46 protein-coding genes (1 of these 46 running past the window's edge) are annotated in these 57,671 nt (G+C 40.4%); 27 read left to right on the top strand and 19 right to left on the bottom strand.

Annotation, left to right across the window (positions count from 1 at the left end; translation table 11 throughout):
• Positions 1 to 1,436, bottom strand: the 5' portion of a protein-coding gene (locus tag KO534_RS00575) for a PAS domain-containing hybrid sensor histidine kinase/response regulator (RefSeq protein ID WP_215926110.1). The gene continues 1,936 nt to the left of window position 1, outside the view; 1,436 of the gene's 3,372 nt are visible here — the first part of the coding sequence; it begins with the start codon at positions 1,434 to 1,436; the stop codon falls past the left edge of the window.
• Positions 1,437 to 1,633: 197 nt separating this feature from the next.
• On the opposite strand from KO534_RS00575, the gene grpE reads away from it, so the two are divergent.
• From grpE to dnaJ, 3 genes are all read left to right on the top strand, one after another.
• Complete coding sequence (grpE, locus tag KO534_RS00570; protein ID WP_215926108.1) at positions 1,634 to 2,239, top strand: nucleotide exchange factor GrpE; 606 nt, start codon at positions 1,634 to 1,636, stop codon at positions 2,237 to 2,239.
• Positions 2,240 to 2,383: 144 nt separating this feature from the next.
• Entirely contained in the window at positions 2,384 to 4,318 is a 1,935-nt protein-coding gene (dnaK, locus tag KO534_RS00565; protein ID WP_215926106.1) for a molecular chaperone DnaK, read from the top strand.
• 148 nt (positions 4,319 to 4,466) lie between these two features.
• On the top strand, positions 4,467 to 5,603 hold the full coding sequence (dnaJ, locus tag KO534_RS00560) for a molecular chaperone DnaJ (RefSeq protein ID WP_215926104.1): 1,137 nt from the start codon (positions 4,467 to 4,469) through the stop codon (positions 5,601 to 5,603).
• A 49-nt stretch (positions 5,604 to 5,652) separates the two neighbouring features.
• Here the strand turns inward: dnaJ and KO534_RS00555 are convergent, their stop codons facing one another.
• Both KO534_RS00555 and KO534_RS00550 read right to left on the bottom strand, forming a co-directional pair.
• A complete protein-coding gene (locus KO534_RS00555) occupies positions 5,653 to 7,269 on the bottom strand; it encodes a PH domain-containing protein (protein WP_215926101.1) in 1,617 nt (538 codons plus the stop codon).
• Positions 7,262 to 7,804: a PH domain-containing protein gene (locus KO534_RS00550; protein ID WP_215926099.1), complete on the bottom strand. Its 543-nt coding sequence runs from the start codon at positions 7,802 to 7,804 to the stop codon at positions 7,262 to 7,264. The genes KO534_RS00555 and KO534_RS00550 overlap by 8 nt, the downstream gene beginning before the upstream one ends.
• Before the next feature lie 190 nt (positions 7,805 to 7,994).
• Between KO534_RS00550 and dapB the strand changes: the two genes are divergently transcribed.
• From dapB to KO534_RS00520, 6 genes are all read left to right on the top strand, one after another.
• Complete coding sequence (gene dapB / locus KO534_RS00545; RefSeq protein ID WP_215926097.1) at positions 7,995 to 8,804, top strand: 4-hydroxy-tetrahydrodipicolinate reductase; 810 nt, start codon at positions 7,995 to 7,997, stop codon at positions 8,802 to 8,804.
• Positions 8,805 to 9,096: 292 nt separating this feature from the next.
• Entirely contained in the window at positions 9,097 to 10,242 is a 1,146-nt protein-coding gene (gene carA, locus KO534_RS00540; protein ID WP_215926095.1) for a glutamine-hydrolyzing carbamoyl-phosphate synthase small subunit, read from the top strand.
• Positions 10,243 to 10,288: 46 nt separating this feature from the next.
• Positions 10,289 to 13,507 (top strand): carbamoyl-phosphate synthase large subunit, encoded by a 3,219-nt coding sequence (carB, locus tag KO534_RS00535; RefSeq protein ID WP_215926093.1) that lies wholly within the window; start codon positions 10,289 to 10,291, stop codon positions 13,505 to 13,507.
• A gap of 107 nt (positions 13,508 to 13,614) precedes the next feature.
• Positions 13,615 to 14,091, top strand: a complete 477-nt coding sequence (greA, locus tag KO534_RS00530; protein WP_215926092.1) for a transcription elongation factor GreA — start codon at positions 13,615 to 13,617, stop codon at positions 14,089 to 14,091.
• Between the two features lie 112 nt (positions 14,092 to 14,203).
• Entirely contained in the window at positions 14,204 to 14,593 is a 390-nt protein-coding gene (locus KO534_RS00525; RefSeq protein ID WP_215926091.1) for a RidA family protein, read from the top strand.
• A 335-nt stretch (positions 14,594 to 14,928) separates the two neighbouring features.
• A complete protein-coding gene (locus tag KO534_RS00520) occupies positions 14,929 to 17,787 on the top strand; it encodes a bifunctional diguanylate cyclase/phosphodiesterase (RefSeq protein ID WP_215926090.1) in 2,859 nt (952 codons plus the stop codon).
• 9 nt (positions 17,788 to 17,796) lie between these two features.
• Here KO534_RS00520 and KO534_RS00515 read toward each other — a convergent pair whose 3' ends face one another.
• Positions 17,797 to 18,762, bottom strand: coding sequence for a PstS family phosphate ABC transporter substrate-binding protein (locus tag KO534_RS00515; RefSeq protein ID WP_215926088.1), 966 nt, complete (start codon positions 18,760 to 18,762; stop codon positions 17,797 to 17,799).
• A 181-nt stretch (positions 18,763 to 18,943) separates the two neighbouring features.
• Here KO534_RS00515 and KO534_RS00510 point away from each other — a divergent pair, with 181 nt between their 5' ends.
• The 4 genes from KO534_RS00510 (at position 18,944) to KO534_RS00495 (ending at position 22,694) form a co-directional block, all read left to right on the top strand.
• Positions 18,944 to 19,402 (top strand): GNAT family N-acetyltransferase, encoded by a 459-nt coding sequence (locus tag KO534_RS00510; RefSeq protein WP_215926086.1) that lies wholly within the window; start codon positions 18,944 to 18,946, stop codon positions 19,400 to 19,402.
• A 113-nt stretch (positions 19,403 to 19,515) separates the two neighbouring features.
• The gene (locus KO534_RS00505; RefSeq protein WP_215926084.1) at positions 19,516 to 20,445 is read left to right on the top strand and encodes an alpha/beta hydrolase family esterase; all 930 of its coding nucleotides are present in this window, start codon (positions 19,516 to 19,518) and stop codon (positions 20,443 to 20,445) included.
• Between the two features lie 352 nt (positions 20,446 to 20,797).
• A complete protein-coding gene (gene nrtS / locus KO534_RS23660) occupies positions 20,798 to 20,995 on the top strand; it encodes a nitrate/nitrite transporter NrtS (RefSeq protein ID WP_215926082.1) in 198 nt (65 codons plus the stop codon).
• Positions 20,996 to 21,050: 55 nt separating this feature from the next.
• Entirely contained in the window at positions 21,051 to 22,694 is a 1,644-nt protein-coding gene (locus tag KO534_RS00495) for a methyl-accepting chemotaxis protein (protein WP_215926080.1), read from the top strand.
• A gap of 40 nt (positions 22,695 to 22,734) precedes the next feature.
• Here KO534_RS00495 and KO534_RS00490 read toward each other — a convergent pair whose 3' ends face one another.
• Positions 22,735 to 24,177 carry a PLP-dependent aminotransferase family protein gene (locus KO534_RS00490; protein ID WP_215926078.1) on the bottom strand — a complete coding sequence of 481 codons (1,443 nt, stop codon included), beginning with the start codon at positions 24,175 to 24,177 and terminating at the stop codon, positions 22,735 to 22,737.
• Between the two features lie 113 nt (positions 24,178 to 24,290).
• On the opposite strand from KO534_RS00490, the gene KO534_RS00485 reads away from it, so the two are divergent.
• Positions 24,291 to 25,232: a DMT family transporter gene (locus KO534_RS00485; protein ID WP_215926077.1), complete on the top strand. Its 942-nt coding sequence runs from the start codon at positions 24,291 to 24,293 to the stop codon at positions 25,230 to 25,232.
• Positions 25,233 to 25,268: 36 nt separating this feature from the next.
• Here the strand turns inward: KO534_RS00485 and KO534_RS00480 are convergent, their stop codons facing one another.
• The 6 genes from KO534_RS00480 to miaB all read right to left on the bottom strand — a co-directional run bounded on the left by KO534_RS00480 (position 25,269) and on the right by miaB (position 31,307).
• A complete protein-coding gene (locus KO534_RS00480; RefSeq protein ID WP_215926075.1) occupies positions 25,269 to 25,772 on the bottom strand; it encodes a GNAT family N-acetyltransferase in 504 nt (167 codons plus the stop codon).
• A complete protein-coding gene (gene lnt, locus KO534_RS00475) occupies positions 25,769 to 27,331 on the bottom strand; it encodes an apolipoprotein N-acyltransferase (RefSeq protein ID WP_252731855.1) in 1,563 nt (520 codons plus the stop codon). Before lnt ends, KO534_RS00480 begins: the two co-directional genes overlap by 4 nt.
• Before the next feature lie 19 nt (positions 27,332 to 27,350).
• Positions 27,351 to 28,211 (bottom strand): CNNM family magnesium/cobalt transport protein CorC, encoded by an 861-nt coding sequence (gene corC, locus KO534_RS00470; RefSeq protein WP_215926073.1) that lies wholly within the window; start codon positions 28,209 to 28,211, stop codon positions 27,351 to 27,353.
• Positions 28,212 to 28,291: 80 nt separating this feature from the next.
• Entirely contained in the window at positions 28,292 to 28,780 is a 489-nt protein-coding gene (gene ybeY / locus KO534_RS00465) for an rRNA maturation RNase YbeY (RefSeq protein WP_215926071.1), read from the bottom strand.
• 7 nt (positions 28,781 to 28,787) lie between these two features.
• Positions 28,788 to 29,837: a PhoH family protein gene (locus KO534_RS00460; protein WP_215926069.1), complete on the bottom strand. Its 1,050-nt coding sequence runs from the start codon at positions 29,835 to 29,837 to the stop codon at positions 28,788 to 28,790.
• A gap of 36 nt (positions 29,838 to 29,873) precedes the next feature.
• Complete coding sequence (gene miaB, locus KO534_RS00455; RefSeq protein WP_215926067.1) at positions 29,874 to 31,307, bottom strand: tRNA (N6-isopentenyl adenosine(37)-C2)-methylthiotransferase MiaB; 1,434 nt, start codon at positions 31,305 to 31,307, stop codon at positions 29,874 to 29,876.
• A 285-nt stretch (positions 31,308 to 31,592) separates the two neighbouring features.
• Between miaB and kdsA the strand changes: the two genes are divergently transcribed.
• Positions 31,593 to 32,444 (top strand): 3-deoxy-8-phosphooctulonate synthase, encoded by an 852-nt coding sequence (kdsA, locus tag KO534_RS00450; protein WP_215926065.1) that lies wholly within the window; start codon positions 31,593 to 31,595, stop codon positions 32,442 to 32,444.
• Positions 32,445 to 32,587: 143 nt separating this feature from the next.
• On the opposite strand, the gene KO534_RS00445 is transcribed toward kdsA, so the two are convergent.
• Complete coding sequence (locus KO534_RS00445; RefSeq protein WP_215926063.1) at positions 32,588 to 32,890, bottom strand: hypothetical protein; 303 nt, start codon at positions 32,888 to 32,890, stop codon at positions 32,588 to 32,590.
• A 221-nt stretch (positions 32,891 to 33,111) separates the two neighbouring features.
• Between KO534_RS00445 and KO534_RS00440 the strand changes: the two genes are divergently transcribed.
• The 4 genes from KO534_RS00440 to rlmM all read left to right on the top strand — a co-directional run bounded on the left by KO534_RS00440 (position 33,112) and on the right by rlmM (position 36,158).
• The gene (locus KO534_RS00440; RefSeq protein ID WP_215926061.1) at positions 33,112 to 34,020 is read left to right on the top strand and encodes a transcriptional regulator GcvA; all 909 of its coding nucleotides are present in this window, start codon (positions 33,112 to 33,114) and stop codon (positions 34,018 to 34,020) included.
• On the top strand, positions 34,001 to 34,624 hold the full coding sequence (locus KO534_RS00435) for an alpha/beta family hydrolase (RefSeq protein WP_215926059.1): 624 nt from the start codon (positions 34,001 to 34,003) through the stop codon (positions 34,622 to 34,624). Before KO534_RS00440 ends, KO534_RS00435 begins: the two co-directional genes overlap by 20 nt.
• Positions 34,625 to 34,715: 91 nt before the next feature.
• Positions 34,716 to 35,087, top strand: a complete 372-nt coding sequence (locus tag KO534_RS00430; RefSeq protein WP_436836562.1) for a DUF423 domain-containing protein — start codon at positions 34,716 to 34,718, stop codon at positions 35,085 to 35,087.
• Positions 35,088 to 35,090: 3 nt separating this feature from the next.
• A complete protein-coding gene (rlmM, locus tag KO534_RS00425; protein WP_215926057.1) occupies positions 35,091 to 36,158 on the top strand; it encodes a 23S rRNA (cytidine(2498)-2'-O)-methyltransferase RlmM in 1,068 nt (355 codons plus the stop codon).
• 252 nt (positions 36,159 to 36,410) lie between these two features.
• Here the strand turns inward: rlmM and KO534_RS00420 are convergent, their stop codons facing one another.
• From KO534_RS00420 to nadK, 3 genes are all read right to left on the bottom strand, one after another.
• A complete protein-coding gene (locus KO534_RS00420; RefSeq protein WP_215926055.1) occupies positions 36,411 to 36,767 on the bottom strand; it encodes an outer membrane protein assembly factor BamE in 357 nt (118 codons plus the stop codon).
• 115 nt (positions 36,768 to 36,882) lie between these two features.
• Entirely contained in the window at positions 36,883 to 38,556 is a 1,674-nt protein-coding gene (gene recN, locus KO534_RS00415) for a DNA repair protein RecN (protein WP_215926053.1), read from the bottom strand.
• Between the two features lie 120 nt (positions 38,557 to 38,676).
• Positions 38,677 to 39,552 carry an NAD(+) kinase gene (gene nadK, locus KO534_RS00410; protein WP_215926051.1) on the bottom strand — a complete coding sequence of 292 codons (876 nt, stop codon included), beginning with the start codon at positions 39,550 to 39,552 and terminating at the stop codon, positions 38,677 to 38,679.
• Positions 39,553 to 39,703: 151 nt separating this feature from the next.
• Here nadK and nagZ point away from each other — a divergent pair, with 151 nt between their 5' ends.
• From nagZ to KO534_RS00385, 5 genes are all read left to right on the top strand, one after another.
• Complete coding sequence (nagZ, locus tag KO534_RS00405) at positions 39,704 to 40,717, top strand: beta-N-acetylhexosaminidase (RefSeq protein ID WP_252731853.1); 1,014 nt, start codon at positions 39,704 to 39,706, stop codon at positions 40,715 to 40,717.
• Positions 40,707 to 42,134: an SLC13 family permease gene (locus KO534_RS00400; RefSeq protein WP_215926047.1), complete on the top strand. Its 1,428-nt coding sequence runs from the start codon at positions 40,707 to 40,709 to the stop codon at positions 42,132 to 42,134. The genes nagZ and KO534_RS00400 overlap by 11 nt, the downstream gene beginning before the upstream one ends.
• A gap of 561 nt (positions 42,135 to 42,695) precedes the next feature.
• Positions 42,696 to 43,352, top strand: a complete 657-nt coding sequence (locus KO534_RS00395) for a sulfotransferase family 2 domain-containing protein (protein ID WP_215926045.1) — start codon at positions 42,696 to 42,698, stop codon at positions 43,350 to 43,352.
• Positions 43,353 to 43,664: 312 nt separating this feature from the next.
• Positions 43,665 to 44,489: a sulfite exporter TauE/SafE family protein gene (locus KO534_RS00390; protein WP_215926043.1), complete on the top strand. Its 825-nt coding sequence runs from the start codon at positions 43,665 to 43,667 to the stop codon at positions 44,487 to 44,489.
• Between the two features lie 25 nt (positions 44,490 to 44,514).
• Positions 44,515 to 45,675: a pyridoxal phosphate-dependent aminotransferase gene (locus KO534_RS00385; protein ID WP_215926041.1), complete on the top strand. Its 1,161-nt coding sequence runs from the start codon at positions 44,515 to 44,517 to the stop codon at positions 45,673 to 45,675.
• 28 nt (positions 45,676 to 45,703) lie between these two features.
• Here the strand turns inward: KO534_RS00385 and KO534_RS00380 are convergent, their stop codons facing one another.
• Complete coding sequence (locus tag KO534_RS00380) at positions 45,704 to 46,651, bottom strand: LysR family transcriptional regulator (RefSeq protein WP_215926039.1); 948 nt, start codon at positions 46,649 to 46,651, stop codon at positions 45,704 to 45,706.
• 547 nt (positions 46,652 to 47,198) lie between these two features.
• Here KO534_RS00380 and KO534_RS00375 point away from each other — a divergent pair.
• Positions 47,199 to 49,772, top strand: a complete 2,574-nt coding sequence (locus tag KO534_RS00375) for a TonB-dependent receptor plug domain-containing protein (protein ID WP_436836561.1) — start codon at positions 47,199 to 47,201, stop codon at positions 49,770 to 49,772.
• Positions 49,773 to 49,854: 82 nt separating this feature from the next.
• Here KO534_RS00375 and KO534_RS00370 read toward each other — a convergent pair whose 3' ends face one another.
• The 3 genes from KO534_RS00370 to KO534_RS00360 are packed head-to-tail and all read right to left on the bottom strand — an operon-like array spanning position 49,855 to position 55,619.
• Positions 49,855 to 51,507, bottom strand: a complete 1,653-nt coding sequence (locus KO534_RS00370) for a CsiV family protein (RefSeq protein ID WP_215926035.1) — start codon at positions 51,505 to 51,507, stop codon at positions 49,855 to 49,857.
• Entirely contained in the window at positions 51,507 to 55,001 is a 3,495-nt protein-coding gene (mfd, locus tag KO534_RS00365) for a transcription-repair coupling factor (RefSeq protein ID WP_215926033.1), read from the bottom strand. The genes KO534_RS00370 and mfd overlap by 1 nt, the downstream gene beginning before the upstream one ends.
• A 24-nt stretch (positions 55,002 to 55,025) precedes the next feature.
• A complete protein-coding gene (locus tag KO534_RS00360; protein WP_215926031.1) occupies positions 55,026 to 55,619 on the bottom strand; it encodes a PilZ domain-containing protein in 594 nt (197 codons plus the stop codon).
• Positions 55,620 to 55,748: 129 nt separating this feature from the next.
• On the opposite strand from KO534_RS00360, the gene KO534_RS00355 reads away from it, so the two are divergent.
• A complete protein-coding gene (locus KO534_RS00355; protein ID WP_215926029.1) occupies positions 55,749 to 56,960 on the top strand; it encodes a lipoprotein-releasing ABC transporter permease subunit in 1,212 nt (403 codons plus the stop codon).
• 77 nt (positions 56,961 to 57,037) lie between these two features.
• Positions 57,038 to 57,601 (top strand): phosphoribosyltransferase, encoded by a 564-nt coding sequence (locus tag KO534_RS00350; RefSeq protein WP_215926027.1) that lies wholly within the window; start codon positions 57,038 to 57,040, stop codon positions 57,599 to 57,601.
• Positions 57,602 to 57,671 lie beyond the last annotated feature (70 nt).

Raw genomic sequence — 57,671 nt, 5'->3', positions numbered from 1 at the left:
CTGAGCACAAATCCAGACGCGAGCTGCAAGTCATCGGGTGGTGGATCAAAGTAGTAACTGGCGGTAATACTTGGCCAAAGTAACCAATATGCCCAACACAAGGCGCCAGATATCAAAGCTATCATGGCAGCTGTTTTATTGCGTTTCGACCAATATAAACCACCAACAATAATAGGCAGGGTTTGTGATAGTAATGCGATCGCTATTATGCCACTTTTTACTAAAGGTGCGGTTTGACTAATATCCAAGTGATATAAATAGGCAATACTCATTACAATCACTACAGTGGCTCGGCGCGTAAACAAAACGGCTTTGGGGGTAAGATTATGTTTTTGTAGCCGCTGTAGTTGTATCTTTAAGCGCAGTGGTGTGACTAAGTTATTGGAAATCATAATTCCCATCGCAAGTGTTGCCACTATTACCATGCTGGTGGCCGCAGATAAACCACCTATAAACGAGATAAGAGCGACACTGATACTGCCACCTTGTAACGGCAATGCAAGGGCATAAATATCGGTATTAACCTCAGTGGATGCATCAAATATTACATGCCCAGCGATTCCAATGGGTAGAATAAACACTGTTATCAAACATAAATATAGAGGAAACACCCAACGGGCTGTTCTTAGTTCTTCACTACCGTTATTTTCCACAAAGTTGATATGAAACTGGCGTGGCAAACAGAACATTGAACACACCCCTAATAACATGTGACTGAGATATACCCATATAGCCGAGTCAGATTCGATGATTTGTTGACTTTTAGGATGTAATTGAGCTTGACCGAACAAATCTAAAACGCCGTTAAACATCACATAACAAACGTATACACCAACTATTAATAGGGCCAGAAGTTTAACCACAGAAGCGAAAGCAACAGTCAGCATTAATCCTGGATGTTTATCGCTGGCACTGAGGGATTGAGTCCCAAACAAAATGGCAAAAAGTGCCATGAAAATAGCAACATAGGCACCTACATTACCACTCCAATTAACGTCGATGCCCACTAAAATCGCCACACTTTGGCTGACTGAATCAAGTTGTAATGCGATATAGGGAATCACTCCGACTAAACATAATAACGTGACTAGTGCGGCGAGTAGATAGGATTTTTCGAAGCGCAGACTAATAAAATCTGCTAGGGAGCTCACCTGGTGTTGGTGGCACAGTAAACTGATTTTGCGTAGTACCGGATGCGCAAATAGGAACACGAGTATCACACCTAAATATGTTGGCATAAAAGCCCAACCATATTGCGTCGCTTGGGTGGTAGTACCAAAAAAAGCCCAGGACGTGCAGTGTACACCTAAAGCTAAACTGTAGATAAAGGGGTGTTGCTGCTGACCTTTGTAGCGTTTATCCGCCCAAAACGCTAAGGCAAACAGAACTAATAAGTAGCAAAGTACTAGTGCAGAAACACTCCAAACATTTATCATAGGCTAATAAAAATAATCCAATAATTCAGTACTTTACCCTTACTGGGATAAATATGAAAGATGACATATTGAGCGTTAGTCACTAGTTTTTAAAGATAAATCGCAAAAACATCAATTATCTACCCTTGAAGCTTATAAATGTAACCCCATTACTAGTGGCAGTTGAAAATTTGCTTAAAGAGTATACGGAGCTAAGCATGTCAAATGAACACACAAACCAGCATGAAGAAGAGTTAGAAGCTGGTGCAGAAGTCGAGCAACAAAACGCTGAACAAGAAGTCGTTGAGTTAACTGAAGATCAGCAACGTATTGCTGAGTTGGAAGCCGCAGTTATTGCTGCAGAAACTAAATTTGCTGATCAACAAGATTCAGTTTTACGTTCGATTGCTGAAGCTGATAACGCTCGTAAGCGAGCTCAAGGCGAAATTGATAAAGCGCGCAAGTTTGCATTAGAAAAGTTTGCCGGTGAATTGTTGCCTGTAGCTGACAACTTAGAGCGTGCGATACAAGTGGCTAATCCAGAAGATGAAGCCATAAAACCAATTGTTGACGGTGTTGAGCTAACGCTTAAGTCGTTTATCAGCACAATTGAGAAGTTTGGAATGACAGTGATTGACCCTCAAGGTCAACCTTTCAACCCTGAACAGCATCAAGCTATGTCGATGCAAGAAAATGCGGAGTTGCCACCTAATACAGTTATGGCAGTGATGCAAAAAGGGTATGAGATTAATGGCCGTTTGTTGCGTCCTGCCATGGTCATGGTGACTAGAGCGCCAGAGGGCGGTGTAGATACTCAAGCTTAATTTCCGTTCTTATTTTATAAGTATGGTGTGAGCAAAAATAATTAAGGTTTTGTGCGGGTTTATTTTCAATAAGATGTTGAAAATATAAATAATAACCCCACAAAGTGTACAAGCTTTTAAGAACAATTTTTTGGAGACAAACTAATGGGTAGAATCATTGGAATCGATTTAGGTACTACTAACTCTTGTATAGCAGTATTAGATGGCGACAAAGCCAAAGTATTAGAAAATGCAGAAGGGGATCGTACTACTCCTTCAATCATCGCTTACACTAATGACGGTGAAATTTTGGTTGGACAACCGGCTAAGCGTCAAGCGGTGACTAATCCACAAAACACTTTATTCGCAATTAAGCGTTTAATTGGTCGTCGTTGGGAAGATAAAGAAGTACAACGCGATATCGACATCATGCCTTTCAAGATTGTTAAAGCTGACAATGGTGATGCATGGGTAGAAACCAAAGGCGAAAAAATGGCGCCACCGCAGATTTCTGCTGAAGTGTTGAAAAAGATGAAGAAAACCGCTGAAGATTATTTAGGCGAAGAAGTGACAGCAGCGGTTATTACCGTTCCTGCTTACTTTAACGATTCACAACGTCAAGCAACTAAAGATGCGGGCCGTATTGCTGGTCTTGAAGTGAAACGTATTATCAATGAGCCGACAGCTGCGGCCCTTGCTTACGGCATGGACAAGAAAAAAGGCGACAGCGTTGTTGCTGTATACGATTTAGGTGGTGGTACGTTTGATATTTCAATCATTGAAATTGATGAAGCTGATGGCGAACATACATTTGAAGTACTGGCGACTAACGGTGACACACACTTAGGTGGTGAAGACTTTGATAACCAAGTGATTAACTACTTGGTAGAAGAATTTAAGAAAGACTCAGGCATGGATTTACGTAAAGATCCACTTGCTATGCAGCGTTTAAAAGAAGCGGGTGAGAAAGCTAAGATTGAATTGTCTTCAGCACAGCAAACTGAAGTGAACTTGCCTTATATCACTGCTGATGCATCAGGTCCTAAACACCTTACTATTAAGTTGACTCGTGCAAAACTTGAATCGCTAGTTGAGTCTATGGTTAAAGCAACACTAGAGCCACTTAAAAAAGCACTAGCTGACGCCGATTTATCTGTAGGTGATATCAACGATATTATCTTGGTTGGTGGTCAAACACGTATGCCTCTAGTTCAGAAATATGTAACTGAATTTTTTGGCAAAGAGCCACGTAAAGACGTTAACCCTGATGAAGCAGTTGCAGTTGGAGCGGCGATTCAAGGTGGCGTATTGTCTGGTGATGTGAAAGATGTATTGTTACTTGACGTAACACCGCTTTCTTTAGGTATCGAAACTATGGGTGGTGTAATGACTACTCTAATCGAGAAAAACACTACTGTACCTACTAAAAAGTCCCAGACTTTCTCTACAGCAGAAGACAACCAGTCAGCGGTAACGATTCACTGCCTGCAAGGTGAGCGTAAGCAAGCTTCAGGTAATAAATCTTTAGGTCAATTTAATCTAGAAGGCATTCGTGCTGCACAACGTGGTGCACCACAAATTGAAGTGACTTTTGATATTGACGCTGATGGTATTTTGCATGTGTCAGCTAAAGATAAAGATACAGGTAAAGAACAAAAAATCACCATCAAAGCCTCTTCAGGTTTGACTGATGAAGAAGTAGAACAAATGGTTCAAGATGCTGAAGCAAACAAAGATGCAGATGTGAAATTTGAAGAACTTGTTCAAGCTCGTAACCAGGCTGATGGCTTGATTCACGGTACTCGTAAGCAAGTTGAAGAAGCTGGCGATGCGTTAAGTGAGGAAGACAAAGCTGAAATTGAAACCGCTGTAGTTGCTCTTGAAGGAGCAGTAAAAGAAGGTGATAAAGAAGCGATTGAAGCGAAAACTCAAGAGCTTATTCAAGCGTCTGCCAAGTTAATGGAAGTGGCGCAAGCTAAAGCTGCCTCTGAAGGTGCTGCTCAAGGTGGTCCAGAAGCAACTGACGCAGGTGCTAAATCACAAGATGATGATGTAGTAGATGCTGAGTTTGAAGAAGTAAAAGAAGACGAAAAGAAATAATTTTTTCGACTTAAATGGCTGACTCCTTAGTGAGTTGGCCTAGCTCGGCGCAACAGTGAATTCTGGGTGCGCCTTGTTTGTATTAAAAGCTAGTCATTTTATGGCTATGGCAAAATAAGAACTAGATACCGCAGGATAACGAATCGAGATGTCGAAGCGAGATTATTATGAAGTGTTAGGTGTGGACAAAAGTGCCACCGAACGCGAGATAAAAAAGGCTTATAAACGCCTAGCGATGAAATACCACCCAGATAGAACTCAGGGTGATAAAGCTATGGAAGAAAAATTTAAAGAAGTGCAAGAAGCACACGAAATGCTTACCGATTCGCAGAAACGTGCTGCTTATGATCAATATGGTCATGCCGGAGTTGACCCAAATCGCGGCGGTGGTGGTCATGGTGGTGATTTTGGCGATATATTTGGTGATGTTTTTGGTGATATTTTTGGTGGTGGACGAGGAGGCGGCGGACGTCAATCTCGAGCTCGCCAAGGTTCTGATCTACGCTATAACTTAGAGCTTTCTTTAGAAGAAGCAGTAAAAGGTAAAAACGTCGAAATTCGCGTACCAACCTTAGTGGGTTGTGAACCCTGTAATGGTTCTGGAGCGAAGAAAGGCTCAACCCCAACTACTTGTCCCACTTGTCACGGCCAAGGCCAAGTGCAAATGCGTCAAGGCTTCTTTGCTGTTCAGCAAACTTGTCCCACTTGTTCTGGGAAAGGCAAAATTATCTCTGACCCTTGTAAGTCTTGTCACGGTCAAGGTCGCGTAGAAAAAACCAAAACCTTATCGGTTAAAGTACCAGCCGGTGTTGATACCGGTGATAGAATTCGTCTTTCTGGCGAGGGTGAAGCCGGTGAAATGGGTGCACCAGCAGGTGACTTATATGTACAAGTACATGTGCGTGAACATAAAATATTTACCCGTGAAGGTAATAACTTGTACTGCGAAGTCCCTTTAAGTTTCACTCGAGCCGCTTTAGGTGGTGAGATTGAAGTCCCTACCTTAGAAGGCAAGGTTAAGTTGAAGGTGACTGCTGAAACTCAAACTGGCAAAATGTTCCGCCTGCGTAATAAAGGTGTTAAGTCCGTTCGCAGTGGTAGTGTAGGCGACCTAATTTGTAAGGTGGTCATTGAAACTCCTGTTAATTTAAGTTCTCGTCAAAAAGAATTGTTAGATGAATTGGAAAGCTCGATGGGAACAGGCAAAGACGTTGCTAAAAACCGTCCCAAAGAAAGTGGTTTCTTTGATGGAGTGAAGAAGTTCTTTGATGATTTAACTAATTAATTTAGTCATCAATAACTGATCTTAAAGCCGCTATTTTAGCGGCTTTTTACTACATCCAAGACTTTTGACTGGACTCAACCTGATACAGCCCTTGGTCAATTAATTCGTAGGCTAGTTTTTCATTGATCATGGGGATCTTTAATGAGCCAGAGGCGAGCACAAATTTTACTGTGGCTAGTAGACGTCGTTTCATAAGCAAGTTTTGTTTGAATTGAATTTGCTGAAGTTTATAGATAGGAAAACAATAATAATCGACACCGACTAAACCTTTTCTTAGATATACAAAATTTTTGTCTCTCGCAATACCCCAACGTTTCCAACGTAAAACAACTAACCCGCATAGTGTCACAAACAAGATACTGGCCAACAAAGCTAAGGTTAGTTTTCCATTTAACAGTGTAAAACTTAAACCTATTAGCCACACAGGCATAAAAATATAAACAATATTACGGAAAATAAAGCGTTTACTAATGGCTTCAAATTCATTGTTAATGACTAAAACTTTAAGGGAGTTTTCAGGGTAGGCGTCATCTATCAGTGCCTGAGACTCTTGGGGTTTAATAGAGGGGACAATTATTTTACTGCTGGAAGCAGACGAATCGAGGTTTTTGCCAAAGGAACTACTTTGTTCAAAATAGAGGTTAATCCGTTTGAGTAATACGTCTAACCAATCTTGTTTTTGCACCACCATTTGTAAACGACTCAAACTCATACTGACTTCGTGTTTAGTGAATAGGCCGCTTCGTCTTATATACTTGTCAGCGAGTTTATTTAGGGTGTAACCATAAAAACTAATAATTGCACCTATTACTGAAAAGCTCACTAATAGCAACATGATTAACATAGTGAATGAAAGGGCATACAAGGCTACTTCGAGTATTGAATGGCTTTGTAGACTAAATAACTCGGTTAAATTAATCCCTAAACTCGTCAAGCCTTCGCCAATATAGTTGAATATTCTGTCGTAAAAGGGAGCTAATCCTCCTAAAAATATCCAAATTCTATTACTGGTAATACCGTGAATGACTAGATCAGATAATTTTCGGCGGTTGAGCACTATTTCCTGCGTTGCGTTGTTTGGTGCAGATTCACTTTGAAACTCGTTACTATCAGCTGTTGGGTGTTGTTGCTTGTTGAGTGCTTCGCTATTTTGTCCGTGTTGCTGTATTTGAGACTTTAGCTGTTGCGCATAATCTAGTTTTATCGCTATTAATTTGGCTTCATTCTTAGCCGAGCCAGCGGTATCGAGTTTTAAACAAGCATGACCGCTAAAACGATAATATATAGGTTGTTCTATTTTGACATTCTGAACTCGGGAAAAGGGCAGGTTGAGATGTTTTTTGTTGAAAATCCCCGAACGGATCTCGATGTTATCGTCTGTTAATCGATAGCGGTATACTTTGAAACTAATAAAGGCGAAAACTGAAAGCAGTGCCAATGCGAATAAAATACCGGGTAACCAAATAAAGGGATGTTCCAGTATACTTTTATAACTCACTGCAATTGCAGGTATCAAAAAGATAATATTGCTAAATAGATGTTTAAATACACTTACCCCAAAATATAAAATCGCTATTGGCGACAAAACTTGCCAATTGTTTAAATTGTGAGGGTTATCTGTGGGTGCTGTGTTTTCGATTGAAGATAACTTGTTGCGACTATCCATGTTTGACCACATCTTTGTGTTGCAATATAAATTGACGTATCTGTTGCGCTATTTCTAGGGGTAACCCTGGAATTTCGAAGGTATGCATTTCACCTCCTGCACTGAAAACTTGTAACTTGGCAATGCCTATTTTTCGATCGATAGGGCCTCGCTTCAGTTCCATGTGCTGAATCCGAGTAATAGGTTGACTTACTACTTTTCGAAAAAACAAGCCACTGGAATAATGTAAATCCAAATCCCTCAATGAATAAGATTTAACCCTATCTCCGGCGTATATGAACCAAGTGAACAGTGCCCCTAACAAAGCGACAGCCCATGTAAAGAAAGGTAGAAAGTTTTGTAAACCAGCAGGTAAATCAACAAAGGGCTGCAAATAAATAAACGATGCAATAAAACAAACAATCAAGATAAGGCTTAAGTTTATTACACGGTTGATGGGTGCATATTTTGCTGATAATGGTTGTTGTTCTAGTTTTGATATTGTTGGTAGTTGCTCAATAGTAACGATTGGGTTACTAAAATTACTTTCTGACATGAGTCGTCCATAAATAGTGGTAAAATTATTGGAATAAAACCAATACTATCTGACTTTACCGATTAGTGCTGCTTCGCTTATACAAAGCAGAGGTTAGTTATACAAAAAAGTTAATTTTTGAATACTGCAACAAAGACATAATTCAGGCACAATCGCTTCACAAACTTTCAACGAAAAAAATTTAATCACTATGAGTAATATAGCTATTTTTGGTGCTAACGGTCGCATGGGTAGAGTCTTGATAGAGGCAATCGATTTAAGTGCGTCTGATAAGTTGACTGCAGCTACCGTGCGAGCATCGTCATCTCTTGTGGGAACAGATGTAGGAGAACTTGCTGGCATAGGTAAAAAAGGCGTGTTGGTGTGTGACGATTTATCTGCGAAGGTCCAACAAATAGATGTATTGATTGATTTCACCTTACCTGAAGCATTAACAGATAATTTAGCTTTTTGTGTTGCTCATAAAAAGCCTGTCATAATTGGTACGACCGGATTAAATGCACAACAAAAGTCGATGTTAGATTCTGCTGCAAAACTCATCCCTATTGTTTTTGCGGCAAACTACAGCGTCGGTGTGAATTTAATGCTGAATTTAGTGAGAAAAGCTGCGGCTGTGATGGCTGAAACCGCTGATATCGAGATATTGGAAGCTCACCATAGATTCAAAAAAGATGCCCCATCTGGTACAGCAGTGGCTATTGGTGAAGCGATTGCCAATGAAATTGGTAGAGATTTATCTGAATGTGCTGTTTACGGAAGAGAAGGCGAGACGGGTGAACGTGATCACCAAACTATTGGCTTTGCTACCGTCAGGGCTGGTGATGTGGTGGGTGAACACACCGCCTTATTTGCCGATTTAGGTGAAAGATTAGAAATTACACACAAGGCTTCAAGTCGATTAACCTTTGCAAAGGGGGCTGTCAAAGCCGCCGATTGGATCATTAATCAGCCAGCAGGTTTGTATGATATGGAAGATGTACTAGGTTTTAAGACGCGGTAGTTTATATTTATAGAATGACTGCTTTTACCCCTTATGTATAAAAAATATGGTTAAACGGTTATTTATGCAATTTTTATAATTGTGAATAGACCTGAAACACCCTTGTATGTATAATATTGCGAATTTGCCAAAATTCAGTGGAGTCGTTTAGATTTTACGTTTTTATAATTTGCAAATTGACTAAATGTTCATTTAAATCATATGTTTATATGGATATCTTTGGACTCTTTTTACTGATTTTTAAATCGGAGTCCTAGGTTAAAACCGTTTAATATCTAACCTGGAGGTTGATTTGGCTAATTCTGCCCTTTTAGTACTTGAAGATGGCTCTGTCTTTAAAGGTACTGCAATTGGAGCTTCTGGTGTGTCGGTTGGGGAGGTTGTTTTTAATACCTCAATGACAGGTTATCAGGAAATTCTAACTGACCCTTCTTATGCAGAACAAATTGTCACTCTTACTTACCCACATATTGGTAATACGGGGATAAATTCTGAAGATTGTGAATCAAATAAAATATGGGCTAAAGGCCTAATCATTCGTGACTTACCCTTGATCTTAAGTAATTTTCGTAGCGAGCAAAGTCTATCTGAATATTTAGAAGAAAATAATATTCTGGGCATTGCGGATATTGATACGCGAAGATTAACCCGGATTTTGCGAGACAAAGGCGCGCAAAACGGTTGTATCATTGCTAGTAATACCCTTGATGATATTCCATTAGATGAATCTAGCGCTTTAGCTCAAGCCCAAGCCTTTTCAGGGCTTAAGGGGTTGGATTTAGCTAAAGAGGTGACTAGCGATGAGTCTTACCAGTGGAGTGATGGTAGCTGGACCCTTGAACAAGGTTTCAAAGGCGCATTAGAAAACCCAGAGTTTCACGTAATTGCCTATGATTTTGGTGTGAAACGCAATATTTTGCGTATGTTAGCCGACCGTGGTTGTAAGTTGACTGTTGTTCCAGCTAAAACAACAGCCGATGAAGTGTTAGCTTTAAAACCAGACGGCGTGTTTTTGTCAAACGGACCAGGTGACCCAGAACCTTGTGTTTATGCTATCGAAGCCATCAAACAATTATTAGAGACAAATATTCCGATTTTTGGTATTTGCCTAGGGCATCAATTATTGGCGTTAGCCAGCGGCGCAAAAACAGTGAAAATGAAATTTGGGCATCACGGCGCTAACCATCCTGTTAAAGACCTCAAAGGTAATCGCGTTATGATTACCAGTCAAAACCATGGGTTTGCGGTCGATGAGAATGATCTGCCTTCTACATTAGAAGTGACCCACGTGTCATTATTCGATAAATCCCTACAGGGAATTCATCGCACAGACAAGCCAGCGTTTAGTTTTCAGGGGCACCCAGAAGCCAGCCCTGGGCCACATGATGCCGCACCGTTGTTTGACCATTTTATAGAGTTGATGCAGCAGAGCCAATAAAGCACGCACCTTTTAAAGTACAAGAATTAGTAGAGTAATTAGAGACATGCCAAAACGTACCGACATAAAAAGCATATTGATTTTAGGCGCAGGCCCTATCGTTATAGGCCAAGCTTGTGAATTCGACTATTCAGGTGCACAAGCTTGTAAAGCGTTGCGTGAAGAAGGTTACCGAGTGATTTTGGTTAACTCAAATCCCGCAACTATCATGACCGATCCAGAAATGGCCGACGCCACTTATATTGAGCCTATTCACTGGGAAGTGGTGAAAAAGATCATTGAGAAAGAGCGTCCAGATGCAGTTTTGCCCACAATGGGAGGTCAAACGGCCTTAAACTGCGCCCTTGATTTGAATAAATATGGTGTGCTTGAAGAGTTCGGTGTTGAAATGATTGGGGCAACCGCCGACGCCATTGATAAAGCAGAAGACAGAGAACGTTTTGACAAAGCCATGAAGTCCATAGGTTTGTCTTGTCCCCACGCTGAAATTGCACACACGATAGAACAAGCTTTTGACGTTAGCAGCCGTATTGGTTTTCCTTGCATCATTCGACCATCTTTCACTATGGGTGGTTCTGGCGGCGGTATTGCCTACAATAAGCAAGAATTCGAAGAGATTTGCCGTCGCGGCTTGGATCTATCACCTACCAGTGAATTGTTAATTGATGAGTCCTTAATTGGCTGGAAAGAATATGAAATGGAAGTGGTCAGGGACAAAGCTGACAACTGCATTATCGTGTGTACCATAGAAAATTTTGATCCTATGGGGGTCCATACTGGTGATTCTATTACTGTTGCGCCAGCACAAACCTTAACCGACAAAGAATTCCAAATCATGCGTAACGCTGCAATCGCGGTTTTACGAGAGATCGGAGTTGAAACGGGTGGTTCTAACGTTCAGTTTGGTGTTGATCCTAAAACGGGTCGATTAGTTATTATTGAGATGAACCCTAGGGTGTCTCGTTCGTCAGCTTTGGCTTCCAAGGCCACGGGTTTCCCAATTGCCAAAGTAGCAGCTAAATTAGCCGTAGGTTATACCCTTGACGAATTAGCCAATGATATAACGGGTGGATTAACTCCTGCTTCGTTCGAGCCAACTATCGATTATGTGGTCACAAAAATACCTCGATTTAACTTTGAAAAATTTGACGGTGCCAACGATCGTTTAACCACTCAAATGAAATCTGTTGGCGAAGTAATGGCCATTGGTCGTAATCAACAAGAGTCGCTACAAAAAGCCTTACGTGGACTAGAAGTCGGTGTGAATGGTCTAGATTCGATTATTGATATAAATGGACCCGACGCAAAATTGACAATCATTCGTGAACTTCGTGAACCAGGCGCAGAACGTATTTGGTACATTGGCGATGCCATGCGAATGGGCATGTCGGTTGAAGAAATATTTGAGTTGACCAATATTGATAGATGGTATTTAGTGCAAATTGAAGAATTGATCATTCTTGAACAGCAAATGCAGCAAAGTGGATTATCGGCCATCGATTATGATTTGATGAGAACCCTTAAACGTAAAGGTTTTGCAGACTCTAGAATCGCCGAGTTAACTGGCGTAGATGAGTCAGATGTACGCGAAGTACGTCGTGAATTCGAAATTCATCCTGTCTATAAACGTGTTGATACTTGTGCCGCTGAATTTTCTTCAGATACGGCGTACATGTATTCCACCTATGATGAAGAGTGTGAAGCTAATCCAACCGACAATGATAAAATTATGGTGTTGGGAGGCGGGCCAAACCGTATAGGGCAGGGCATTGAATTTGATTACTGTTGTGTTCACGCTGCCTTAGCATTGCGCGAAGATGGCTACGAAACCATAATGGTTAACTGTAATCCTGAAACCGTTTCTACCGATTACGATACCTCTGACCGTTTATACTTTGAGTCGGTGACACTAGAAGATGTGTTAGAAATAGTGCGTATCGAAAAGCCTAAAGGTGTAATTGTGCAATATGGTGGGCAAACCCCACTTAAATTGGCCCGGGACTTAGAGGCTGCTGGTGTGCCTATTATAGGTACCTCTCCAGACGCCATTGATAAAGCTGAAGATCGCGAACGTTTTCAAAAAATGGTTAATAAACTTAACCTCAAACAACCTGCTAATGCCACAGTTAGAAATCTAGAAGAAGCCTTGGTTGCAGCTGATAAGATTGGTTTCCCGTTAGTCGTAAGGCCCTCCTATGTTTTAGGTGGCCGCGCTATGGAAATTGTATACGACATAAACGACCTTAAACGTTATTTAAATAACGCTGTAAAAGTCTCTAACGACTCACCGGTATTGTTAGACCGTTTCTTAGACGATGCAATTGAAGTGGATGTTGATGCTATTAGTGACGGCACAGATGTCGTAATCGGTGGCATAATGGAGCATATCGAACAAGCAGGGGTACACTCAGGTGATTCGGCCTGTTCGTTACCGCCGTATTCTCTTAGCGAAGAAGTACAAAATGTGATGCGTGAGCAGGTTAGCGCTATGGCATTGGAATTAGGCGTGGTTGGCTTAATGAATACCCAATTTGCGGTGAAAGATGGTCAGGTGTATTTGATTGAAGTAAACCCTCGTGCTGCTAGAACCGTTCCGTTTGTATCAAAAGCTACGGGTATGCCGCTTGCCAAAATTGGGGCCAGAGCTATGGCTGGTCAATCATTAGCGTCACAGGGGATCACCAAAGAAATTATTCCACCATTTTATTCAGTTAAAGAAGTGGTGTTACCTTTTGCTAAATTCCAAGGTGTAGACCCATTATTAGGGCCAGAAATGCGTTCAACGGGTGAAGTAATGGGGGTAGGCGAAAATTTTGAAGAAGCCTATGCCAAAGCTAACTTAGGAGCCAGTCAACCTATTCCTGTTGGTGGCAAAGCGTTATTATCGGTTCGATTGAACGATAAAAATCGAGTCATAGAACTAGGACAAACTATGGTGTCTAAAGGGTTTACTCTAGAGGCGACTAAAGGTACGGCAACAGTATTGAATAATGCCGGTGTAGAATGCAGCGTAGTTAATAAACTTAGTGAAGGTCGTCCAAATATAGTCGATGCTATTAAAAACGGTGAATATTGTTACATTGTCAATACCACTGAAGGTCGACAAGCGATTGATGATTCTGTATATATTCGTAAAGAGGCGTTGTTAAACAAAGTCGCTTATACCACTACTATGAACGCTGCGTTTGCTACAGTTAACGCCAATAAAGCGGATGACAGAGCGAGAGTAACTTCAGTACAAGATTTACATACTCGAATCCATTAACGACATCGATTAGGGGTAAACGTCGAGATTGTTTACTCCTTAGTTGAAAAGCGGTATTTAGTACCCATTAATTTGAATTAAATTACAAAAATAAGAGAGTTGTTGATATGACCCAATATCCAATGACAGCCCAAGGAGCAGATATGCTCCGTGAAGAGTTGAAGCATTTAAAATCAGTTAAAAGGCCACAAATTGTGAAGTCTATTGCTGAAGCGAGAGAGCATGGCGATTTGAAAGAAAACGCCGAGTATCACGCCGCTCGAGAACAGCAAAGCTTTTGTGAAGGGCGTATTCAAGACATAGAAGGTAAATTGTCTAACATCCAGATTATTGACGTCACTAAAATGACTAATAATGGTAAAGTGATATTTGGTACCACAGTGACTATTGTTAATTTGGAAACAGACGAAGAAACCACCTACAAAATAGTCGGTCAGGATGAAGCGGATATTAAAAATAATTTGATATCTGTGGTTTCACCAATCGCCAGAGGTTTGATTGGAAAATCCTTAGATGATGTCGTTAATATCCAAACCCCTAAAGGGACGATAGAGTTTGAGATTATAGCGGTGGAATATATCTAGTTGCTAAAGTTCATTCTTATGAGAAACATTTAATTAATAAACGAGGCTATGGGCCTCGTTTTTGCTTTTAATGACCTACTAGTAGGAATTATTGAGTTAGGAATATTTTGTTATGCAAAGAAAGTTGATATCTAGTGGTTCTGAATTTGAGAGTAAAATAGGGTATTCACGGGCGATAGTTGATGGTGACTATGTTTTTGTATCTGGAACAACAGGGTATGACTATGCTGACATGTCAATATCTAGTGACGTGGCTAAACAAACCGAACAATGTATAAAAAATATAGAACAGGCGCTTGTTGCAGCAAATAGTGCGCTTAAGTGTGTGGTAAGGGTTACCTACATATTGCCTAAAAAAAGTGACTTCGAACAATGTTGGCCTATGCTAAATCACTATTTTGGAGAAATCAGACCTGCGGCGACAATGTTTGAAGCTGGGTTATTAGACGAAAAAATGAAGATTGAAATTCAAGTGACGGCTCGAGTATTACCCCATTCCTAAATGCGGTTACAAACTTATTGAGCTTGGTTTGTCTTAGCCCAGGTAATTAGCTTAATCGTTCTAGAATTCACTTAATCTATCCTTCGGTGCTCTTTAACCCGCAATTTCGACCTTTGTGCCCAGTTGGTTAGCTAGAACTGTAGATTTCAATGAGTTATACCAAATTAGCTATTGATGGCGCAGCGCTAAACATGGGAGATTATTAAAAACAGCTAGACGACTAGCAGTTATGTCCTGAAAAGTTATATTGTCAATTTACTGCAATGTTTCTGTCATATCATCACAGGTAATCATTCGAGTTGTGTTGTATTGGGTGCCATCTGGTGACATTTTTTTTGAACAAAAATAACAAGTTATATTTACTGCCTAGTATTCTTTTTATACTGTTGTTGGTGTTATTTTCATTCTTACGTTTTTATTTAGTTGAACGTGAGGAAGGGCGACGAGTTGCGTTGGCAAAGGTGGTTGCACATCAAGTTGGAAATACCTTAGAGATGTTTTCAGCCGACCGCAGCCGCGCCGTAAATAATTTGATTAATTCATGGCCCGATAGGTCTCCCAATCCAGTCGACTGGTTTCATACTCACGCGGCAAGTATGAAAATTGTTTTGCCTGGCATTGATGATATTTGGTGGCTCAACCCTGATTTTACGGTTCGATGGAACATATCTTCTGAAAACCGATCTGGCTTGTTAGGGAAACCCGTCACCGATTTTGGTATTAATGGGGAGGAACTATTTCAACAGGGTAAGGCTACAAGTTTGTCTCGCCTTAATAAATTACTTGACCTTTATGTATTGAGAGTAGACCCAAACAATCACAGTTTGGGCTACGTAGTAGCGAGTTTTGATATTAAAACCACATTGGAAGCCATGTTGGGTGATTTAATCGGGCCTCAGTTCAATTTTTCAATCTATGATGGCAGCACCAAATTGCTTGATTACGGTGTATTGGTCAATGACGGCTCTATTGTTTCTGTTCCGGTTATTTTTGCAGAACGAGAGTGGGTTTTGAATTTGCAGAGCGCCCATCAAATGGTATTGATGGGTAATTTGATATTAGTTGGCGGCTCTTTGATGTCGGCGCTGATCTGTTTATTTTTATTTTGGCAGCTAAGGAGTGCAGTTCGCTTAAGCCAAAGTCAATTGCATTATCAAGCAGCAAGCGAAGCTGCACTAGATAGTATCATGGTGTATAAAGCCGTATTCGATGGTGCAAGTAACGTTATTGATTTCACATTAGTTGATGCTAACAAGATAACCAGTAAGTTATTTGGTAAAGATATGCTCAAGCAAGAGTCATTGTCGCTTAATCAACACCTAGACCAGATGAATGGTAAAGATATCTTTTCCAAAATCAAACAAGTAAATGAAGATGGAGAACCGTTTGAATGTGTCTTGAGCCGCCATAAAGCATCGCAAAAACAATGGCTCAAATTGCAAGTTGTAAAAGCCGGTATAGGTATCGCAATGACAGTTAGAGACATTACCCAGCGCCACCTTTCACAACAAAAACTTGAACTCAGTGAAGCTAAATTTCGTCGGCTCATTGATGGGCTACGTGGCCATTTTATTTATTCGCTGAAAGCCAGTGGTGAGGTGACTTATATTAGTCATGGCGTAAAAGACGTGTTGGGTTATGAAGCCAGCGACTTTCAGCACAATAGCAAAAATTACGTAAAAAACATGCCGAATAATATGCAGGATATTCGCCAGCGTCAGCTACAGGGGGATAGAACAGAGGCGTATTTGGTCTCCTATCTATCGGCCTCCAATGAAGATGTGATTATTGAATACACTGACTCTCCAATATTTGATAAAGCTCATAATCTAGTGGCTATAGAGGGGATAGCTCGCGATGTTACCGCTGATATTCAATTACGAGAAAAAATCTACTATCAAGCAAACCATGATCAACTTACAGGGCTACTGAATCGCTACGCATTCGACCGTAAATTGCAAAAAGTATTAAATGACATCCACACCCATCAAAAAATAGCGACACTTTGTTATATCGATATGGATCAATTTAAACTGGTTAACGATACTTGTGGACACCAAGCGGGGGATAAATTATTACGAAGTATTGCTAATATTTTAGGGAAGTCCCTTATAGGCAGAGACATACTCGCCCGAGTAGGAGGAGATGAATTTTGTCTGGTGTTAAAAGACACTAACAGTGACCAAGCCCAAGAGAGAGTGCAAGAATTACTGGATAATGTAGCCGCGTTTCGTTTTTTATGGGAAGACAAGGTTTTCCACGTTGGAGCGAGTGTGGGCCTAGTGCAGATTGATCACAGCTATACTGAAGCGGTAGGATTAGTTAAAGCTGCTGATACCGCTTGTTATACGGCTAAAAATAATGGACGTAATCAGTACCATTTGCATCAACAAGGAGACAATGAGCTAGCCTTTCGCAATGCCGAATTAGACACATTAGCGCAAATACAACATGCGCTAGAATATGGTTGTTTTGAATTATATTTCCAAACCATTAAACCCCTTAGTGAAACACACTCTCGCCTCAGTTATGAAATTTTACTGCGTATGAATGACAAACAGGGAAATATGATTAGCCCTGTTATGTTTATCCCGATTGCTGAGCGACATGGTTTAATGACTCGTGTCGATCAATGGGTGTTTGAAACAACCATCGAGCTACTCGAAGCAAACAATGAACATGTTGAAAATTTAGAGAAGTGTGCAATTAATCTTTCCGGTGCGAGCTTAAACTCTCCATCCTTGTTAACTAAAATGCTTAATCGGCTTAAAACGAGCACTATACCCGTTGAAAAATTGTGTTTTGAAATCACTGAAACCTCAGCGGTAATGAATTTGGTTAATGCTGATAATATGGTCAATGAAATTAGATCTCTAGGCTGTAAGTTTGCCTTAGATGATTTTGGCGCGGGTATGTCCTCATTTACTTATCTAAAAAATATGAGTGTCGATTACGTCAAAATTGATGGTTCTTTCGTTAAAAACATGTGCAATGATGTTTGTGATCTTGCGACTGTAAAAGCCATACATGATATTGCTAATAGTATGGGTAAACAGACCATTGCTGAATTTGTTGGAGATACAAAAACAGAACAGTGTTTGAAGGATATGGGAATTAATTTCGCTCAAGGTTACGCGATTGCTAAACCGCAACCTTTTACTGAAATGCTGAAAACAGGATTATCTGCAGCTTAAGCGCAGCGGTTAGTCGACTAGCTTTTTTAGTTCTTGCTGGATCAGTGATTGTGGTAAAGCGCTATAGCCGTCGAGCTCGACCGTGGTTTGCCCTGCTTTGGATAGAACATACAAGATAAACTCATAGATAGATTTTTCAAGTGGTTTATCTGGCTGTTTATTGACATAAAGATAGAGGTAGCGTGCTAAGGGATACTCCCAACTGGTAACACCAATATTATCAGGAAGCGTGGCTTTGCCTTTGTGCATGATGGCTAAAGTCCGTACGCCTGAAGTTTTATACCCCAAACCTGAAAACCCTATTGCATTTGGGTTATTAGAAATTGCCTGAACAATAGACGCATTTCCAGGCAACCTTTGCATGGAATCTAAATATCGGCCGTTGCACAATACTAAATTTCTGAAGAAACCATTGGTTCCTGAGTCTGAATTTCTGCCAAATACATCAATTACAGTTCGTGTGAGATTGGTTTCGACAAGGTCGTGCCAATAGTGAATTCGTGAAGATTGCATGCAACGTGGAGCAGCAGAAAAAATGGCCTCTAGTTGTGAAATGCTGATATGGCTAAGAGGATTACTTTTATGTACAAATATGGCAATTGCATCTATCGCAACTTTTATTGGTGTGGGATGGTAACCATGTTTGAGTTCAAACGCATCTAGCTCATTAGCTGTCATTTTTCGGCTCATAGGTGCGATATTTGCAATACCTGTTAACAAGGCGGGTGGAGCAGTTGCAGAGCCTTCTGAGTGCAAATTAATTTCAACCTCAGGATAAATAATTTTAAATTCATCAGTCCAAAATGCCATCAAATTCGCTAAGGTATCCGAACCCATAGAATTCACTTTACCTTTGAAAGCGGGTTTGTTTTGATAGGTATTGATTTGGGGATCAATCGCCAGTGCATCTGGTGTACTTAGAGCAAAAATTGAGGATACGAGCAGCGCCTTTAGGCTTGCGGTGTAAATATTCAAATGACTTACCTTGTGTACCATGAGTCAATGACTTGGCAGACTATACGACTTAACTAGTTAGGTGATCCATGGTTACTGAAACCAGTGGAAGAATTAATTACAACAGATTACTGTGAATATTTTATGTCAGTGTGAATAATATCGAGTGACATGTTAAAAATGAAATATATGAGGTTATTAAATGATTCACCTACTTGAAAATGCCAATGAGGAAGTTGCTAGTGACATTTTCAACGTTTTTCAACAGGCTTATAAAGTCGAATCTCAGTTAATAGGAGCGGTTGATTTTCCACCTCTATCACGCAGCACCAAAGATATAACAAGTTCCAAAACCTTGTTTTATGGTTTTCACTATGATGCTTATCTTGCCGCAGTAATTGAAATATCGATAAATGAAAAACGCCTAGAAATCGACAGTTTAACTGTTGATCCTAACTATTTTAGAAAAGGCATAGCCGGCAGATTGATACAATATGTTTTAGATACATTTGAATATTCCGAGGCTGTGGTAGAAACGGCCGTAATGAATGAGCCGGCCATCATCTTATATAAAAATCATGGGTTTGTTGAGTATAAACGTTGGATCCCATCCCATGGTATCCCTAAGATCGCAATGTTGTTTAAGCCCTCTGACAGTTAAGGGCATTCACTGATCAAATTGCTCAAGCACATAAGTTTTACTAAGAGCGAATAACAATTTGCTCGTTCTCTATCTTTTCATTAAAAAACAAATTAACAACGGAGTCATTCTTAATGTTGCAGTTTCTAGGTAAAGGTCTTAGGGTGGGGAGTGTCATATTGGGCTTACTGTTAACAAGTGGCGACTTATGTGCTCAACCACCACCTTTATTAAATATGCTTGAGGTAGCAGGTGAAACAAGAAAATACCGGTTGTTTGTTCCATCTTCTTACAATGGGAACACGACCTATCCATTAGTACTCAATTTTCACGGTACAAATAGCCATCCTGATTCACAAGTTGAATTATCTGAATTTGAAAAGCTGGCCGAAATCGAAAATTTCATTGTGGTTTCGCCACTCGCTTTGTTCAAACGCCAAACGAATGGACCCATTACATGGAATGTAAATCGGGCAAAGGGCCCTGACGATGTTTTGTTTATTCGGCAACTTATTGCGACTTTGAAAAAACAGTTTTCAATCGCAGAAACGCGAATTTTTGCTACTGGTTTTTCTGGCGGTGCTCGAATGAGCAGCCGACTGGCTTGTGACCTATCGGCAACCATCGCTGCCATAGGGCCAGTGGCAGGTATAAGGTATCCGAGTGACTGTGTGCCATCAAGAGGAGTGGCAACTATTAGTTTTCACGGTAAAAAGGACAATGTTAATCATTATTACCTACAAAGTGATTCGCCTACTTATTGGAAAATGGGAGTTGAAGAGGCGCTAAGTGCTTGGGTTGAAAATAATCGATGTCAATCAATGACTCGAACTCAATATTCTTTAACTGTCGAATTAATTCAATACAGAAATTGTGTTGCACAAGCTGAAATCGATTTTTACCGTTCTACCGAGGCAGGGCACACTTGGCCAGGCTCTCCTATGGCTGAAACGTTAAAGGGTTATGGTCTAGGTATGACAGAAACAGGTTTACCTGCTTCGCAATTAATTTGGCAATTTTTCAAACGCCATCCGCTAAATGAAGTACCAAAACAACAGCCTTAATCATCAGCAATCACTGCTAAACTATTTAGAATATTGAATTCCAATTGCTTACTATCTTGGCAGATTAGTACGCAAGTGTCGCTGGCTAAACCTGTTTCAACTACTGCTTTAGTCTAATAGATTAAATTCAGATTTTATGTACACTCAACTGCAATATCCCGATGACGGGATTTTATCACCAAGTAACCTACTTAAATTGAAAGTTTTATTTAGAAACTCAGTTCTTTGATGTGCCACGATAGTGGTTTGCTTAAAAGTATGAAAATTGCCAGTTAGGCTTTTAGTGGCTAACGATACGGTTGCAATGATTACCGCTAAATTTTGACGCTTAGTTAATTTAAAAGGGATTGAAATGAAGGTGTCTAAAAAACAAATTAAAATGGCCATTTTTATTAGTATTTTTGTAGGGACAATATTGACCATAATAAACCAAGGCGAGGCGATATTCGGTGATCCGAAAATCAATTGGTTTAAGGTTATTCTTACTTATATCGTGCCTTTTTGTGTTTCTTTATACTCGAGCAGTGTCGCGCAGACTGACACAAAATAAATGCCACTTTAGATGGTATACCTAGACTAAATTTTAAATAGAAGAGACAACAAATATGTTAAGTAACTTAAGTATCAATATGCGCCTTCTCGTAGGCTTTAGTGTTGTCTCTTTGCTTATGGTAGTGCTCACTATGGTGGGAATATATCGTGTCAATATGATAGCGGATACCTTAACCACCATGACTGAAATTAATGTGGTTAAACAACGTAACGCCATTAACTTTCGCGGTAGTGTGCATGATCGGGCTATTGCTATTCGTGATCTCGCCACGGCAAATAGCCAAGCTAACATTAAAACACATATTGATGATATTGATGGTTTATCGGAATTTTATAAGGTATCCCACAAAAAAATGCGTGCAATGCAAAATTCGGGGGTGTTTTTCAGCGCCGAAGAGTCATCGATATTGGACAAACTTGATAGGCTACAACAAAAAACCGAAAAGTTGATTAACGAAGTTATTACAGCCAAAACACAAGCAGTGAATAACGATGCGATGCCGCTGTTAAAAAATGGTGGTAGTCAACTATTTGTAGAATGGCTTAATACAATTAACACCTTTATTGATTTGCAAGAAGTCAAAAATGTTGCGGCTACCAACGACATCTTAGAAAATGCCTCTAGCTTTAAAATAACCATGTTGCTGTTAACGCTAAGCGCTTTGTTATTGTCTATTTTTGTGGCCTATATTATTGCTAAGAGTTTTAAAACATCACTAGGAGCAGAGCCCTTAATTGCAGCACAAGCCCTTACGCAAATCGCCCAGGGTAATTTAGTTCAAGAACTCAGTACACCATTTGACAAAAGTATGCTGGCAACCATGGCCAAAATGCAGGATCGCCTGCGCAATACAGTACTTGAAATTGTAGCGGCTTCACATGACTTGAAACAGCAGTCTACTATCGTCACCAATGGATCTAAAAACATCATTGTACTTGCCCAAGAACAAGACAATCTAACCGTCACTACTCGTACTCGTCTCGATGAAATTAAATCCAATATTTTGGGTGTATCAGAAACGGCAGCCAAAAATAAAGTGAATGCAAAACGTATGGTGGAAAGAGCTAAAAATGGAATTGATTCCATGTCGTTGAGCGTAGAGTCGATGCAAAATGTTGCTAACACCGTGAATCAGGCTGTACAGCAAATAAGTAAATTGGAAGAATTAACTAATCAAATAGGCGGGATCACTAATGTGATCAATGGCATATCCGATCAAACCAATTTGCTGGCATTAAATGCTGCAATTGAGGCTGCGCGAGCGGGTGAAACAGGTCGAGGTTTTGCCGTTGTCGCTGACGAAGTAAGGCAACTTGCTTTACGAACGGGTGAAGCGACTCGCGAGATCCAAACAACTATTGAAGAAGTACAGCAAGAAACTTCAATTGCAGTGAGCGTGATGCAAGATACTTTGCCCAAAGTGCAAGATGGTCAAACTAAGACTCACGACGCAATGAGTTTGCTCCATGAGATTGAAGAAAATGCCGACAACTCTTTCAAAAATGCCAAATTAGTTTCTGATACAGCAACTCAACAGGTAGTAGGAATTGGATCAATAACCGACGTAATGGCACAAATTGATGAGATAAGTAAGAAAACCGTTTATTCGTTAGATCAAAATAATACCGCAACTATCGCCTTGGATAAACTTGCTGCAAAACTAAATGAAGAAGTCGGTTTCTTCAAAACTTCTTAGTTTAGTTCACAAAGATTGGGGAGCAGGCTGAGTTGAGTATTCAATTTTTTTGTAGTGTTAGACATATATCAGCAAATACTCCGAGTCCTTCTTCTAGTTGGGTGTTCCAAGGTAAACCATAACTGAGTCTTATGCAGTGTTGGTAGCGATTGCTAGGAGAAAACAAGGTACCTGGACTAACACTCAGGTTTTGCTCCAACGCCAATTGAAATATATCAGCGCTATTGATGTTTTTATTAAATTCTAACCATAACACTGCCCCTCCTTTGGGGTCACTGATACGCACGCTATCACCTAAACTTTGCTGTAATTTATTGCACATTCGCACTTTGTTAGTGAGTAATATACTGCGTAATTGCACCAGATAACGGTCGTAATCACAGGTTCTTACAAATTCAAAAAGTGTAATTTGATTCATATGGGAGGAAGAGCATGATAGCGCGCGTTTTATCTGAGCACACTTTTGACTAAACTTATGAGTCGCTAGCCATCCAATGCGGTAGGCGGGTGCCGCTGTTTTTGAGAACGAGCTACAGGTAATCACTAACCCTTTTTTACTGTATTTTTGCGCTGGGGATCCACGCTTTTCAGTGAAATACAGATCCCCATAAACATCATCCTCGATAAGAGGGATGTCATTATTTTCTAATAATTGCACTATCTGTTGTTTGGCGTCATCAGTTAATTCACATCCCATAGGGTTGGCGATAGTGCTAGAAAAAACGCAAGCTTTAACTGGATGTTTCGCTATGGCACTTGCGACATCTTGAATGGATAAGCCGTCTTCGGGACAAATTGGCACTTCTAACGCTAACATGCCGAGGTTTTCTATTAATTCTAAAATCCCAAAATAACAGGGTGACTCTACTGCAATGACGTCACCTGCTTTAGCGACACATTGCAAAGCGATATTCAGAGCTTCTTGGGCACCATTGGTGATAATAATGTCATCTGGAGCCATTGGCAGGGCATACTCCATGTAACTAAAGGCAAGTTGTCTTCTAAGTGGCTCATAGCCAGCAACGGGTCCATAGTGTAGGGCTTTGTCACCCATTACGGACATAATACGCCGCATAGTGCGGTTAAGCGTTTTGGTAATAGGCAATGCCGCAACAGGGTTAGCCACACCGAGAGCGAGATTATGAGGCTGATGAATTGACTTGAAAACATCCTCAATTAACTGTTGGCGACTCACCACCATTGGCTTAGCAGGCAAACGTGCCTTTTTGGGCTGCTCTGACTTGTTTTGCTGGGTTAGGAAATATCCTGATTTAGGTTTGGCACGTATTAATCCTTGTCGTTCGAGTTCGATATAGGCTTGTTTAACTGTGGGTATACTCACCGAAAGAGAGGTGGATAAGTTACGTAGCGAAGGTAATTTTTGCCCAGTTTGTAAAGTACCGTTGATGCGCATTTCGGTAATTAAATTGATGACTTGTTGATACAAATAGGTATTGGGTTGTTTCAATGAGGAGGGAGTCATCTTACTTATCGCTTTAATCTGTATAGGTTGTATTTTCAATTAACTGTATCTGTTTAGTATTCAGTTTACGAGTTAAATTAGCCTAACGCTATAAGATTGGAATTTTGGATAATATGAGAAGCACGCTTTTATACATTACTACTGTGTTGATCTGGGGCTCGACATGGTTAGCGATTGAATATCAACTTGGGGTGGTAGCACCTGAGGTTTCTTTAGTTTATAGGTTTTCTATTGCGGCGTTGCTGATGTGGGGATATTGTGTAATCAAAAAACTTCCAATGAGCTTTAGCGTTAACAATCATTTGTTTTTCATGATGCTGGCATGTTGCAACTTTGGCTTTAACTATTTGATTTTGTACTGGGCACAAAACTACTTAACCTCGGCGATGACTTCTATCGCCTTCTCCACTTTACTCGTAATGAACATAGTTAATACACGTATATTTTTTGGGCAACCAATAGCCCCAAGGATCTTTATGGGCGCTATTTTGGGATTAGCCGGAATTGTCGCCTTGTTCTGGCAGGATGTGAAAACTTTGGACTTTGCTAGTGAGGCGGTAATAGGTTTGGGTTTATCATTAGTTGGAACATTTGTAGCCTCATTAGGGAATATGACCAGTGTGCGCAATTCAAAAAACAATATCGGGATTATGCAGGGCAATGCTTGGGGCATGTTTTATGGTAGTGTATTTCTGCTGATTTTTACCACAATCAATGGCAGTGAGTTTGCTCTAGACACTCGCCTTCCGTACATGGCTTCACTGCTTTATCTAAGTGTATTTGGAACCGTTATCGCTTTTGGCTGTTATTTTGTCTTGTTAAAAGATATAGGTCCTGAAAAGGCGAGTTATGCTGTTGTGTTATTTCCAGTGGTGGCGGTGGCACTTAGTATGATATTCGAAGGTTTCGTGTGGCAATCCAGTACCTTAATAGGTTTTGTTCTAGTGTTAATGGGGAATATTGTGGTTTTAACACCCATTAATCGAATTAAAACGCTACTAGGGTTGAATAAAGTTATTGCGACAAGCTCTGTTGAAGCAACAACGTTAAAGTAAACTAAGTACTTGGCTAGGCAGCTGATTTATTGATATTTAAAGTTGTTTAGCCAATTTGTCCAAGGCGCCACCTGTAACACGGTTAACCGTCCATTCGTCCATAGGTTGTGCACCTAAAGACTTATAAAACTCAATTGCTGGTTTGTTCCAATCTAATACCCACCATTCTAAACGTCCACAATTGAGTTCTATGGCAAGCGAGGCTAAATAGCCTAACAGTATTTTACCTAAACCTTTGCCGCGCATCTGAGGTTGCACGTATAAATCTTCTAAATAGATCCCAGGGCGACCCAAAAATGTTGAGAAGTTATGGAAGTACAGAGCAAAGGATACCGGTTTACCTTGATACTCTCCAATAACCACTTTTGCGTAGGGGGTCTCCCCAAATAGGCTATTTTTTAAGGTGGCTTCGTCTGTCACTACTTCATGCAGTAACTTTTCATACTTCGCCAACTCTTTAATGAAGTCTAAAATAAGCGAGGTATCTTCTACAGTTGCAGTGCGAATAATAAAGTTAGGGTCGCGAGTGATTGTGCTCATTTAGTCTCCTTGGACTTGTTTTGATTAAAACAGGCAAATCCGAAGGCCAATAAAGACAAGCACCATATTGTCCAGTCACCTAATAGGCGGTAAGGGGGATGGCCTTTTACTTGCTGCATAGTATCTTCAAGTACCGCAGCTTCAAATTGTGGTATTCGACTTTGAATTTCTCCGCGGTGATTGATAAAGGCTGTAATGCCATTATTGGTAGCACGTAATACTGGTAAAGCAAATTCCTTGGCTCGCGCTTGAGCAATTTCTAAATGTTGCGCAGGACCATGAGATCCTCCAAACCATGCGTCGTTACTCACAGTGATGATAAAATCCGTGTTGTAATACAGGTTAGCGGATATCTGCCGAGGGAAGGCGATTTCAAAACAGATTGCTGGTGCAAAGTGGTAACCTTTTGCCTCAATGTTGCTTTGTTGAAAATCACCTCGACTAAATGATGACATAGGCAAATCAAACAAGGGAGCAATGCCTCGTATCCAGTCTTCAAAAGGAATAAATTCGCCTATGGGTAATAAATGATGTTTAGCAAAACGGTTGTTATGGAAATAATGATACTGCCCACGTGCTGGGGACGTATCGTTTAGGTTGTTGCTTTGTTTTTGACCCAGCCCAATTAGGTTGTTGTAGGCTTCGCGTGTTTCAAAATTGTAATTGACTATGCCGGTAATGAGGCCTGTGTTAGTTTGCGCCGCTATATTATCTATTTCAGTTAGATATTCAGTCGCCACAGGCTCAAGCTGAGGAATGGCCGCTTCTGGCCATATAACTACATCATTATGCCAATGAGCCGCCGTCATGTTTTTATACTTGTCCATGGTGGGCTGATCTTGTTCTGGTGTCCATCTAAGTGCTTGTTCTATATTACCTTGTACCATAGCAATACGTGCTTTTTGACCAGTTGGTTTTGCCCATTGGACGTGGTTTAAGCTAATACCAGATACAAATAATACTGCGACTAACAAAAAACTAGCTAACCACTGCTTTGTTGCTATTCCAATGGCTATTGCTGTACTGATCAATATAGTGAGTCCAGATACCCCAAACTCACCAATAACTGGGAACCAACCACTAAGGGGCCCGTAAAGCTGGCTATATCCCAAAGAAAGCCAAGGAAACCCTGTGAACAACCAACTTCTTACCCATTCTAATAATAACCAAATAAAGGGCAGGGCAATAGGCCAGAACTTTTGATCAAAGTATCTGCAAAGAACACTAAAACTTAGTGCCGGAAATAACGCTAAATAACCGCTTAACAGCAACATTAACGTTAAAGAGCCAATTAGAGGAATGCCACCAAAATCAGCGATACTGACATGCACCCAACTCACACCAGCCCCAAACCAACCGAGTCCAAAAGCAAAGCCTAATTTAAAACCTTGTTTAGGGGAGGTATTGCTGAGTATATAAATAAAACTGATAAGGCTGAGGAAAGTCATTAGCCAAAATGAAAAAGGGGCGTAAGCAAAGGTTAACAACGCACCCAATACAATGGACAAAAGTAATTTTGAAGTGAACGACAAGTCGTTCACTTTTGCTGTGATGCGCAAGGTTTTTTAAGGCCCAGGGTTATTCTTCTGTTTCTGGAATCGTGACTTTGAGCTGTAACAAACGCCTTTTATCGGAGTTGGTCACCTTAAACTTAAGATCATTAATCGTCACTTTTTCGTCACGCTCAGGCATATGACCAAAAGCTTTTAATACAATGCCACCTATGGTGTCGGCTTCTTCTTCGTCAAATTGGGTTTCGAAAAATTTATTAAAATCTTCTAAGGAAGTGAGCGCTTTGACTGAATAGGTGTATTTATTTAAAGGACGAATTCCGTCTTTATCACCTTCCTCAATATCATGTTCATCTTCTATTTCGCCGACGATCAATTCAAGAATATCTTCGATAGTCACTAAACCCGATACACCACCATACTCATCAACAACAATGGCCATGTGATAGCGTTTTTGTTGAAATTCTTTTAACAGTACATCGACCCTTTTACTTTCGGGAACAATAACTGCTGGGCGCAGAATGTTTTTAAGTTCAAACTCTTTGCCTGGAATAAATGCAAATTCAAGTAAATCCTTTGCTAGTAAAATTCCTTCAATATGATCTTTGTCTTCATTTATAACTGGAAAACGGGAATGGGCTGATTCAAGCAGGATAGGTAAAAACTCTTCTACACTTTGATCTATTTCAATTGTGCGCATTTGTGCTCTTGGGATCATTATTTCCCTCACACGCATCTCGCTAACTTCCATGACCCCTTCAATCATTGCTTTGGTTTCGGGGTTAATGACTTCACGTTGCTCGGCGTCAGTAATGACATCAAACAACTCTTCCTTGTTTTTCGGTTCTCCCGTAAAGGTCTGAACTATTTTATCAAGCCAGCCTTTATTGGCAGAACCGTTAGTAGATGGGGGGTTATCTTCGCTCATGATCTCGTTATTTAGGTTAGTTTAATTTAATAAAAGTTTTACACGTAAACACAATGCAGTTGATACCTTATACTGCATCATTAATGATTTTGGTATGGGTCGTCAATGGCTAATTTTTGTAATATAGCAATTTCTATCCCTTCCATCTCTTGTGCCTCATGCTCTTCAATATGGTCGTAGCCAAGCAAATGCAAGGTTCCGTGAATCATCATATGGGTCCAATGGTGCTCGATAGGCTTATTTTGTTGGCTGGCTTCCCGCTTAACAACTTGAGCGCAAATGACAATATCGCCTAAAAATTCAGAAAGTGACTCATCAATTTGAACATCTATTGGCAAAGTAAGTTCAGGCATTTCGAAAGGAAAAGACAATATGTTTGTGGGGGTATCCTTGCCTCTATATTGACTATTGAGTTCTTGAATTTCTGATTCATCAACGATACGCACTGTTAGTTCTCTATCAGTTATCTGTTGATGCAAAAATACCTCGTCTATCCATAGTTGGATAGCCTCTAAACTAGGGATGTCAGGGGAATCACTGGCAATTTGTAAATCTAAAGTGGCGCTCATCAATTATTCACTTAGAGGAATTTTCATCCTTGTTATCAAGCGTCTCTTGTTGAGCCTTTTTTTGTAGTCGTGCTTTTTCTTGTTTGCTTTCAAATTCTTCATATGCCAAGACTATTCGCCCCACAACAGGGTGTCGCACTACATCATTTGCACTAAAGAAATTAAAGGATATATCTTTTACATCTTTTAGTACTTCTATGCTGTGCCGCAGACCAGATCGAACGCCCCGTGGTAAGTCAACTTGAGTTATATCTCCGGTAATGACAGCCTGAGAATTAAATCCAATCCGGGTTAAAAACATTTTCATTTGTTCGACAGTGGTATTTTGGCCTTCATCTAAAATAATAAATGCATCATTTAAGGTACGTCCACGCATATAAGCCAAAGGCGCCACTTCAATAACGCTGCGTTCCATGAGTTTTTCAACTTTCTCAAAGCCGAGCATTTCAAACAGCGCATCGTATAGTGGTCGTAAATAAGGATCGACTTTTTGGGATAAATCCCCTGGTAAAAACCCAAGTTTTTCCCCAGCCTCTACCGCAGGACGGGTCAATAATATACGGCGCACTTCTTGTCGCTCTAGGGCTTCAACCGCGCAAGCAACAGCTAAATACGTTTTACCCGTACCGGCAGGTCCCACACCAAAACTAATGTCGTGATTAATGATATTGGTTACATATTGGGATTGATTGGAGTTACGAGGTTTAATCACACCACGTTTGGTTTTAATATGGACTTCTTTTCCATACTGGCCGGCTTCGGCTTGTTCCAAACATTTTGCTTCTTGGATTGCTAGATGTACTTGGTCTGGTTCAATATCAGGAATTTGACCTCGAATAGGCTGTGTTTCCATATATAACAATTTAAGTAATTGTGCAGCACCACTAGATTGCTGAGTTTGACCCAATACTTTAAATTCATTATTTCGATAAGTGATTTCAACGCCTAAGCGACGTTCAATTTGTTTGATATTGTCATCTAGGGGCCCACACAAGCTTGATAAACGTTTGTGGTCTGATGGCTCTAATACAATTTCATTACTAACAAGGTTACTCAAATGGCAAATCTCTTTAATTTAAACGGATGGTTAACGTTACTGAGTGACAACCACTTGGCCGACACCCAATTCGTCAACACTATTTGGGTTTTTAGCTAATATAGTCTGTGGCGCTAATTCAGTACGTAAGTTCATTTGATCTTCGGTTCTAAGCACAACACCTCTTAATGAGTTAGCAAACACATCGGTAATTTTTACATCAACAAATTGGCCAATCATACTGGGAAAGCCTTCAAAGTTAACCACACGGTTATTTTCAGTACGTCCTGATAATTCCATAGGGTTTTTCTTGCTGGGGCCTTCTACCAAAATACGCTGCTCGGTATCTACCATATTACGTGCAATACGAAGAGCTTGTTGAGTGATACGTTGTTGTAACAGACTTAATCGTTGTTTTTTGGTTTCTTCAGTTACATCGTCAGGTAAATCGGCCGCTGGTGTGCCGGGGCGGGCACTGTAAATAAAACTAAAGCTTAAGTCGAAGTCCATTGCCTGGATCAAATCCATGGTTGCTTCGAAATCTGCATCGCTCTCGCCAGGAAAACCAATAATGAAATCAGAAGACATGCTTAAGTTAGGACGAATTTTCCTAAGTTTTCTGATTTTAGACTTATATTCTATTGCAGTGTGGCCACGCTTCATTAGGTTTAAAATACGATCCGCGCCTGATTGCACAGGAAGATGTAAGTGATCAACTAGTTCTGGAATTTGTGCATAGGCATCAATGATATCGTCAGTAAACTCAACAGGATGCGAGGTGGTATATCGAATACGATCAATACCATTGATAGAGGCAACAAGTTCTAACAACTCCGCAAAGGTACAAATGCTACCGTCGTAGTTAGGACCGCGAAAAGCATTAACATTTTGTCCTAGTAGGTTAACTTCGCGAACTCCTTGTTCTGCCAATTGCGCTATTTCCAACAACACGTCATCAACTGGACGACTGACTTCTTCACCGCGGGTGTAGGGTACGACACAAAAGGTACAATATTTAGAACAGCCTTCCATAATAGAAACGAAGGCGCTTGGACCATCGGCTTTGGGTTCGGGCAAACGGTCAAACTTTTCAATTTCAGGAAAACTAATATCGATGACTGATTGACTGCCACCATTAATTTGATTAATCATTTCTGGCAAGCGGTGTAAGGTTTGTGGACCAAATACAAGGTCAACAAATGGGGCCCGTTGTCTGATGGTTTTACCTTCTTGTGAGGCCACGCAACCACCTACGCCAATAATTAGATCTGGTTTATCTTTCTTAAGGTTTTTCCAGCGCCCTAATTGATGAAATACCTTTTCTTGGGCTTTTTCGCGAATGGAGCAAGTATTAAGCAAAATGATATCCGCATCTTCAGCTGTTTCTGTGGCTTGATAACCATGAGTCGAATCTAAGAGATCGGCCATTTTCTCCGAGTCATACTCGTTCATTTGGCAACCCCAAGTTTTAATAAATAGCTTTTTTGTCATAGCGGATTGTACTTACCTTTGGCAATCATTTTATGCAGTAACTTGATAGAGATTACATCTAATCGTAGCCACTAAAATCGGACCGGTGATTTTACTGGTTATTTGCGCCAAGCGCTACTTTTACGCAACATAAATACTTCTTAAATATGTCTAGAGAGGCTATTTATTGATTGTTAGCTCGAAATTGTAATATTCAAAGCAGGATGTGCTTTTCAGATACCCAGCAATCACATAGATTGGTATGCTATTACGCAACACCAATTCTACTATATTAAGACCTATCCTATGCAAAATTTACAGAAACTCACCATTGCTGATATTGACGTGGCTAATGATAAACCTTTCGTGCTTTTTGGTGGCATGAATGTGCTCGAATCCCGCGATATGGCAATGCGTATTGCCGAACATTATAAAGAAGTGACTCAAAGACTGGGTATTCCTTATGTATTCAAAGCGTCTTTTGATAAGGCTAACCGTTCTTCTGTGCATTCTTATCGAGGCCCTGGAATGGATGAAGGACTTAAAATATTTCAAGAAATCAAGCAAACCTTTGATTTACCGTTGATAACAGATGTTCATGAGACCTACCAAGCAGCGCCAGTTGCTGAAGTGGTGGATGTCATTCAGCTTCCAGCGTTTTTAGCTCGCCAAACAGATTTAGTTGTAGCTATGGCAAAAACGGGAGCCATCATCAACGTCAAAAAACCACAATTTCTTGCTGCTCATGAAATGCGCCACATCATCACTAAGTTTGGAGAGGCAGGGAACGATAAAGTTATCCTATGCGAACGTGGCTCTTGTTATGGTTATAACAACTTAGTAGTTGATATGTTAGCTATGGACGAGATGAAAACTTATGCACCTGTTATATTCGACGCCACCCACGCATTGCAAAAACCTGGTGGTCGTAGCGATTCAGCCGATGGTAGGCGTGCCCAAGCAGCGCAGCTTGCTAGAAGCGGTATGGCTTTGGGGTTAGCCGGATTGTTTATTGAAGCCCATCCTAATCCTAATGAAGCTAAATGTGATGGACCTTGTGCTTTGCCTCTGGATAAATTGGAACCGTATTTACAGCAAATGCAGGCATTGGATAATTTAGTTAAAGAATTCGCACCTTTGGATACCAGTGCTGACTAATTAAAAAATAGATTTTTAGTTCGAAGGTGAGTATTTGTAAGTTTTGCTGTGCTAGGCACTGATAGCCTGTTTGGCGGCCTTAGCACAGCGATAACTTACTAATAGGTAATAGGAATTAACCAGCAGATAACCCTGATAAAAATTTAGTCGGCAAGTACAACCTTGAATTTAAACTCTGGTAATGTTGCATCAATGTTTTGCACTAATTCATTTGTTTGTGACTGGACTGTGCCAATGCTAAGTTGTTTAGTGACTTCATCTTTAATGCTAGAAGTATGAATGTTTGCTAGCATATCATTGATATTTCCAACAATTTCAGCTTCTACGTTAATTTCCATATGCTTTTCAAGTTGCATAGTAGAGCGATTTGCGCCTAGCTTTGCTGTTGCGGATTGAGTAAAAAATACTGTGGCTAGCACAGCTAATATTGAGTAAGATGTTTTCATTTTGTAAACCTTTAGTATTAGTAATGTAAAGTAATAACTTTGTCATAATTTGTTAATCTGCTAAGCGATCTTTATTCTTTGTTTTAAAACAATAAATATTTATCACTGGACAAATTATAGACGATAGAAATTATCTAATAAAATGACATTTTGTATGGTTGTGGATTAGAAAAACTAATGCTTTAATAGGTTTTACTCACTACTTGTTTGATTATTTGCTTATGAATCGCAGATTACCTCCTTTGAACTCCTTAAAAGCCTTTGAAGTCGCGGCTCGGCACCTCAGTTTTACCCGCGCGGCAGATGAACTGTTTGTGACTCAAGCAGCAGTGAGTCATCAAATAAAAGCATTAGAAGAGTTTTTATCGATGAAACTTTTTGTGCGAAAAAACCGAGCATTATTTTTGACTGAAGAAGGTCAGAGTTATTATCTTGATTTAAAAGAAATTTTTCAGTCGCTTAATGATGCAACCGAACGCTTAGTGGCAAAAGGTGGCAAGGGTGCATTAACGGTTGCGTTACAAACTAGTTTTGCAAGTCAGTGGTTAGTTCCAAGGATCAGTAAGTTTAGTCAGTTAAATCCTGATATTGACTTACGTATAAAAGCTGTGGATGGAGATGAAGGTTTTTTAACTGATGATGTTGATGTTGCTATTTATTTTGGTAAGGGTAAATGGTCTGGTTTAGCGGCAGATAAGTTACACACTGAATATTTGACTCCAATGTGTTCTCCATTATTGTTTCAAGGTAACAAACCTTTAGACAAGTTAGATGATCTCCGACAGCATACCTTGCTGCACGATTCCTCCCGAGACGCTTGGCAAGAATGGATACGACATTTTAATGTTTTGGGCGTTAATGTTAACCATGGACCCATCTTTAGTCACTCTTTATTGGTTCAGCAAGTGGCTGCATTAGGACAAGGGATTGCGCTAGGCTATAGCTTTTTAGCTAGACCAGAAATTGAAGCAGGGCGCTTAATTTGTCCATTTGAAGAAAAATTAATTACTAAAAATGCCTATTATTTAGTTTGTCATCAATCTCAAGCTGATTTAGGTAAAATTACCGCATTTCGAGAATGGCTTTTGGCGCAAGTGAAAGAAGAGCAAGATGATCAAGACTTTAATTAATACAGCCAGTAAACCGATTGCGACCTTTGTTTTTGCTCATGGTGCTGGCGCGGGGCAAAATAGTGAGTTTATGCAACTTATTGCACAAGGTTTGAGTCATAACCACAATATTAACGTATTGCGCTTTAATTTCGCTTATATGCAATTGTCAGAGGACCTGGGCAAAAGGCGCCCACCAGAACGAGCCGATAAATTGTTGTCTCAGTTTCAATCAGTTTTAAATCAAGTAGATGAAAGTATGCCTGTGTTTCTTGGAGGAAAGTCTATGGGAGGCAGAATGGCGAGTATGTTGCTCGAAGAGTCCAATGCTCTGGGTTGCATTTGTATGGGGTATCCTTTTCATCCACCAGGAAAGCCTGAAAAATTGCGCACTCAACATTTACAGGATATTCACAAACCACTACTTATTTTGCAGGGCGAGCGTGATACCTTTGGAACACGAAACGAAATTGACAGTTATAACTTGTGTACCAATATAGCTGTGAGTTATTTGACAGATGGAGATCATAGTTTTAAACCGCGTAAAGCCTCTGGTGTAACACTTAAAACTAATATTGATGTCGCCATCAAACGAACAGCTGATTTTATCAAGTCGAATATCTAAGCCTAGTTACACGGTTTTTGTTACTATTTAAATCCAGTGAGTATTATTTAGCTCCGAACTGTCAATCCATTTCATCGCGGGATACATTGTGATAAAAATTATTCTTAGTAGCGCAGCATTGAGTGCCATGCTGTCGGTAATCTTAGGCGCCTTTGCTGCACATGGCCTCAAAAGTCGATTATCTGAAGCACTTTTAAATACCTTTCAAACAGGCGTGCAGTACCAAATGTATCATAGCCTAGCTTTAATCTTAGTCGTATTACTATATCGTCAAATGCCACACTCAATTTTGTTATACAGTGCGGGCTTTATGTTTGCTGGTATTGTTTTATTTAGTGGCAGTTTATATCTGTTGGCACTGACCCAAATAAAATGGTTCGGCCCCATAACGCCCCTAGGTGGCATATGTTTTATTATTGGTTGGGCTTTGTTGACAATTGCTGCGTTAAAAGGAGCTAACTAATCTATGGCAGGACTATTGTTGTATTGTCGAAGTGGTTTTGAAAACGATGTGGCCAATGAGGTACAAGATAAAGCCAGTCGATTAGACATATTTGGCTATTCACAAACCCACACAAATAGTGGTTTTGTATTGTTTAATTGTTACCAAGAAGAACATGCAGAAGTTTTAGCCAATAAACTTGCCTTTGCTAACTTAGTTTTTGCTCGGCAACTATTTGCGTGTAAACACCTAATTGAAGGCATGCCAGTAACCGATAGGGTTGGCCCAATATTATCTGCTTGTGAAGAATTTCCATTGTGTGGAGAACTGCGTGTTGAATATGCCGACACTACAGACGGCAGGGAATTATCAAAGTTATGTCGGAAAATTAGCGTTCCTTTAAGACAAGCGTTACGTAAAAAGAATAAGTTAACCAACAAAGATAATAACAAAAAGCCAGTGTTGCATGTGTTTTTTACTAAAACAGATAAAGCTTATATCGGATATTCATTCCCCCACAATAATTCATCGTTGCCTCTAGGGATTTTGCGCTTAAAGTTTCCTCACGACGCACCGAGTCGTTCAACTTTGAAGTTAGACGAGGCTTTTCAGGTCTTTATCCCCAAGCAAGAGCACGACGAACGTCTGCAAGGAGGATTGCACGCTGTAGACTTAGGTGCTTGCCCAGGAGGATGGACTTATCAACTTGTGAAACGAGGCATGTTTGTGCAAGCAGTTGATAACGGTTCAATGGATGAGGCGCTAATGGAAACGGGTCAAGTGACTTATTGTCCAGAAGATGGATTTAAATTTCAGCCTAAGAGAAAGAATATTTACTGGTTAGTGTGCGATATGATCGAACAACCGCAGCGCGTCGCTAAACTTATGGCTGGTTGGGTAGCTGAAGGGCGCTGCAAAGAAGCGATGTTTAATCTCAAGTTACCTATGAAGAAGCGTTATGAGTCAGTTCAGGGCGCTTTGGTCATTATTGATGAGGTAATGAAAGTCCATCAAGTGAAGAGTTATTTGTTACAGGCAAAACACCTCTACCATAATAGGGAGGAAGTGACGGTGCATTTAAGGCTGGGGTAGCAACCAATCGCTGGGAAGCAATACTCACTTGTCTAGCGGTGCATGCGATCGGTTGGGATTATGTTAATTGAGCGTGTAACTCGATCCCAACAGATACTTGTAGCCAAACATTATGCTAAAAAACGCCATAAAACAGCCGCAATAAATGTCGTTAATAATAAACAAATGTATTACAGCCAACAATTGCGGCGTTTTTATTATGGCTTTTTAGACAGCCGCAACACCTAGCAATCAGCAGGGATGGTTACATACCTATTGATCAAGTGGGGTATTAAATTCTTCAGATAACTCAAAATCACCCGTTACTTCGGCAATTTTATTGTCAACAAATTTAATGCTGAGCTCTTTGCGGAAATTCTCTCCACGTTGTTTCATGCCACGCTTCATTTGGTACAAGTAATACCAAGTGTCGTGATCAAATGCATCTTCTAAAACAGGCTTACCTAGTACATATACGACCTGTTCTTTGGTCATTTCAACTCTAAGTTTTTTAACGTCTTTTTCGTCTAAAAAGTTACCCTGTGGGATATCAATTCGGAAAATCCAATCAGCACAAGCTGATAACATCATGGTGGCGGTTAATATAACCAGTAAATTCTTAAACTTCATTGCTACTCAATATCTCGGCATGTAAAAAGCGAAAACGGATAAGTACGAGCGTTACTCTCACTTATTTGGCGAGGCATCCTAACCCAGCCACATTAGCGCAATCAATGCCTATTTGTTACGAATTACTGAATTGTAACAATTCTTTGGCATTAGCTAAAGCAGACTCGGTAAGTGTGTCTCCAGCTAGTAGACGTGCCAACTCTTCAATTCGTTCACTTTCTTGCAAACAAATCATATGAGTTTCAGTGGTTTTTTTGTCACTGAACTTAGTGACAAACATTTGATTGTGGGCTCTGGCAGCAACTTGGGGGAGGTGAGTGACACAAATTACTTGGGTACTTTCACCTAATTTACGCAGTAACTGCCCAACCACAGAAGCAGTTGATCCACTGATGCCACTGTCAACTTCATCAAAAATCATGGTGGCAATATCATTATTGCTAGAGCTGATTACTTGAATAGCTAACCCAATGCGCGACAACTCACCTCCTGACACCACTTTTTCAAGGTTATCTAGAGCCTGACCCCTATTGGTGGACACTACAAATTGCACAATATCCAACCCTAGCTTGTTAGGACTACTTTGAATATGATGATCAACGTCAATTTTAAATACCGCTTCTGCCATGTTCATATGGTGTATATGCTGTTCGACTTCTTTAGCAAAAGACTTAGCCGCCTTTTTCCTAGATGCGCTGAGTTTACTTGCCGCTTGGTGATATTGTTGTTCAAGCTCTCCAAGTTGTACTTTTAATTCTTCTAGTAACGAATCATCTTTAACCAATTCATTAAACTCAGCGGAAAGCTGTTGATGAAATTCATATAATGCCTCAGGTTGGACATTATGTTTTCTAGACAAATCTAACGCCTGTGAGTAACGAGCTTCGACGTTTTGCATTCGCATAGGGTCTATTTCTAGTTGTTCTGTGTAGGCTCTTAATTCGCCGGCAGCTTCGTCAATTTGAATACTGGCCTCTGTTAGCATAGTCACAATGGGCTCAAGACTTGGATCATGCTCTTGTAATTCAGATAAACGATCAACGCTACTTTGAACTGCAGATAAGGCATTGAATTCTTCCGCTTCATACAGCTGATGGAAACTAATTTGGCTCTGTTCAAGTAGGGTCTGACTATTGCTGAGCTTTTTGTGTTCAGTTTCCAAGGCAACAAACTCACCTTCTGCCAACGCGTATTCGTCTAACTCTTGAATTTGGTATGACAGTAACTGGCTGCGGTCGTCCCTTTGTTGTTGTCCCTGCAATAAGTGCTGATAATGTTGCTGTTGTTGTTTTAGGGTTTTATAGGATTCTTCGACTTTACCCAACAAAGCAGGGTGCTCTGCGTACTGATCGAGTAAACGGCGTTGACTATCACTCTTTAGTATCTGTTGATGAGCGTGTTGTCCATGGATACTCAGTAATAATTGCCCCAAATTTTTGAGTTGCTGCAAGGGAACCGGTGTGCCATTAATAAAAGCTTTAGAGCGACCTTCAGCGGAAATGACGCGCCTAATTAATACTTCATCGTCATCTGATAACTCGTGTTGCTCAAGCCATTTCATCGCATCTGGAAGTCGTTTAACGTTAAAACCCGCGCTCACTTCGGCTTTCTCTGCACCAGTGCGCACCATTCCATTGTCTGCTCTTTCTCCTAAACATAAACCTAAAGCGTCTACCGATATGGACTTACCGGCTCCAGTTTCGCCAGTAATGGCGGTCATGCCTAAGCTGAAATCGACATCCAATGTTTTAACAACTGCAAAATTACGAATGGAGAGATGGGTTAGCATTTTAAAATTCTCAATAAAGGCACACACAAAACAAAAGCATGTTTAAATATACAGTACCTGTAAATATAAACATGCTTTTGTTTGCTGTCTAGTGATCTCTTCGAAAAACTAGGAAAATAACTAGTAGAGTTTACTTCCCCAACCCAGTTTTGTGCGTAATACGTTGAAATAATTATAATTTTTAGGGTGGATCAATGAAAGCTTAGCGGGATTTTTACAAATTATAATTTCATCACCGGGTAATACTGTTAGTACTATATGGCTATCGCTACTCACTTGTAAATTATCAGTGTTTTCAGGTGACACCTTTAATTTTACCGTACTGTTGGCATCCACTACTATGGGACGACTACTTAGAGTATGAGGGAACATAGGCACTAAGGTTAAAGCGTCTAAGTTTGGCGTCAGAATAGGTCCTCCACCCGATAAAGAATAGGCGGTAGAGCCAGTAGGTGTTGCGACAATTAAACCATCAGAACGTTGACTAAATACAAAATTATCGTCTAGATATACTTCAAACTCCATCATGTGAGCAACTTTACCGTGGTGAATTACCACTTCATTCACTGCAGAATCTTTACTTTGAATTTCACCATTGCGATATACTTCAACTTCAAGTAGAAAACGTTGTTCTATTTTGTAGTCACCTTCAAAAATGCTATCGAGTTGCGGTTCAAAATCATCGGGGTTTATATCGGTCAAAAATCCTAAGTTTCCTCGATTCACTCCAACCACAGCAACATTAAACTCTGCTAAAATTCGGGCTGCACCCAGCATATTGCCATCACCACCAACCACTATGGCTAAATCAGCTTCTTTACCGATTTCAGATATATCTGCTGATTCAAAGCCATTTGAATCCAGTTCTCTCGCCGTTTTGCTCTCGACTAATACTCTGCAGCCGCGCTGCCTCAAATAGACTATAAGTGCCTTAAGACTTAAGTTTGCACCTTGATGTGCTTGCTTGCCAATTAATCCTACGGTTTTAAACTTCATTGAAAACAACATAAATTACGATTTGCCAGAGTATAACCATGGGAGAGTTTGAAAGTCATATTTTTCGTTTGGAATATTTATTGGTTCCTATAGTATGTTGACTAAATATATAAACGACCGATAAGAAGAGCACTAATTGATGGGTCCATTGATGTTAGATTTGTCAGGCTATGAACTGACCCATGAAGAGATTGATATTCTCGACCACCCCCTAGTAGGCGGGCTTATCTTATTCTCTCGCAATTTTCACGACCAAAACCAGCTCAATGATCTTGTTAGGCACGTTAGAAGTGTTACGCGTAACCAGGTGGTTATTGCTACAGACCACGAGGGAGGCAGAGTCCAACGTTTTAAAGAGGGCTTTAGTACAATTCCTGCGATGGGTAGTATCAGCCAAAAAACAACTGGAAATAGCCAACAAACTAGCTATTTTTGTGAGCAATTTGGTTGGTTGATGGCGGCAGAACTACTCGCGTTCGATATCGATATTAGTTTTGCACCTGTGCTCGATATTCATGGAATATCGGAAGTAATAGGAGACAGAAGCTTTCACCAACAACCAGACGTTATTATTCAATTGGCCAGTGAGTTTATCAAAGGTATGCATCGAGCAGGCATGTCTGCCACGGGTAAACATTTTCCTGGACATGGCAATGTTTTGGAAGATTCTCACATCGCCATGCCAGTAGATAAGCGAAGTTTACAAGAAATATTTTCTGTTGATATGGCTATTTTTAAAGCCATTCATCAACATGGGTTATTAGACGCGGTGATGCCTGCCCATGTAATTTATCCTGAGTTAGATGATTTACCGGCAGGTTTTTCTCAGAAGTGGATAAAACAAATATTGAGACAAGATCTAAAGTTCGATGGAGTGGTGTTTTCAGATGATTTGTCGATGCAAGGAGCCGCGCAAATGGGAGGGATTGTTGAGCGAGCAGAGTTGGCCTTAAATGCTGGTTGTGACATGGTCTTAGTGTGTAATGATCCTAAAGGCGCCACCAAAGTGATTGATGGTTTACCCACAAACTTAGAGTTACCAACTAACAGTGTAGAGCGTATTAAGCGCCTCAGAAAAAGCTCATCCTTAGACTTAGCGAGATTACGAATGACCGATGAATACCAAATTGCAAGCAAGGCACTAGATCAATTTTATGCAATCTAATAGCAAATTAATTGTACTGTCTTTTGTAAGCGCCATAGCAATGTATATCGGCTTGTTAGTGTCTGGGCAGCCCCACTTAATCGCAGCAACGGCAGCTATCACTTTATGTACTGCTATGTTGTGGGTGACCGAGGCACTGCCTATCCCTGTCACTTCATTAATTCCGTTTTTTGGATTTCCTATGGCTGGAGTATTAAGTCATAAAGAATCAGCTTCAGCATTGGGCAGCCACGTCATTTTGTTATTGATGGGGGCCTTTATGCTGTCAAAAGCACTCGAAAAATCTCAAGTGCATAGACGTTTAGCATTTTATCTTGTGAATGTTATCGGCGGCAAAAGTCCAAAAAGATTGGTATTGGGATTTATGTTAACCGCCGCTATTTTAAGTATGTGGATCTCTAACTCTGCTACCACATTAATGCTTCTGCCGATTACCTTGGCGGTATTGCAAAGTGTCAAAGACCCTAAGTTAACCGTAGCAATGTTATTAGGAATAGCCTATGCCGCGAGTTTGGGTGGCGTGGGTACACCAGTAGGTACACCACCTAATATTATTTTTATGAGTGTATACCTAGAAACACAAGGTAAAGAAATCAGTTTTATAGAGTGGATGAAAACGGGCATTCCTATAGTTGTAATTGGCATTCCTGTCATTGCTTGGTGGTTAACTCGCAAGCTTGAAACTACTCAAGAATGTATTTTATTAAAATCCGGAGCATGGCAACCAGCAGAAAAACGTGTGTTAATCACTTTCTTACTGGTCGCATTAGCTTGGATGTTTCGACCTTATTGGAGCCAATGGTTAAACATGCCCAGTGTAGGAGACAGTAGTATTGCTTTGGCTGGTGTGGTGTTAATGTTTTTGATCCCAAGTGGCAATAAACCCAATAAAATCGTGACGTCGCCAAAAAGCGGTGAGTTTGGTGAGGTCAAGGAAAAATCTCAATCAGACAAGTTATTAGATTGGGATACAGCCGTTGCTATTCCTTGGGGAATGTTATTGTTGTTTGCTGGCGGTATTTGTATCGCAAAGGCTTTTTCTGCTTCCGGTCTCAGTGCCTTGATGGGAGAGGCATTGTCAGGATTATCAGATTTACCTGTACCGCTATTAATATTAGCGATCTGTTTGTTCGTAACCTTTTTAACTGAAATTACTTCCAATACTGCTACTGCAACCTTATTGATGCCTATATTGGCTGCTGTGGGTGTGGCTGCGGGGATAGATCCCGCGTTAATGATGATGCCTGCGGCTATTAGCGCTAGCTGTGCTTTTATGTTACCTGTTGCTACCGCACCTAATGCGATAGTGTATGGAATGGATAAATTTAGTATTAAAACTATGGCCAGAGAAGGGTTTATCCTCAATATCTTAATAGCCTGTATCATCACTGTTGTAAGCTATTTCACTTTATCATAATGGAGCACAACGGTTGATTAGGTTAACGGGTTAGTATTTCGATGGCTCTGCTTCGGATATCTTTACGGCTCATGATCTTAACCACTCATTAATTTCTGATTGATTCAGATTTCCAAGCGGTGCAATGGCATGTCACGTATCGCAGTTGTTCAACTATTAAACTCAATTTTTCAGATTGCCGTTATCCCACATAACACTTAATTCGCAAGGCTCTTAACTCACAAAGCGCTTAGCTCACGAAACCCTTAGCTTATATAGCGCTGAATAACTCAATAGTCGATTCTAAAACACATTAGTGGCATCAATTCTGCTTAAATTTGTATTGGAATGTATTAATCTGTATGAGATTGTTACAAAGTGTTTCAGGTGTTACCTTATAATAGCCTCCTAGAGTTATTAAAGATTAAGTGTCTAGGTATGTTTATTTTCTAGGTGTAGCAGGAACTGAATTGTAAAACTGTAGTCCTAACAGGGGCTTAAGAGCTCTTCACAGAGAGCTTGATTAGTTAACCCTTTATTTAGTTTTGTTGATGTTAGTTTGTTTTCTTTAGGATCGTAAAAATGTTGCTCAATCATCGTTACAATTTTTTATATGTGCATATTGCTAAGACGGGCGGCTCTAGTATTCGGGCTGTATTAAATAGACTTCGCTGGCAAGATCCTATGTACTATTTAATGTTTCCATGTCACAAAATTAGTAATATGTGTGGGCATACCACAGCCTCAAAACTGCCTCGCCATGCAGGTGTCATCGCAGCTAAAGAAATGTTGCCTAATGACTTTTTTAAACAGTTGTATAAGTTTGCTTTTGTACGCAACCCTTGGGATTTACAAGTTTCGTCTTACCATCATATTCAACGGGAAAGACCAGAATTATTAGAAAATATCGCCGACTTCAACGAATTTATTCGTTATAAATTCGATCCTGCAAGACCTTATATTTTTCACTTTGACATCGCCACTAAATTACAAAGTGAGCATCTAGTTGATCTAAATGGTGAAATCATAGTGGACTTTATAGGGCGTTATGAATCGCTTCATGACGATTTTGGTACTATTAAAAAGGAGCTAGGCCTAAAAGAGTCTGCAATTCCCCATAAACGTCAGGCTAAAGATCGCAAAAAAGATTATAGGGAATACTATAATCAAGCGTCCATTGATGCAGTTACCGAGCATTATAAGCAGGACATTCAGTTGCTTAATTATTCCTTTGAGTAAAATGGCTAATTACTCTATATCGTAATTGTGCTTATTCTTCGCTGTTAATTGGGGCACTATTTTGGCCGTAATTCTGGCCGCTATTCTCGGCTGTTGTAACACAAAACCTAATTTGTTAATAAAGTAATAACATATTACTTTTTGCATCAACTTCGCGCATTAAATCTCCAGTTTAGTGCAAGTTTCATTTGAAAATTCTCGCAGCTCCGCATAAATATTGGGTTACAAAGGCTGGCATTAAATCTGCTAAATAAAATTCGTACAGCAAATTCTTCTGTATTCCCATTTAATGAAAATTCACTTAGGGGTGTTATGGAAGTAGAACTGTTTTGGTTTGTTGGAACGTTATGTCTAGCTGGGGCAATTGCAGGTATTACCGCTGGATTGTTTGGAAATGGCGGTGGGTTTGTAGTGGTGCCGGCTTTATTGGCTGTTTTTCCATTTTTTAGCGAGTCATCAGGGGAGTTAATTAAGGTTGCTATTGGTACCTCTTTAGCTTCAATCGTTGTCTCAAGCGCACGTTCTGTGCAAGCTCATAGTAAAAAAAATGCGGTTGATTTTGCGATATTAAAAGACTGGTCAGTGTGGTTGGTAATAGGTGTACTAGTCGGCTTATATATTGCTGCACACACCAGTCCAGAAAGTTTAATAATTGTGTTTGCTACAGGGGTTTTGTTGTATTCGATTTATTTCTTATTTCCGAAATTGTTCAATGGTTCGTCAAGTTCACTAACCATGCCCCAAGGACCTTACAAAGCTGGGTTAGCATCCTTTTTGGGCGGGTTTTCTGCACTTCTTGGAATTGGTGGTGGAACCATAACTGTGATGACTATGGTGATTTGTAATCGCAGTGTTCACCAAGCCATAGCTACTGCCGCTGGAGTCGGGTTTATTATTGGTTTACCCGGAGCAATTGGATTTTTGCTGATGGGGCATGAGGTGACTAACCTACCTTATGGGACAGTTGGCTACATTAATATTCCCGCACTGATGGCAATCAGTGCGGGCTCAATACTAACCGCACCTATAGGTGCAAAATGGGCGCACAGTTTAAATGAGGTGAGTCTAAAACGAATGTTTGGGTTGTATTTAGTCATAGTGTCCATTTCTATGTACTACAAAGCATTTTTAAATTAATTAGAAACAAGCAAAGGGCGACAATATGACTGACAATGTAAGTAGAAGATTGTTTTTAAGAGGAAGTATAGCGACGGCTTCTGCGGTCGCTGCAGGTGGTTTAGTTTCTTTAGACGCGTTGGCGGCACACCATAAGGCACCAATAGTGCATTATGGTCCAATTTCAGGTATTGCAAAACTCAACGCCAATGAAAACCCCTATGGTCCAAGTCCGGGCGCTATCAAAGCTATGATGGAAGCGAGCGCAAAAGGTGCTTATTACGCTGCTGAGCCATACCAAGTTTTGACTGACATGATAGCTGAGAAAAATAGTTTGAGTAGCAAACAAATTTTGCTGAGTTCGGGCTCTAGTGGTGTGTTGTCTTATGCAGCAATTGCCGCGTCAACTAAAGGCAAGATACTTGGGCCGGATTTGTTTTGGGATACTACTGCTAAGGCCCCACAAAAAATGGGTGCAGATAAAATTAAACGTATTGCTAAAACTGCAGACTTGAGTATTGATTTGGATGCGTTATATGCCGCTATTGATGAAGATGTGGCTATGGTTCACGTCACCAACCCCAATAATCCTACTGGTAGTTTATTAGACGCGACTAAATTAAGAGCGTTTTGCATAAAAGCCGCCAAGAAAACATTGGTTCTGGTTGATGAAGCCTATAACGAAGTGACGGATATGCCTGAGAAAAACTCGATGGTGTCTTTGGTAAGGGAAGGGCATAACGTGATAGTCGCGAAAACATTCTCTAAAATTTATGGTCTTGCCGGTATGCGGGTAGGCTATATGATGGCGTCGGAAGAAAATACCAGTAACATTAATCGTTATGGTTTAGGTGGATACGCCATGAATCAAGCAGGGTTGGCTGCTGCTATTGCGAGTTATAATGATGAGGCATTTTTAAAAATGTCAAAGTCAAAGATTATCGAAGGTCGTGAAATGGTTTTAGATGCGGTCAAAGACAATGGATTAACGGCACTTCCTTCGGCAACTAACTTTGTTTTTGTGGATCTAGGTAAAGGAAACGCAGAAATTTTTAGGAAAAAAATGGCTGAGCAAAATGTGTTAATTCGTGGCATTTACCGTGATTATAATAGTTGGTCTCGGGTCAGTATGGGCTTGATACCAGATGTTCAAAAGTATGTCGATGCACTTCCAAAAGCACTTGAGCAAACGTTAGCTTTATCTTAAAAGTGTTAAGTTATGGAGAGTGATTTACTTAAAAGAGTATTTCCCCTCTCCAATTGCCTAAGGAGTGGGCGTCTTTCGTTAATTCAAATATTATGTTGTTGACTACTTGTTTGGCGCTACTAGTAGGGTGTTTTGAGTTACTGACCAATATTACGTCGCGCTTCAGTGAAGGTTTAGTAATAGAAATGGTTTTAACTTGATTGGCTTTTTCTAGATGAAATACCGCTGAAGATGGCAAGATCATTAAACCTAATCCGTCGGTGACATAACGTAAATTAGTCATTAATAACCCAAAGTTTTGTTTATTCCAGATCCTCACTCCGGTCTGGGTTTCGTAGCGATTTAGCATTTGCACAAGGGGGTCAGTTTGACTAGGTAATATTATTTCAAATGCGGCTAGATCTTTGAATTCGATATGGTCACGTTTGCATAATTGCACATACATCTCTTTATTTTTTTCGGTGCCCACTACCAAGTATATGTTCTCTTTAATTAAAGGTGTGCTGCTGAAATTTTTATCTGTGACAGTGTTTTCATACGTGATTGCTAAATCTATTTGTCCATTGCTAAGACATTGATTGAGGAAATCTGTGGTACCGTAATGTAGACAGAGCTCCACATTTGGATAATTATTCTGAATAGCTTGTGTTAACGGTATTGCCAATACATTACAAACAGCTTGGGCCATTCCAACGGATATGCGTCCTGATGGGTTGGATTCTGTTTCAACAATTTCGCTCTTTGCCATTGCCATTTGGTGGACAATAGACTTTGCTCTTAAATAGAATTTCTCGCCGCATTGCGTGAGTCTAACACCTCTAAAATCCCGTTCGAATAATTGCACTGACAATTCGTGTTCTAAACTAGAAATCTGCTGACTTATAGCGGGCTGTGCGATGTCTAGGACTTTTGCTGCCCTTGTTATACTGCCGTTATCAGCAGTTTTCAGAAAGTATTTCAGTTGTTTGCTATTCATTCAGTCAATCTTTCCTAACGTTCTCACGGTGAATTTTATTTTTAGGATGAAAATAGTTCGCCAATTACATTGGTGTCACGCAATTTAGCGCAATGCAATATAGTTGTGCAATCGAGCTATTTATGCGCATTTACGGTTCATTTCTCGTCGTATAGCTGTTGTTGGCAACACGTTTGATGCATTTAATACAAGTAACGTGCCATTGAAATCTACTCAAACCCCGTGATAGATAGGGTCCCAATAGGCATAAGAAAACCCTTGGGGGGCTATACACAACCTGCATTGCTGCTTGGCACTTGTGTTGCTTTTTATAATTAAGAAGCGAGGTGTATTGCTGTTGTTATTGCCTGAAATGGTGCATTGCACATCCATAGTCCACTTCGTTTCCAAACTGAGAATGAATCGCCTTTTTAAAACGCTGCAGCACTCAGTTTTTAGGAATACACATATCGCTCACTACAAGAGGTTAAATATGCTCAAACTACATAAACTTAGTCTATCTATCCGTCGATCACTGCCAGCTTTAGTGGTCACGTCTGGGTTAACCATGATGTCACCGAGCATTTATGCCCAAGATGCAGAACAAACCAATCAAGCCGATTTGGAAAAAATTATAGTCACAGGTTCTCGAGGAGTACCTAGATCGGTTGCCGACTCTCCGGTGCCTGTTGATGCGTTTAGCGAAGATGACTTAGTGTCTGTGTCTTTTACCGATACTAACGATATCTTAAAAACCCTCGTGCCTTCATATTCTTTATCCCGTCAGCCTATATCTGACGGTGGGTCGTTTATACGTCCAGCAAGTTTACGTGGCATGCCAACCGATAAAACCTTGGTATTAATTAATTCTAAGCGTCGACACCGCTCTTCTTTGGTTCAGATAGGTGGGTCAGGAACCCAAGGGGCAGATATCGCCACTATTCCCTCATCCGCGTTAAAAGGGGTGGAAGTACTACGTGACGGAGCTGCCGCTCAGTATGGTTCAGATGCTATTGCTGGGGTAATAAACTTTCAGTTAAAAGATAACGATGAAGGTGGTTCGTTGTCAGTGGATATGGGGCAATATTACGAAGGCGATGGTGAGCAGTATACTGTAACCGGAAATATTGGTTTTGCTCTTGGTGATAAAGGCTTTTTTAGCCTATCAGGTGAAATATCCGATACCAGTTCAACCAGCCGTAGCGAACAATACTGTGAAGGTTGGGCGTGTGTGGATGTCAATAGTGAAGATTTCTTAACAGGTCTAACCACCTCACTTTCTGGTTATTCTGAGGAAACGTTTATTGCTGGCTTAGCTGACGCCAACCTAGGCGGAGAAAGTGTGGTACAACCTTGGGGCCAACCCAATAGTTCTGCCGTTAGATTGTTTTTTAATTCAGGTTATGACGTTAGCGATACGATGAGGTTATATGCCTTTGGTAACTATTCGGCCAGTGAATCTGATGGTAGTTTTTATTATCGATATCCGGGCAACGGCACTATTGAAGACATTCGCCTAGAAGATGGTTCACTTTATTCTCCTCTTGAGAAATTTCCAGGTGGATTTACACCTAGATTTACTGGAGAAATTACTGATCTATCAATAGTGGGTGGTTTAGAAGGCGAGTTTGCTAACGAAATGACCTATGACTTTAGCGCTCGTTTTGGTTCGAACAAAATTGAATATACCTTAGAAAATACTATTAACCCGTCTATGGGCCCTGATTCTCCCACCAAATTTCACCCTGGTGATTTGATTAACGAAGAATTACAACTTTCAGCTGACTTTACGCAATTTTTTGATGTGGGATTTTCTACTGAGCTTGTACTGGCATTTGGTTTGACTTACATGGAAGAAACTTACGAATTAGTTGAAGGAGATCCTGATTCTTATAGTGTCGGGCCATATTCAAGCCCAGATCCCTATGGATTTTGTAACTCTGATGGTACTGCAAGTACCGCAGGTCTAGCAGTTATTTTAACCGGTTCTAGCTTAGATTGTAGTGATTCAAGTGACGCTGTGTATACAGCTGTTGGCGTAGGCTCAAATGGCTTTCCTGGATATTCAGACATTTATTCAGGTACCTATGAACGCGACATGGCAGGACTTTATGTTGATCTAAGCACAGACGTTACCGACGCCCTATTCTTGCAAGGTGCTTTGCGATATGAAGATTATTCGGACTTTGGATCTGAACTAGTGGGCAAGGTCGCCTTTAAATACAGTTTGACTGACGACCTTAATTTACGGGGCTCTGTAGGTACTGGTTTTAGAGCACCGACACCAGGTCAACAAGGTACAACAAACGTATCAACTCGTTTACCTGATGGCTTACCTGTAGCCACTGGCCTTTTCCCTGCATTGAGTGATGTAGGACAGGCTTTAGGTGCTGAAGCGTTAAAGCCTGAAACGTCTTTGAATTTTAGTTTAGGTATGGCAGGTACCTTTGATGCACTTAGTTTAACAGTCGACTTTTATCGTATTGATTTGTCTGACCGCTTTTATGCGGTATCCACAATAGATGTATCGACCAATCCTGACGACGGCGATGCCTATGATAAATATCTAGCGTTAGTTGCGGCAGGTGTCGACGGGGCAAATACCATTGGCGGTGTAAATTACTTCCAAAATGCGTTTGATACTGTTACCAACGGCATGGATATTGTTGCCACTTATACTTTGGACGACACGGTTTTAACGGGCTCGCTGAATTATAATTCGACTGAAATAGATTCAGATGCATCATTGTATCTTAATAAAGAAGATGAGTTTGATTTAGAAAACTCACTACCTGAATGGCGTGGGGTATTATCTGCTAAGCATAGTTTTGATATGTTAAGCATATTAATACGAGGTAATTTTTACGGCGCATACGAAAATGCGATTAGTTCAGACGCCACTGTTGTGCAAGAGTATGACGCAGGGGTGATGTTTGACGTAGAAATGACTTACCAACTCAGTGAAAGTTTGTCACTTGCAGCTGGAGCCCGAAACATTTTTGATACCTATCCGGATAAAGATGGCGTGATGATCGACGGCTCTCTTAACCGTGATGACTGTTGTGGTGTAGTTTACTGGTCAGGTAACGATGTTGATTGGCAAGGTGGTTACTACTATGCTCGATTAAACTATGTATTTTAAGATTAACATTGTTTGTTAGATAATAAGCCGTCATAAATGACGGCTTATTTTTGCGTATCTTCTGAGCGTAACGTGAATGGCCTTATTCGTTGTCTTGTAAATCAGTGTCATCAGCAATTTCTGGCCAACGATGACGAGTAATACGCACAATCATGCCAAATAGTGGATGATCAAAATAGTGCACTTGTTTGCTGATTACTCGCCTTAGCTGATTAAAATTAACACTTTGCAGGTAATTTTCTTGGTCTAAATAGTTGTCTTTATCTAAACCGTGAACTGCCGCGTTAGCCTTTAATGCCGGAGTTTTTAGCGCCTTTTCGGGATCATATACAGGTTGCCGATAGTTTAAATCGCTATCGATATGTAAATATGGAACCCGTCCAACTCTTCGTAAGTAAACAGTGATTCCGCCGTCTAATTGCCACAGTTCTTTAAGTACTGTTGAATCCAAATTAACGGTCTCCTGAGACTGTTTTTCACTAGATACAGAGAAGTCAATTGGCGAGTCATCAGCCAACGCTTTTTCAATTTCTAAAAATAGGTCCTGAGTAAAAATGGGTTGTGAACCTACAATATTGGCTGATAATGCTTGCTGCTGTTGCGGTGATAAAAGCGCCAGTTCTTGTTGTGGTATATAAAACTCTTCGGTCTGTTGTGAACGATTTAATTCATCATTTGCAGCAGTAGGGAATCGAAAGCCCTGGGTATCAAAGTGTTGAGCATAATTTTGCCCAGCAAATAACCTAATTGTTTGTGAATTTTCGCGGCCAAAATGTACTTGTTGTCGCCAGCTTAAATGTAGAATTGGATCAATATCACGCTGCTTCTTAATCTTTTGGTATAAGTCATCCATGCGCAAAGTAGACTTAGGCAATAAACTCGCCGCGCGTTTTTGTGGCCATTGTATTCCATCTATCACTACTGGAACCTTTGTGATCAAACTTGTTCGTTGTACCAAGTCCTGTGTTTCTTGCATGTAAGACATGGATGCAAATGTCGGATCAATTTGTTCAGAATACGCGCAGGGAAGTTGTTTAGGAATTTGCCATTCAATAAACTCAACGTTAACCGGCGGTCTGCTATGGTTAAGCTCGGTAGTTGAGTCTAATGGTGAGTGGGGCGCTACACTTTCATTATCACCTAGTTCTAAGTTGATTGGTTTTTTGTCATTGTCCTTTGAGGATTCAGCTAAGGAATTGTGGTCGTCAGATTGAGCAAAGATATCTGTTGTCGCTACTTGGTATTGAAAACTCCCAGTGTCGCTATCTTCAGAAGTATTACTAGCAGGCACTTCCTTTTGGTTGGTCGATGAAATATCGGCTACTGCTAGCGGATCTTGTTGTGAGGTTTCTGATTCTTTTTCAGAAACGTCTGAAGCTGGAAAAGCAAAATCTTGTTCATATTGTGATTTAACCGCCTGTTGATTTGAAGCTCGGCAGTAATCTAAACCGGCTCGCAAGTAACGCAAATCTGGGTGAAGATAGGGAGTAAGTAAATCAATATATTGGTTATCTGCTGGCAAAAGCTGTGATTGTACAAATTTTTCAGAAATATCCGCCGCTTCCAAATGACGCTCAAATAAAATCACTTCAACATCAAACCACCACTGTGTTTCTGCTGCGTTCAAAGGTTGCGATAAAATACTGGCACTTAACAAGGTAGTCAGTGCGTTTTTTACCCAAAATGCCCTTTTTTCTATGGGATTCACGGAATGGTTTATGAGTTTATCTGTCATTAAGCAGCTCGTAATTGTTGGCTAAACTCGGTTAGCATATTGTTAAACAGTTCAAGTCTATCTTTGGCGGATTCAGTAGGCACGTTAAATTTAAGTTTTTGTGGTCCGTCTAATTTGTAGATCCTGGGTTGTGACTGAATCAATTTAATAATAAAGCCCGGGTCTATTTGGGTTTGCTGAGAGAACTCAACAAAGCCTCCTTTGTTGGTTCCCTCCATTTTTGAGATGCCCACTTGTTTGGCTTTGAGTTTAAGCATGGTCATATCTAACAAATTTTTGGCACTTTGCGGTAACAAACCAAATCTATCAATTAACTCAATTTGTAGCTCATTAACCGCTCTTTCATCTTTGCACCCAGCCAGTTTTTTGTACAGAGACAAACGTAAATTCACATCTGGAATATAATCGTCTGGAAACAACGCAGGTAAGCGTAAATCTATCTCTGTTTGCTCTGACAGCGCTGTCTCCAAAGAGGGTTCCTTGCCTTCTTTAAGAGCTTCAACTGCTTGTTCTAACATATCCATGTATAAGGTAAATCCGATACTAGAAATTTGCCCTGATTGTCCATCACCGAGTAATTCACCGGCGCCACGGATCTCTAAATCATGGGTCGCTAACGCAAATCCAGCACCTAACTCTTCTAATGATGATATGGCATCTAGGCGTTTGGCTGCATCTTTGCTTAATCGTCTGCGGTGAGGGGTCAGTAAATAAGCATAAGCTTGATGATGTGAACGACCTACACGGCCGCGTAATTGATGCAATTGCGCTAAACCTAGATGATCAGCTCTGTCCATCACTATAGTGTTAGCCGACGGGACGTCGATACCGGTTTCTATAATAGTGGTACATAACAATACATTAAATCGCTGATGATAAAAATCAGCCATAACTTTTTCTAATTCACGCTCAGGCATTTGCCCATGGCCTATGGCAATACGGGCTTCTGGCACTATCTCAGCAATTTCTTGTGCGGTATTTTCAATGCTATCAACTTCGTTATGTAAAAAGTAAACCTGACCTCCACGGAGGATTTCGCGCATAATGGCTTCACGTATTAATCCTTTGTTGCGTTGTTCTACAAAGGTTTTGATCGGTAATCGTTTAGCCGGTGGCGTAGCAATAATAGATAAGTCACGCATGCCACTTAATGCCATATTTAAGGTTCGTGGAATAGGCGTGGCGGTTAGAGTTAAAATATCAACATCAGAGCGTAGCGCTTTGAATTTTTCTTTCTGACGCACCCCAAATCGATGCTCTTCATCAATGATAACTAAACCAAGATCGTTAAATTTAAGACTGTCTTGTAATAATGTATGGGTACCTACCACGATGTCGACTTTGCCTTCACCAATGGCTGATATGGTTTGTTTGGCATCTTTGGCACTAACAAAACGTGACAACACTTCTATTCTAAAAGGGCAGTTAACGAAACGTTCCTTAAAATTCTCAAAATGTTGTCCTGCTAGTAACGTAGTGGGTACTAAGATCGCCACTTGTTTACCTTGGTTAGCGGCAATAAATGCGGCTCGCATTGCCACTTCGGTTTTACCAAATCCCACATCGCCACAAACTAATCTGTCCATTGCATTGGCTGATCCCATATCTTGGATCACTGCGTTGATTGCTTTTTGTTGATCTAAGGTTTCTTCAAAGGGGAAACTATCACTAAAAGCTTGATACTCATCCCAGGCTATTTTGAAGGCATATCCAGGTTTAGCTGCACGTCTTGCGTACACATCTAAAAGTTGAGCCGCAACATCGCGGACTTTTTCAGCGGCTTTCTTTTTAGCCTTGGCCCAAGTTTCGGTACCCAAGTGATGTAGTGGTGCGTGTTCGATATCGCCACCACTATATCTGCTAATTAAATGTAGTGACGCAACAGGTACGTATAACTTAGATTGTTTAGCGTATTCGATGGCCAAATATTCAGTGGTGATCCCACCTGCATCTAACGTTTGTAACCCTAAGTAGCGACCCACACCATGTTCAAAATGAACTACAGGTTGACCAATTTGTAATTCCGCTAAATTGCGAATAATGGCATTTTCATCAGTGCCTTGGCGCTTATCGCGTTTTCGCCTATGGCTAATTTTGTGTCCAAGCAATTCGGTTTCGGTAATAAAAGCGATGTTACTTTTGGGCTCGTTGAGTAAGAAACTAAACTCGGCCGCACCTATAGTAATGCCTACGGGGGTGTCACTGTTTTTAAAGTCTTCGAAGGTTTCAAAAACCTTGGGTTTTATCTCCGCTTTACTGAGTATTTCCAATAAACCTTCGCGGCGCCCGGCAGATTCCGCACTAAACAACACTTTGACTTTCTGGGTTTGCCAATCAGTAACCAGTTGTTTTAGGGACGTCCAGGGGACTTTGTTTTGTGGTTTTAGCGCTACATCGCCCACTGGTGCAGTGGCAAAGTTAACACTACCGGATTTGTCGCTGGTTGCTTGGTTTTGTAATTGCACTCTTGGCCATTCCTTTAGTGCACCAAATAACTCTTCAGAACGCATAAAAATATCAGCGGGATGCAACAAAGGGCGCGCAAGATTATAACGAAGTTGTTCATACCTATGATTGACATCTTTCCAGTGGTTTTCATGGGCGGCTTGTAAATCACCATGCATTAACACAGTTGTATCTTGGTTTAGGTAATCGAATAAGGTGGCGGTTTTATCGAAAAATAGCGGCAAGTAATATTCGATTCCGCCTGGCATTAAACCTTTACCTACTTGGTAATATATAGACTCTTTGCTGTTATTTGCGTCGAACTTGCTTAGATATTGCTGCCTAAATAACAAACCCGCTTGTTTGTCTGTGGGAAATTCTCTTGCGGGTAACAGTTTAATTTCATCGACTTTGTCTCCAGATCGCTGAGTTTCCGGATCAAAGTGCCTAATGGTATCTACTTCGTCGTCAAATAAATCAATGCGATAGGGGTGCTGACTACCCATTGGGAATAAGTCAATAATACTGCCGCGGATAGAGAATTCACTATGTCCCATAACTTGATTAACATGTAGATATCCAGCGCGCTCTAACCCTTGACGAAAACTATCAATATCCAATTTTTGATTTACTTTTAATATCAGCAAATATTTACCAATATAATCCACAGGCGCCATTCGCATCATTAAGGTGTTCATAGGAACAATAAACACTCTGCGTTCATTTTGAGTCAGCTGGTAAAGGGTCTCTAGGCGTTGTGAAACGATATCTTGATGGGGTGAAAAGTTATCGTAGGGTAGGGTTTCCCAATCAGGAAATAACTGAACTTCAACCCCTTGACCCTTTAAAAAGTAATCAAGTTCCTTCTCTAGTTTAATTGCACTGGGTGTGTCTGCGGTAACTAATAATATCGGACCTTCAGCGAGTTTTGCGGCATAGGCTAAAACCAATGCCGCACTGCTGCCTTGGAGATTGCCCCAATGGCGAATATCGTTTTTAGTTTTAAGAGTTGTGTTCGGTAAAGGTGGTGAATAAATACTGTGAGTCATTAATTGTTTTCGTTTCAGTTCTTTTTAGAGTTTTTCTTGGGTTTTACGTTTGCGTAAATTAGCTGCTTGTATATGTAAACTCGCTTTAACCAATAAATCCTGATCAACTTCTCGGATACGCGTAAAAATCAAGGATACATGGTACTTATCATCTACGGGCTTACAAGTGATAACTTCAGCAAAACAAAAAATGGCAGATGCTTCTTCCCTTAGAAATAGCTTAAGTTCGATTGCTACGCCAACTTCTAGTGGGTCTTCGCTATCAATTACAATGCCTCCGCCACCAAACTTTAACGATAGCGAGCTTTGTTCATGCTTCGCGTGCTGTTGCAAAATTAGTGACATCATTAAGTCAATTTTTCGGGATTGATGATTTAAAAATTCCGCCAATTCTACCGCATGTTCCCCCAAGCGACGCAGTGGCCTTAGCGCTTTGGTATCAATGCTTGATAATTCACTGGCTATTTGAAACTCGTACGGCATATGTTGATGTAAATCTTCAACATCAGGTAAAAGAAAATCGTCTTCCAATAAACGCATATTGACTGGAATAGTGTGCTTGATCATGAAAAATTCATCAAATTGTTGATGCTTTTGTTCAAGCGATAAGTTTTGCATTTTCTCTCCCAGGTTTCGCTTTGCTTGTGAGATTTACGTCAGGCACGTATTATTCAACATCATTCGTCACTATACCAACAGTTAAACCTTTATTGTTTAGTTGTTTTGTTGTCATAAGAGTTTCTTTTTATGTTTTACCCAGTCTCGGCCTTTATTGGTTTGCGTTACGCCAAAGCGTCTAAAGGTAGCCATTTCATTGCATTTATCAATTTTTTTTCTGTTGCAGGCATTGCGCTTGGGTTAATGGCATTGATCACTGTTTTATCTGTTATGAACGGGTTTGAGGGGGAACTTAAACTTAGGAATTTGGGAATAACCCCACATATTCTAGTACAACATAAACCGGGTGTAGACCCGAGCTCAACCACCTTTGATGGAGTAGAAGGCGTTGTAGCGAGTGCCCTTCAGATAGATGCAGAAGGTATCATTCAGTCGTCAGCAGGGTTAACAGGCGTGATGTTTCAGGGGATTCAACCAGATGTTATGCAACAATCATCTATCATTGGTCAGAATATGTTAATTGGTCAGCTGACTGATTTGGCTAAAGGTGAATATGGGATTGTTATTGGATATGCGCTGTCTAATAAATTACGCTTGCGGATTGGTGAATCGGCGCGTTTGATTTCTTCAGAGAATAGTTACTTTGGGCCTTTTGGGCGAATTTATAGCCAAAGGGTATTTCGAGTAGTGGGTATATTTGATTTAGGTTCTGCGTTAGATGATAAAGCGGTATTTATGCATATTGATGACGCTGCGAGGTTAATGCGAAGTCAAACCTCTAAACTCGCTCAAACGCGGTTATTTCTGGATGATGCCTTCGAATATAAAAGTGTGGTGAAAACGCTTGAATCACTAGGGTACAGCTCTACTAACTGGCGAGATCAACAAGGTGTGTTATTTGATGCCGTGAAAATGGAAAAAAACATGATGTCGCTGATGTTGCTACTGATAATATCAGTCGCAGCCTTTAATATAGTATCGGCATTAGTGATGGTAGTATCTGAGAAGCAGGGTGACATTGCGATACTCTTAACTCAAGGTATGACTCGTACTAAAATTATGGGGATCTTTTTATTCAATGGTATCTACAATGGAATAAAAGGCACTGTTATCGGTGTGGTTGCGGGTGTTTTATTAGTGTCACAAATCAACAATCTGATTCAACTATTAAATTTACCTGTATTTCTTAGCCCCGAAGGGCAAGGCGTGCCTACTGATTTACAATGGCAACAAGTGCTATTTCTTATTGCTACATCACTTATTTTATGTTTTTTGGCTAGCCTTTACCCAGCTTATCGTGCGGTAAGAGTGAACCCGGCCGATGCGTTAAAATATGAATAAATTCTCGTTCGGTATATAATGGCTGGCTAATAGTTATATATTCGGGCAACTGCGCTCTAATTTTTAAGGTTTATCAAATGGAAAAAACGTTTATCACCGCACAACAGTTACTTGAAGATTCGTTTCGAGTGGCGGCCCAAGTTTATGACAGTGGTTTTAGACCACACTTTATCATCGGCATTTGGCGTGGCGGCGCACCAATTGGTATCGCAGTACAAGAGTATTTTGATTTTAAAAAAGTAGAAACAGACCATATTGCTGTGCGTACCTCTTCTTATTATGGAATTGATCAACAGTCAAAAACCATTAAAGTACATGGTTTACATTATCTTATTGAAAATGCTAACGCTGAAGATAGCCTATTGATAGTGGATGACGTATTTGATTCTGGTCGCAGTGTCGATGCATTAATGAAACAAATTAAGAAGTTATCACGTGCGAACATGCCAAAAGATGTACGTATAGCGTGTCCTTATTACAAACCACAAAACAATAAAACCGATATCGTACCGGACTATTTTGTTCATGAAAGTGATGAGTGGTTGGTATTTCCCCATGAGATATCCGGTCTCACGCCAGATGAAATTATTCAAGGTAAATCAGATCTTAAAAATGTGATGCATCTACTAAAACAGGATTAATTGGCATTAGCGTCAATCGATTATTGTTTACATAAAAAAAGACAGGTATCTGTAATGCTGTTCACTTAAG

Source organism: Paraglaciecola arctica (genome assembly GCF_018861065.1).
GTDB lineage: Bacteria > Pseudomonadota > Gammaproteobacteria > Enterobacterales > Alteromonadaceae > Paraglaciecola > Paraglaciecola arctica_B.
Note: the sequence above shows the minus strand (reverse complement) of the source record. Positions and strands in the feature narration are given on the sequence as shown.

Bases quoted from the DNA above. Each gene is read 5' to 3' on its own strand.
- grpE (WP_215926108.1), top strand. From the start codon at position 1,634: ATGTCAAATGAACACACAAACCAGCATGAAGAAGAGTTAGAAGCTGGT.
- dnaK (WP_215926106.1), top strand. From the start codon at position 2,384: ATGGGTAGAATCATTGGAATCGATTTAGGTACTACTAACTCTTGTATA.
- dnaJ (WP_215926104.1), top strand. From the start codon at position 4,467: ATGTCGAAGCGAGATTATTATGAAGTGTTAGGTGTGGACAAAAGTGCC.
- KO534_RS00555 (WP_215926101.1), bottom strand. From the start codon at position 7,269: ATGGATAGTCGCAACAAGTTATCTTCAATCGAAAACACAGCACCCACA.
- KO534_RS00550 (WP_215926099.1), bottom strand. From the start codon at position 7,804: ATGTCAGAAAGTAATTTTAGTAACCCAATCGTTACTATTGAGCAACTA.
- dapB (WP_215926097.1), top strand. From the start codon at position 7,995: ATGAGTAATATAGCTATTTTTGGTGCTAACGGTCGCATGGGTAGAGTC.
- carB (WP_215926093.1), top strand. From the start codon at position 10,289: ATGCCAAAACGTACCGACATAAAAAGCATATTGATTTTAGGCGCAGGC.
- greA (WP_215926092.1), top strand. From the start codon at position 13,615: ATGACCCAATATCCAATGACAGCCCAAGGAGCAGATATGCTCCGTGAA.
- KO534_RS00525 (WP_215926091.1), top strand. From the start codon at position 14,204: ATGCAAAGAAAGTTGATATCTAGTGGTTCTGAATTTGAGAGTAAAATA.
- KO534_RS00510 (WP_215926086.1), top strand. From the start codon at position 18,944: ATGATTCACCTACTTGAAAATGCCAATGAGGAAGTTGCTAGTGACATT.
- KO534_RS00505 (WP_215926084.1), top strand. From the start codon at position 19,516: ATGTTGCAGTTTCTAGGTAAAGGTCTTAGGGTGGGGAGTGTCATATTG.
- nrtS (WP_215926082.1), top strand. From the start codon at position 20,798: ATGAAGGTGTCTAAAAAACAAATTAAAATGGCCATTTTTATTAGTATT.
- KO534_RS00495 (WP_215926080.1), top strand. From the start codon at position 21,051: ATGTTAAGTAACTTAAGTATCAATATGCGCCTTCTCGTAGGCTTTAGT.
- KO534_RS00490 (WP_215926078.1), bottom strand. From the start codon at position 24,177: ATGACTCCCTCCTCATTGAAACAACCCAATACCTATTTGTATCAACAA.
- KO534_RS00485 (WP_215926077.1), top strand. From the start codon at position 24,291: ATGAGAAGCACGCTTTTATACATTACTACTGTGTTGATCTGGGGCTCG.
- KO534_RS00480 (WP_215926075.1), bottom strand. From the start codon at position 25,772: ATGAGCACAATCACTCGCGACCCTAACTTTATTATTCGCACTGCAACT.
- corC (WP_215926073.1), bottom strand. From the start codon at position 28,211: ATGAGCGAAGATAACCCCCCATCTACTAACGGTTCTGCCAATAAAGGC.
- ybeY (WP_215926071.1), bottom strand. From the start codon at position 28,780: ATGAGCGCCACTTTAGATTTACAAATTGCCAGTGATTCCCCTGACATC.
- miaB (WP_215926067.1), bottom strand. From the start codon at position 31,307: ATGACAAAAAAGCTATTTATTAAAACTTGGGGTTGCCAAATGAACGAG.
- kdsA (WP_215926065.1), top strand. From the start codon at position 31,593: ATGCAAAATTTACAGAAACTCACCATTGCTGATATTGACGTGGCTAAT.
- KO534_RS00445 (WP_215926063.1), bottom strand. From the start codon at position 32,890: ATGAAAACATCTTACTCAATATTAGCTGTGCTAGCCACAGTATTTTTT.
- KO534_RS00440 (WP_215926061.1), top strand. From the start codon at position 33,112: ATGAATCGCAGATTACCTCCTTTGAACTCCTTAAAAGCCTTTGAAGTC.
- KO534_RS00435 (WP_215926059.1), top strand. From the start codon at position 34,001: ATGATCAAGACTTTAATTAATACAGCCAGTAAACCGATTGCGACCTTT.
- rlmM (WP_215926057.1), top strand. From the start codon at position 35,091: ATGGCAGGACTATTGTTGTATTGTCGAAGTGGTTTTGAAAACGATGTG.
- KO534_RS00420 (WP_215926055.1), bottom strand. From the start codon at position 36,767: ATGAAGTTTAAGAATTTACTGGTTATATTAACCGCCACCATGATGTTA.
- recN (WP_215926053.1), bottom strand. From the start codon at position 38,556: ATGCTAACCCATCTCTCCATTCGTAATTTTGCAGTTGTTAAAACATTG.
- nadK (WP_215926051.1), bottom strand. From the start codon at position 39,552: ATGAAGTTTAAAACCGTAGGATTAATTGGCAAGCAAGCACATCAAGGT.
- nagZ (WP_252731853.1), top strand. From the start codon at position 39,704: ATGTTAGATTTGTCAGGCTATGAACTGACCCATGAAGAGATTGATATT.
- KO534_RS00400 (WP_215926047.1), top strand. From the start codon at position 40,707: ATGCAATCTAATAGCAAATTAATTGTACTGTCTTTTGTAAGCGCCATA.
- KO534_RS00395 (WP_215926045.1), top strand. From the start codon at position 42,696: ATGTTGCTCAATCATCGTTACAATTTTTTATATGTGCATATTGCTAAG.
- KO534_RS00390 (WP_215926043.1), top strand. From the start codon at position 43,665: ATGGAAGTAGAACTGTTTTGGTTTGTTGGAACGTTATGTCTAGCTGGG.
- KO534_RS00385 (WP_215926041.1), top strand. From the start codon at position 44,515: ATGACTGACAATGTAAGTAGAAGATTGTTTTTAAGAGGAAGTATAGCG.
- KO534_RS00380 (WP_215926039.1), bottom strand. From the start codon at position 46,651: ATGAATAGCAAACAACTGAAATACTTTCTGAAAACTGCTGATAACGGC.
- KO534_RS00375 (WP_436836561.1), top strand. From the start codon at position 47,199: ATGATGTCACCGAGCATTTATGCCCAAGATGCAGAACAAACCAATCAA.
- KO534_RS00370 (WP_215926035.1), bottom strand. From the start codon at position 51,507: ATGACAGATAAACTCATAAACCATTCCGTGAATCCCATAGAAAAAAGG.
- mfd (WP_215926033.1), bottom strand. From the start codon at position 55,001: ATGACTCACAGTATTTATTCACCACCTTTACCGAACACAACTCTTAAA.
- KO534_RS00360 (WP_215926031.1), bottom strand. From the start codon at position 55,619: ATGCAAAACTTATCGCTTGAACAAAAGCATCAACAATTTGATGAATTT.
- KO534_RS00355 (WP_215926029.1), top strand. From the start codon at position 55,749: ATGTTTTACCCAGTCTCGGCCTTTATTGGTTTGCGTTACGCCAAAGCG.
- KO534_RS00350 (WP_215926027.1), top strand. From the start codon at position 57,038: ATGGAAAAAACGTTTATCACCGCACAACAGTTACTTGAAGATTCGTTT.